47 protein-coding genes (2 of these 47 only partly in view) are annotated in these 57,671 nt (G+C 61.7%); 20 read left to right on the forward strand and 27 right to left on the reverse strand.

Features of this window, described 5'->3' with window-relative positions; all coding sequences use genetic code 11:
• The 3 genes from JOD78_RS08590 to uraH form a co-directional block, all read right to left on the reverse strand.
• Positions 1-1,095 carry the start of a TonB-dependent receptor gene (locus tag JOD78_RS08590; protein WP_245202012.1) on the reverse strand. It extends 1,230 nt beyond the left edge of the window, so the window shows 1,095 of its 2,325 coding nt (coding positions 1-1,095); its start codon is at positions 1,093-1,095; the stop codon falls past the left edge of the window.
• Between the two features lie 313 nt (positions 1,096-1,408).
• Positions 1,409-1,564 carry a hypothetical protein gene (locus JOD78_RS08595; RefSeq protein ID WP_158601279.1) on the reverse strand — a complete coding sequence of 52 codons (156 nt, stop codon included), beginning with the start codon at positions 1,562-1,564 and terminating at the stop codon, positions 1,409-1,411.
• Positions 1,565-1,598: 34 nt separating this feature from the next.
• On the reverse strand, positions 1,599-1,952 hold the full coding sequence (uraH, locus tag JOD78_RS08600; RefSeq protein WP_034333215.1) for a hydroxyisourate hydrolase: 354 nt from the start codon (positions 1,950-1,952) through the stop codon (positions 1,599-1,601).
• A 302-nt stretch (positions 1,953-2,254) separates the two neighbouring features.
• Between uraH and JOD78_RS08605 the strand changes: the two genes are divergently transcribed.
• Complete coding sequence (locus JOD78_RS08605) at positions 2,255-3,022, forward strand: outer envelope protein (RefSeq protein ID WP_240733920.1); 768 nt, start codon at positions 2,255-2,257, stop codon at positions 3,020-3,022.
• On the opposite strand, the gene JOD78_RS08610 is transcribed toward JOD78_RS08605, so the two are convergent.
• Entirely contained in the window at positions 3,013-3,351 is a 339-nt protein-coding gene (locus tag JOD78_RS08610; RefSeq protein WP_209567172.1) for a hypothetical protein, read from the reverse strand. The genes JOD78_RS08605 and JOD78_RS08610 overlap by 10 nt on opposite strands.
• Between JOD78_RS08610 and JOD78_RS08615 the strand changes: the two genes are divergently transcribed.
• From JOD78_RS08615 to JOD78_RS08625, 3 genes are all read left to right on the forward strand, one after another.
• A complete protein-coding gene (locus JOD78_RS08615) occupies positions 3,350-5,629 on the forward strand; it encodes a catecholate siderophore receptor Fiu (protein WP_209567174.1) in 2,280 nt (759 codons plus the stop codon). The two genes, JOD78_RS08610 and JOD78_RS08615, sit on opposite strands and share 2 nt — an antisense overlap.
• Before the next feature lie 435 nt (positions 5,630-6,064).
• Positions 6,065-8,302 (forward strand): catecholate siderophore receptor Fiu, encoded by a 2,238-nt coding sequence (locus JOD78_RS08620; protein ID WP_209567176.1) that lies wholly within the window; start codon positions 6,065-6,067, stop codon positions 8,300-8,302.
• Between the two features lie 145 nt (positions 8,303-8,447).
• The gene (locus JOD78_RS08625) at positions 8,448-9,128 is read left to right on the forward strand and encodes a Fe2+-dependent dioxygenase (RefSeq protein WP_204725745.1); all 681 of its coding nucleotides are present in this window, start codon (positions 8,448-8,450) and stop codon (positions 9,126-9,128) included.
• A 119-nt stretch (positions 9,129-9,247) separates the two neighbouring features.
• Here the strand turns inward: JOD78_RS08625 and JOD78_RS08630 are convergent, their stop codons facing one another.
• Together JOD78_RS08630 and JOD78_RS08635 are read right to left on the reverse strand one after the other, a co-directional pair.
• A complete protein-coding gene (locus tag JOD78_RS08630) occupies positions 9,248-10,876 on the reverse strand; it encodes an aromatic amino acid ammonia-lyase (RefSeq protein WP_209567178.1) in 1,629 nt (542 codons plus the stop codon).
• A 28-nt stretch (positions 10,877-10,904) separates the two neighbouring features.
• Positions 10,905-12,146, reverse strand: coding sequence for a urate hydroxylase PuuD (locus JOD78_RS08635; RefSeq protein ID WP_209567180.1), 1,242 nt, complete (start codon positions 12,144-12,146; stop codon positions 10,905-10,907).
• A 507-nt stretch (positions 12,147-12,653) separates the two neighbouring features.
• Here JOD78_RS08635 and JOD78_RS08640 point away from each other — a divergent pair.
• From JOD78_RS08640 to JOD78_RS08670, 7 genes are all read left to right on the forward strand, one after another.
• On the forward strand, positions 12,654-13,598 hold the full coding sequence (locus JOD78_RS08640; RefSeq protein WP_209567182.1) for a LysR substrate-binding domain-containing protein: 945 nt from the start codon (positions 12,654-12,656) through the stop codon (positions 13,596-13,598).
• Between the two features lie 277 nt (positions 13,599-13,875).
• Positions 13,876-15,270, forward strand: coding sequence for a nucleobase:cation symporter-2 family protein (locus JOD78_RS08645; RefSeq protein WP_121044866.1), 1,395 nt, complete (start codon positions 13,876-13,878; stop codon positions 15,268-15,270).
• Between the two features lie 255 nt (positions 15,271-15,525).
• Positions 15,526-17,289, forward strand: coding sequence for an allantoate amidohydrolase (locus tag JOD78_RS08650; protein WP_209567184.1), 1,764 nt, complete (start codon positions 15,526-15,528; stop codon positions 17,287-17,289).
• 653 nt (positions 17,290-17,942) lie between these two features.
• Complete coding sequence (locus tag JOD78_RS08655; protein ID WP_209567186.1) at positions 17,943-19,319, forward strand: 8-oxoguanine deaminase; 1,377 nt, start codon at positions 17,943-17,945, stop codon at positions 19,317-19,319.
• Between the two features lie 22 nt (positions 19,320-19,341).
• A complete protein-coding gene (locus tag JOD78_RS08660; RefSeq protein ID WP_209567189.1) occupies positions 19,342-20,889 on the forward strand; it encodes a methyl-accepting chemotaxis protein in 1,548 nt (515 codons plus the stop codon).
• 216 nt (positions 20,890-21,105) lie between these two features.
• Positions 21,106-21,600 (forward strand): hypothetical protein, encoded by a 495-nt coding sequence (locus JOD78_RS08665; protein ID WP_209567191.1) that lies wholly within the window; start codon positions 21,106-21,108, stop codon positions 21,598-21,600.
• A 52-nt stretch (positions 21,601-21,652) separates the two neighbouring features.
• Entirely contained in the window at positions 21,653-22,075 is a 423-nt protein-coding gene (locus JOD78_RS08670) for a DUF2846 domain-containing protein (protein WP_245202013.1), read from the forward strand.
• Between the two features lie 79 nt (positions 22,076-22,154).
• Here the strand turns inward: JOD78_RS08670 and pyk are convergent, their stop codons facing one another.
• The 4 genes from pyk to gcl all read right to left on the reverse strand — a co-directional run bounded on the left by pyk (position 22,155) and on the right by gcl (position 27,194).
• On the reverse strand, positions 22,155-23,573 hold the full coding sequence (gene pyk, locus JOD78_RS08675; RefSeq protein ID WP_209567193.1) for a pyruvate kinase: 1,419 nt from the start codon (positions 23,571-23,573) through the stop codon (positions 22,155-22,157).
• Positions 23,574-23,679: 106 nt separating this feature from the next.
• Complete coding sequence (locus JOD78_RS08680; RefSeq protein ID WP_088754984.1) at positions 23,680-24,570, reverse strand: 2-hydroxy-3-oxopropionate reductase; 891 nt, start codon at positions 24,568-24,570, stop codon at positions 23,680-23,682.
• 42 nt (positions 24,571-24,612) lie between these two features.
• Complete coding sequence (gene hyi, locus JOD78_RS08685) at positions 24,613-25,401, reverse strand: hydroxypyruvate isomerase (protein WP_121044880.1); 789 nt, start codon at positions 25,399-25,401, stop codon at positions 24,613-24,615.
• Positions 25,402-25,418: 17 nt separating this feature from the next.
• The gene (gene gcl, locus JOD78_RS08690) at positions 25,419-27,194 is read right to left on the reverse strand and encodes a glyoxylate carboligase (RefSeq protein WP_209567195.1); all 1,776 of its coding nucleotides are present in this window, start codon (positions 27,192-27,194) and stop codon (positions 25,419-25,421) included.
• A gap of 161 nt (positions 27,195-27,355) precedes the next feature.
• Here gcl and JOD78_RS08695 point away from each other — a divergent pair, with 161 nt between their 5' ends.
• The 6 genes from JOD78_RS08695 to guaD all read left to right on the forward strand — a co-directional run bounded on the left by JOD78_RS08695 (position 27,356) and on the right by guaD (position 37,198).
• On the forward strand, positions 27,356-28,273 hold the full coding sequence (locus JOD78_RS08695) for a LysR family transcriptional regulator (protein ID WP_121044884.1): 918 nt from the start codon (positions 27,356-27,358) through the stop codon (positions 28,271-28,273).
• An 837-nt stretch (positions 28,274-29,110) separates the two neighbouring features.
• Positions 29,111-30,412 carry an NCS2 family permease gene (locus JOD78_RS08700; RefSeq protein ID WP_039784743.1) on the forward strand — a complete coding sequence of 434 codons (1,302 nt, stop codon included), beginning with the start codon at positions 29,111-29,113 and terminating at the stop codon, positions 30,410-30,412.
• A 326-nt stretch (positions 30,413-30,738) separates the two neighbouring features.
• Positions 30,739-32,223: a xanthine dehydrogenase small subunit gene (gene xdhA / locus JOD78_RS08705; RefSeq protein ID WP_209567197.1), complete on the forward strand. Its 1,485-nt coding sequence runs from the start codon at positions 30,739-30,741 to the stop codon at positions 32,221-32,223.
• Positions 32,224-32,254: 31 nt separating this feature from the next.
• Positions 32,255-34,624, forward strand: coding sequence for a xanthine dehydrogenase molybdopterin binding subunit (gene xdhB, locus JOD78_RS08710; RefSeq protein ID WP_204725757.1), 2,370 nt, complete (start codon positions 32,255-32,257; stop codon positions 34,622-34,624).
• Positions 34,625-34,643: 19 nt separating this feature from the next.
• Positions 34,644-35,711 (forward strand): xanthine dehydrogenase accessory protein XdhC, encoded by a 1,068-nt coding sequence (gene xdhC / locus JOD78_RS08715; RefSeq protein ID WP_209567199.1) that lies wholly within the window; start codon positions 34,644-34,646, stop codon positions 35,709-35,711.
• A 188-nt stretch (positions 35,712-35,899) separates the two neighbouring features.
• A complete protein-coding gene (gene guaD / locus JOD78_RS08720) occupies positions 35,900-37,198 on the forward strand; it encodes a guanine deaminase (protein WP_134137349.1) in 1,299 nt (432 codons plus the stop codon).
• 204 nt (positions 37,199-37,402) lie between these two features.
• On the opposite strand, the gene JOD78_RS08725 is transcribed toward guaD, so the two are convergent.
• The gene (locus JOD78_RS08725; protein WP_039784739.1) at positions 37,403-38,005 is read right to left on the reverse strand and encodes a TetR/AcrR family transcriptional regulator; all 603 of its coding nucleotides are present in this window, start codon (positions 38,003-38,005) and stop codon (positions 37,403-37,405) included.
• Positions 38,006-38,248: 243 nt separating this feature from the next.
• Between JOD78_RS08725 and JOD78_RS08730 the strand changes: the two genes are divergently transcribed.
• From JOD78_RS08730 to JOD78_RS08740, 3 genes are read left to right on the forward strand one after another with little or no spacing between them, the layout of a single operon-like run.
• Positions 38,249-39,808: an efflux transporter outer membrane subunit gene (locus JOD78_RS08730; protein ID WP_280920950.1), complete on the forward strand. Its 1,560-nt coding sequence runs from the start codon at positions 38,249-38,251 to the stop codon at positions 39,806-39,808.
• Positions 39,809-39,813: 5 nt separating this feature from the next.
• Complete coding sequence (locus JOD78_RS08735; RefSeq protein ID WP_209567201.1) at positions 39,814-41,046, forward strand: HlyD family efflux transporter periplasmic adaptor subunit; 1,233 nt, start codon at positions 39,814-39,816, stop codon at positions 41,044-41,046.
• A 27-nt stretch (positions 41,047-41,073) separates the two neighbouring features.
• Entirely contained in the window at positions 41,074-42,657 is a 1,584-nt protein-coding gene (locus JOD78_RS08740; RefSeq protein ID WP_209567204.1) for a DHA2 family efflux MFS transporter permease subunit, read from the forward strand.
• A gap of 500 nt (positions 42,658-43,157) precedes the next feature.
• Here JOD78_RS08740 and JOD78_RS08745 read toward each other — a convergent pair whose 3' ends face one another.
• The 16 genes from JOD78_RS08745 to JOD78_RS28295 all read right to left on the reverse strand — a co-directional run.
• Positions 43,158-43,622: a hypothetical protein gene (locus JOD78_RS08745; RefSeq protein ID WP_209570799.1), complete on the reverse strand. Its 465-nt coding sequence runs from the start codon at positions 43,620-43,622 to the stop codon at positions 43,158-43,160.
• Positions 43,623-43,718: 96 nt separating this feature from the next.
• Complete coding sequence (locus JOD78_RS08750; protein ID WP_209570800.1) at positions 43,719-44,318, reverse strand: hypothetical protein; 600 nt, start codon at positions 44,316-44,318, stop codon at positions 43,719-43,721.
• Positions 44,319-44,365: 47 nt separating this feature from the next.
• Complete coding sequence (locus JOD78_RS08755; RefSeq protein WP_209570801.1) at positions 44,366-45,160, reverse strand: DNA adenine methylase; 795 nt, start codon at positions 45,158-45,160, stop codon at positions 44,366-44,368.
• 131 nt (positions 45,161-45,291) lie between these two features.
• Positions 45,292-45,795 carry a lysis system i-spanin subunit Rz gene (locus tag JOD78_RS08760; protein WP_209570802.1) on the reverse strand — a complete coding sequence of 168 codons (504 nt, stop codon included), beginning with the start codon at positions 45,793-45,795 and terminating at the stop codon, positions 45,292-45,294.
• Entirely contained in the window at positions 45,792-46,367 is a 576-nt protein-coding gene (locus JOD78_RS08765; RefSeq protein WP_209570803.1) for a glycoside hydrolase family 19 protein, read from the reverse strand. Before JOD78_RS08765 ends, JOD78_RS08760 begins: the two co-directional genes overlap by 4 nt.
• The gene (locus JOD78_RS08770; RefSeq protein ID WP_209570804.1) at positions 46,364-46,663 is read right to left on the reverse strand and encodes a hypothetical protein; all 300 of its coding nucleotides are present in this window, start codon (positions 46,661-46,663) and stop codon (positions 46,364-46,366) included. Before JOD78_RS08770 ends, JOD78_RS08765 begins: the two co-directional genes overlap by 4 nt.
• Positions 46,660-47,064: a restriction endonuclease gene (locus JOD78_RS08775; RefSeq protein ID WP_245202014.1), complete on the reverse strand. Its 405-nt coding sequence runs from the start codon at positions 47,062-47,064 to the stop codon at positions 46,660-46,662. The genes JOD78_RS08770 and JOD78_RS08775 overlap by 4 nt, the downstream gene beginning before the upstream one ends.
• 71 nt (positions 47,065-47,135) lie before the next feature.
• Positions 47,136-47,330, reverse strand: coding sequence for a hypothetical protein (locus tag JOD78_RS08780; protein WP_209570806.1), 195 nt, complete (start codon positions 47,328-47,330; stop codon positions 47,136-47,138).
• Positions 47,327-48,274, reverse strand: coding sequence for a hypothetical protein (locus JOD78_RS08785; RefSeq protein WP_209570807.1), 948 nt, complete (start codon positions 48,272-48,274; stop codon positions 47,327-47,329). The genes JOD78_RS08780 and JOD78_RS08785 overlap by 4 nt, the downstream gene beginning before the upstream one ends.
• Positions 48,275-48,284: 10 nt before the next feature.
• Positions 48,285-51,455 carry a phage tail protein gene (locus JOD78_RS08790; RefSeq protein ID WP_209570808.1) on the reverse strand — a complete coding sequence of 1,057 codons (3,171 nt, stop codon included), beginning with the start codon at positions 51,453-51,455 and terminating at the stop codon, positions 48,285-48,287.
• A complete protein-coding gene (locus JOD78_RS08795; RefSeq protein ID WP_209570809.1) occupies positions 51,452-52,039 on the reverse strand; it encodes a tail assembly protein in 588 nt (195 codons plus the stop codon). The genes JOD78_RS08790 and JOD78_RS08795 overlap by 4 nt, the downstream gene beginning before the upstream one ends.
• Before the next feature lie 34 nt (positions 52,040-52,073).
• Positions 52,074-52,814, reverse strand: a complete 741-nt coding sequence (locus tag JOD78_RS08800; RefSeq protein ID WP_209570810.1) for a C40 family peptidase — start codon at positions 52,812-52,814, stop codon at positions 52,074-52,076.
• Between the two features lies 1 nt (position 52,815).
• Complete coding sequence (locus JOD78_RS08805) at positions 52,816-53,508, reverse strand: phage minor tail protein L (protein WP_209570811.1); 693 nt, start codon at positions 53,506-53,508, stop codon at positions 52,816-52,818.
• Positions 53,505-53,852: a phage tail protein gene (locus JOD78_RS08810; protein WP_209570812.1), complete on the reverse strand. Its 348-nt coding sequence runs from the start codon at positions 53,850-53,852 to the stop codon at positions 53,505-53,507. Before JOD78_RS08810 ends, JOD78_RS08805 begins: the two co-directional genes overlap by 4 nt.
• Positions 53,852-57,343: a phage tail tape measure protein gene (locus JOD78_RS08815; RefSeq protein ID WP_209570813.1), complete on the reverse strand. Its 3,492-nt coding sequence runs from the start codon at positions 57,341-57,343 to the stop codon at positions 53,852-53,854. Before JOD78_RS08815 ends, JOD78_RS08810 begins: the two co-directional genes overlap by 1 nt.
• Positions 57,344-57,379: 36 nt before the next feature.
• Positions 57,380-57,671 carry the 3' portion of a DUF1799 domain-containing protein gene (locus JOD78_RS28295; protein WP_348534260.1) on the reverse strand. Its footprint extends 107 nt past the window's final position, so the window shows 292 of its 399 coding nt (coding positions 108-399); its start codon lies off the right edge, out of view — the gene reads right to left on this strand; it ends in the stop codon at positions 57,380-57,382.

Here is a 57,671-nt window from a genome sequence, read left to right on the forward strand (position 1 = left end):
CCAGTCCCACTCGCCCCCGGTCTTGCTGCGCAATTCCAGCGATTGCATCCATTGCTGCTGGTCCACGTCGTTGCTGGAAAAGCCGCTGGTATAGGCCGTGGCGCCACTGGCGGTCTTCAGGAAACTCTGCGGATTGGCACTGGCCTGGTTCTGCCAGAAGCCCAGGGTATAGGTGGCCGTGAGCGCCGGCGTGAAGTCGTAGGAGACCTTCAGCCGCGCCGTGTCCTGCACCGTATGGGTTAGATTGCCGGCCCCCAGCACATACAGGTTCTTGCCGGTACGATCCTGCGCCAGCACCGCGCCGGTAGTGCCGGCCGGCAGGCTGGTGGCGGTGATGTAGGTCACCGGCTGCGAGTAGCTGTCCAGATGATTGACCGAGAAGCGCCAGGCCAGCGCCCCGCTGCGATTGCCCAACCCGACGTTGTACTCCTGCGCGCGATAGGTACCGGACGCGCCGTACTGGCTGAAATCCTGCTGCGCATATTGCGCCTTGATGCTGGCCTCGAACTGCTGCGGCATGCGCGTGGTGATCTCGGTGACCGCACCGTAGGAATTGCCCGGATACTCCGCCGCAAACGGTCCATACATCACGTCGATGCGCTCGATCTCTTCCGGTGCCACCATGAACCAGCGCGGCGAGCCATTGCCATTGTTGTTGTTCACCAGCGCCGAGAGCAGGATGCCGTCGGCATAGATCAGGCTGCGCGCACTGGCGTTCACGCCCGTGGTGCGAGTGGCCAGCGGGGATTGCGTATCGCCGATGTAGCGCTTGCGCACCGAGAGGCTGGGCAGATACTTCAGCGCATCCGAACTGTCGGTGACGTTGATGCTGTTGGCAGCGGTATCGGCAGTGACGCTGGCCGTGGTCTGCGGCAGCTGCTTGCGCTCGGCGACCGAGCCACTGCTGCGCACTTCGATGGTGGGCAGGGTGGCGGCCTCGCTGCTGCCGTCACTGGCGGCGGCCTGCTGGGCCAGGGTGCTGCCGCTCCAGGCGCAGAGCACGGCCAGCAGCAAGGGATGCAGGCGAAGCGGACGGGAGACGGCAGAAGCCGGCGAAGACGGAGACAATGAGGAGCAAACAGGCAGCGTGTTCATGGCGAGGATGTCTGGCTTTTCTTGGTGTTGTGAGGGAAGCGCGCGCAGCCGCACCCGCGACCGCCGTGACGTTCGCACTCCCTGTTTTTTCATCGGCGCAATCTATCACGCAGCCTGTGCGCTGCAATCCCGTGGCCGTGCTGCCGTCCGGCAAGAGCGGCTTGCGGATCCGAAGAAAGTCCTTTTGGCACAAGCAGTTAGCGGCAGCGAACAACAAAAAAAAATGGGCTGCGACATATTGCCGCAGCCCGCAAATACAACAGAGAGGAGGTGTGATTGGACCCGATTTCCGTCCTCCGTCCCTTAATCCACATCAAACACGCTGCGCTGATCCTTGCCCTTTTACCTTCACGCACAACATGCGGTCACGCCACCAGAAGCCGCGGGTGAATTGCGCATCGCCACGCCTGCGCCGCCTTTTGCGGAAATAAAAAAATCCGGCTTCTTGCGCGAAGGCCGGATTTTTCATTCATCGATTCCAGAGATGAATCAGGTGCGCATCATCAACTGCCGCGATAAGTCGAATAAGCCCACGGCGACACCACCAGCGGCACATGATAGTTCTGCGAGGCATCGGCCACGCCGAAGGCAATCACCACTTCGTCGACGAAACGCGGTTCCGGCAGGCTCACGCCCTGTTCCGCAAAATAATCACCGGCCGCAAAGACCAGTTCGTACTTGCCGGGCTGCAGCGCCTCGCCTTCCAGCAGCGGCGCATCGCAGCGGCCATCGCTGTTGGTGACGGCGTGCTTGAGCAGCGTCTTGCCGCCGCCAGTCACCGCGTAGAGCGCCAGCTTGACGCCCGCGCCGGGCTTGCCCTTGGTGATATCCAGCACGTGCGTGCTCAGTTTGCCCATGTTGCTGTCCTTTCGCTGTGTAATGGATGAGTGAGGATGAGTGATCGTGAGCGCCGATGATATACCGCCGCCCGCCAAACCCTATACGAGTGCGCTTATACCGGCCATCGATGCAGCGGACATAATGCCTTACCGCGCAGCCCCCTGCCAAACCGGAGCCGACATCCGGACCGCAGATACCAGCACGGGCCCGGCGCGGCAATCATTTAAATCATTTATATCAAACAACATCCATCACTGGAGGAGACACCATGCCCATTCCATCCCTGCGCCTGCACGGCACGCTCGCGGGCGTCCTGCTCATGGCCGGCGGCAGCGCCATGGCGGCCGACTGGGCCGACAACTCGATCGGCTACCGTTACGGCACGAAGTTTGCCGAGCCCTTCAATACGCAGGACATCAGCAAGAACATCGTCAACTTCCAGCATGCCAGCGGCTACAAGTACGGCACCAATTTCCTCAACGTCGACCTGCTGATGTCGGACAGCAAGGATGACAATGCCCAGGAAGCCTATGTCACCTATCGCCATACGCTGGACATCGGCAAGATCAGCGGCCGCGACCTGTCCTTCGGACCGGCGCGCGGCGTCGGCCTGACGCTGGGCTTCGACTGGAACACCAAGAACGACAACAGCTATGCCTCGAAGAAACGCATGTGGGTGGTCGGCCCGACCCTGATGATGGATGTGCCGGGTTTTCTCAACGTGAGCGTGCTGGCCCTGTTCGAGAGCAACCAGCCCAAGGGCATCAGCAGCCGCTACACCTATGACACGCACCCGATGCTGAACCTGGCCTGGGGGATCCCGCTGGGCGGCAGCGGATGGGCCTTCGAGGGCTACCTGAACTACATCGCCGCCAAGGGCAGGAACGAGTTCGGCGGGTCGACTGCGCCCGAACTGAATTTCGACGGACAGCTCATGTACGACCTCGGCACGGCCATGGGACTGGGCAAGAACACCTTGCGCCTGGGCCTGGAATATCAGTACTGGCGCAACAAGTTCGGCAACCCGAGCAACGTGCCGGGCTCGCTGGCCAAGACACCGATGGTGCGCGCCGAATATCACTTCTGATCGCCTCCGGCAGCGGGAAGCCGCCCGTTGCGCCAAGGAGTTGGCCGCTCCTGATTGAAAAAAATCGAGCTTCCGATACAAATTTCAATCTTCAAAAACTCCTGCAAAAAATCGAAATTTGCAGGAGTTCTTTTTTTCTCCCCGCTTCCTATACTCAGCCGGATCCGCTCCCGGCACGTCGCCATCGCCGGCCGGATTCCCCCTGACATCTGACCGCCAGCCCCCGCCCGGACGCGCATCCCGCTTTTTTCACAAAGCTTCATATCGTCCCGGACACCGCTCATCGCCAGCCCAGAGATTTCGCCACCCTTACTCTCGGAACCTGACATGAGCTTCATCAAGAGCAAAAAGCACCCCTCTTCCCCGCCCTCTCCTGCCTCATCCAGCTGCTGCCTGTCGGCGGCGCTGGCGGGCGTCCTGCTGCTGCCGGCAGTCACCGCCCAGGCCCAGTCCGCTGGCGGCACACTGCCTTCGGTACAGGTCGATGCCGTCAAGGAATCGCCCTACAAGGCCGAGCAATCGGCCTCCCCCAAGTACACGCAGCCGCTGGTGGATACGCCGCAGACGCTGCAGGTCTTCAAGCGTCCGCTGATGGAACAGCAGGGTGCCACGACGCTCACCGAGGTGCTGCGCAATACGCCCGGCGTGGGCACCTTCTTCCTCGGCGAGAACGGCAGCACCAGTACCGGCGACACCATCTACATGCGCGGCTTCGACATCTCCAGCGCCATCTTCGTGGACAACGTGCGCGACCTTGGCGCGATCTCGCGCGACGTCTTCAACCTGCATCAGGTGGAGGTCCTGAAGGGAGCCGCGGGCACCGACAACGGCCGGGGTTCTCCGACCGGCTCCGTCAACCTGGTCACCAAACAGCCCGAAATGGCCGATGCGGTCAGCGCCAGCGGCACCTATGGCAGCTGGAACCAGAAGCGCGCCACCGTCGACTGGAACAAGGTACTGAACCCCGACCAGGGCCTGGCGCTGCGCCTGAACCTGATGAAACAGCACAGCGGCGTACCCGGCCGCCACCAGGTGCACAGCAGCCGCGACGGCTTCGCGCCGTCGCTGGCCTGGGGATTGAACGGCCCTACCCGCATCCTCTTCAACTACGTGCACGTGCAGCAGGACAACGTCCCCGATGGCGGCGTGGTCACCGTCGGCCTGCCCGGCTATCGCTCGCCGGATCCGGCGCGTCCCTTCATTGGCGACGCGCCCAAGGTGAATCCGAGCAACTACTATGGCCACGTGGACGACTATGACCGGGTCAACGCCGACATGTACACCCTGCGGGTGCAGCACGACTTCTCGCCCACCCTGAAGCTGGAAAACAGCACCCGCTACGCCCGCACCGACCAGGATTACCGGCTGGCCTCCTTCATTGCCACCGGCAGCGACCGGGGCAAGTACAAGTCCGGCATCCGCACGCCCTCGGCCACGGACCGCACCACCTGGCTACTGGCGCGCAACATCGTCACGCGGCGCGACCAGGCCAACGAGATCCTCAGCAACCAGACCCATGCCACGGCGCAGTTCAATACCGGCGCGATCCGACACACCCTGGTTGGGGGCCTGGAACTGACGCGTGAACGCCAGCATGCGCTGGCCTTCACGGTGGACGGATTCCGTCCCCCGGCCAACCTGTACCAGCCGAATCCCCGCTTCGACGAATCGGAAGTCAGCATCCAGGCCACCGGCCGCAACGAGGGCCAGATCGATACCGTCGCGCTGTACGTGCTGGACACGCTCAAGTTCGGCGAGCGCTGGTCACTGAACCTGGGCTTGCGCGAGGACCATTACCGCACCTCCTTCGACGGCATCGCCTCCGGCACCGCCACTGCACTGAAAACCTCGGGCAACCTGCTGAGCTGGAAGCTGGCGGCCGTCTTCAAGCCCACCAGCTACAGCAGCGTCTACGCCCTGCTGGCGAGTTCGCAGCAGCCACCGGGCGGCAACAATCTCGCCCTCAGTGCCAGCCGCAGGAATCCCTCCCACCCCGACTACGCGCCACAAAAGACCCGTACCGCCGAAATCGGCACCAAGTGGGACCTGCTCGACCGCCGCCTGGCCGTCACCGGCGCGCTCTATCGCACCGACGTGCACAATGAGATCGAGCCGGGAACGCTGGCCGACACCTGGTTCCAGATCGGCGAGAAACGTACCGAAGGGGTGGAACTGGGCGTCACCGGCGAGCTCACCCGGGACATTTCGCTCACCGCCGGCTACAGCCGCATGAACAGCCGCGTCAACAAGGGACGCGTGGTCACCGCCAACGGCGAGAACTACCTGGCCTACGCCCCGCGCCAGTCCCTGACCTCGTGGGCCACCTGGCGCGCGGCACCGGGCCTGGCGCTGGGCGGCGGCCTGCGCTATACCGACGGCCTGCTGCGCGGCACCGACAGCAATGCGCTGGGCACGCCCACCCGGACCGATGCCTACTGGCTGGTCGATGCCATGGCCAGCTATGCCATCAACAAGACAGTGGAGCTGCAGTTCAACGTGACCAACCTGTTCAACAAGCAGTACGCCGCTGCGATCAACAAGAGCGGATATCGCTACACACCGGGCGGCACGCGTGCCTTCTCGCTGACTGGCAACTTCCGCTTCTGATCCCCTCCCTGCGGTGGCGGCGCTCTGCCGCCACCGGTGAACTCTCCCTCGCCCCCCTCACGGCAGCGCACTGCATCACGCAGCGCACTGCCGTGAGGCTTCGTATTTTTTATGCAACAAATGCAGTTTCGACTTTCCCCTTCCGCCTTCCCGGATGCGGTGCGGCTTTGCGCGGGATGTTCTGAATGGAAGACCAAGAGCAGACGATCAGGGAACAGAAATTTTTAGAATAAGAATCACTTTTATTTGGAACCGTGGCTATAATTGTAAAAATCTCGTAGCAATTTGAAACATTGCGATATCAACGAGATACAAAAACTACAATCTCGCCAGCCATTACGGCGGAGCCTGCCAGGTCTCACCAGACCATGCGATTGCCCGTTCGACTCATAGCCAGCCAAGAGAACTCTCAACATTTTCTCTCGGAACCCTGCCATGAGTTACATCAAGAGCCGCAAGCACGCGCAGCCTGCCTTTGCTTCGACCCGTCTGTCCGCCGCCGTTGCCGGCGCCCTGCTGCTGCCGGCCGTGGGCGTGCACGCACAGACCAGCACCGCCCTGCCCAAGGTCGAAGTGACCGCCACCCAGGAATCGGACTACAAGGCCGACAAGGCCTCCTCGGCCAAGTACAGCCAACCGCTGGTCGACACCCCGCAGACCCTGACCGTGATCAAGAAGCAGCTGATCGACCAGCAGGGCGCCACCACGCTGACCGAAGCCCTGCGCAACAGCCCGGGCGTCGGGACTTTCTATCTCGGTGAAAACGGTTCCACCAATACCGGCGACGCCATCTACATGCGCGGCTTCGACAGCTCCAGTGCGATCTTCGTGGACAACGTGCGCGACCTCGGCTCGATCTCGCGCGACATGTTCAACATCCAGCAAGTGGAAGTCCTGAAGGGCCCGGCGGGCACCGACAATGGACGCGGCTCGCCGACCGGTTCGATCAACATGGTCACCAAGCAGGCCGAGATGAACAACTTCTTCAATTCCTCCGCCACCTATGGCAGCTGGAACCAGAAGCGCGCCACCGCCGACTGGAACAAGGTGATCGATGAAGAGCGCGGCATCGCCATGCGCCTGAACGTGATGAAGCAGGACAGCGGCGTCCCCGGCCGCCATGAAGTCAAGAACGACCGCTGGGGCGTGGCGCCCTCGCTGGCCTTTGGCCTGAACAGCCCGACCCGCGTGTTCCTGAACTATCTGCACATCGACCAGGACAACGTGCCCGATGGCGGCGTGCCCACCATCGGCCTGCCGGGCTATACCTCGCCGGATGCCTCGCGCTCCTTCCTGAGCGGCGCGGCGCGGGTGAACTCGTCGAATTTCTACGGCCTGTCGGGCGACTACGACAAGGTGACCGCCGACATGTTCACGGCGCGCGTGGAGCATGACTTCTCGCAGGACGTCAAGCTGCAGAACACCACCCGCTATGCCAAGACCAGCCAGGATTACCTGCTGACCGCCTTCATGGGCACATCGGCCAACCTGGTCACGCCGTCGGCCAGCAATCCCTCGGCCTGGACCCTGTCGCGCTCCAACCCGACGCGCAAGGACCAGAGCAACGAAATCATCACCAACCAGACCAACATCACGGCCGATCTGCAATCCGGCAGCCTCAAGCACACGCTGGTGGGCGGTGTCGAATTCACCCAGGAGAAGCAGCACGCGCTGTCCTTCACCCGCAGCGGAACGCTGTCGGTGGCCAACCTGTACAACCCGAATCCGAACGACCCCAAGACCTACACGATGACGGCCACCGGCTACAACGATGGCAAGACCGACACCGTCTCGGCCTATCTGTTCGACACCGTCAAGTTCAACGACCAGTGGTCGATCAACGCCGGCATCCGCGAGGACCATTACCGCACCACGTACTATTCCAACGCCGCCGGCACCATCACCAACCTGTCGACCTCGGGCAACCTGTTCAACTGGAAGCTGGCCGCAATCTACAAGCCGACCGATTACAGCAGCATCTATGCCCTGTACGCCACCTCGCAGCAGCCGCCGGGCGGCAGCAACTTTGCCCTGTCGGCCTCGGCCAACAGCGCGGCCAACAGCAACTACGCCCCGCAAAAGACCAAGACCTCCGAACTGGGCACAAAGTGGGATCTGATGAACAAGAAGCTGGCCCTCACGGCGGCCCTGTTCCACACCGAAGTGACCAATGAAGTCGAGCAGGATCCGACCTCGCTGCAGTACTTCCAGACCGGCAAGAAGACCGTGCAGGGTATCGAACTGGGCGTCACCGGTGACGTGACCAGCACCCTGTCGCTGGCAGCGGGCTACACCTGGATGGACACCAAAGTGAACAACGGTGCCATCACCACGGCCGCCGGCGAGAACAATCTTGCCTATACGCCGAAGCAGGCCTTCACTTCGTGGGCCACTTATCGCCTGCCGCAGGGCTTCACCGTCGGCGGTGGTGCACGTTACGTCAGTTCGCTGCTGCGCGGCACCGATGGTGCGGTCGGTACGCCCAAGTACGCCAACAGCTATTGGGTCTTCGATGGCATGGTTGGTTATATCGTGAACAAGAACGTTGATCTACAGCTCAATATCTACAATATTTTCGATAAAGACTACGTAGCGGCAATCAACAAGAGCGGCTATCGTTACACCCCAGGCACGCCGCGTTCGGTGGCGCTGACCGCCAACTTCAAGTTCTGATCCTGCCCCTGGCATTGAAGCCCTCACCGGGCGGGGTGCTCTGACTCGCAAGAGTTCGTGGCCCCTCCGGTGAGCCAGTGATCGGCGACTTGACGGCCCCTCCCGTGCGGAGGGGTTTTTTCATTCGCTACAGGAGAATTCCATCATGATGCTGCACATCCCCCAGGTCCTGACCCCGCAACAGGTCAGCCACATCCGCTCCGAACTGCAGCGCGCCGACTGGGTGGACGGGCGCGAGACCGTGGGTGAACAGGGGGCGCGCGTGAAGCGCAACCGGCAGTTGCCGGAACATTCGCCGCTGGGTTTCCAGCTGGGCGAGATCATCCTGGAAGCACTGCGCAGAAATCCCCTGTTCTTTGCCGCCGCGCTGCCCAAGAAGACCATGCCGCCGCTGTTCAACAGCTATGAAGGCGGCGAGCACTATGGCCTGCACGTGGATGGCTCGGTGCGCCTGCTGCCCAATGCGGCGGGCAGCATCCGTACCGATGTCTCGACCACCGTGTTCCTGTCGGAGCCGGACGAATACGATGGCGGTGAACTGGTGGTGGTCGATACCTATGGCACCCATGAAGTGAAACTGCCGGCGGGAGACATGATCGTCTATCCCTCCACCAGCCTGCACCGGGTCGAACCAGTCACGCGCGGGGCGCGCGTGTGCTCCTTCTTCTGGACCCAGAGCATGATCCGCGACGACTGGAAACGCAGCATGCTCTTCGAACTGGATCGCAACATCTTCGGCCTGCGGCAGAAACTGGGCGATACCGAAGAAGTGGTGGGACTGACCGGGCATTATCACAACCTGCTGCGACAGTGGGCGGATGTATGACCACGCCAAATTGTTTATTTGTTTTATATCGTTTTTGAATTGGCGTAGCTCGATACGCCAAATACGAAGGCCGCCCGGCATTGCACCGGACGGCCTTTTTCATGCAAGCCAGTGCGGGATCAGACGAAACGCCCGATTGCACCGATCACTGCCTCCCGCACCGATCCGCTGACCACGAAGTCATGCGCAGCGCGCACGTCATCATGGAACCAGCGATCGCCCTCCAGACACGCCGGAATCTGCCGGCGGATCTCCTCATAGGCCGCCTGCGTACCCTGCCCCAGCTTGAAGTCCTTGAGCAAGTCCTCGGTCATGGTCAGCGCCTGCGCCGCCAGCAGCATTTCCACGCCGACGATGTATTGCGTGTTCTGCACCACCGTCATCGCCTTGCGGGCGCACCAGGTCGAGTTGGAGATGTGATCCTCGCTGTTGCCCTTGGAGGGGATGCTGTCGACGCTGCCGGGCATGCACAGGGTGCGGTTTTCCATCACCAGCGAACTCATGGAACACTGCACCACCGGATAGCCGGTGTTGACGCCGCGCACGCCGCTCATCAGGTTGCGCGGCAATCCCCACGACAGGGTCGGATCGATCAGGCGCGCGATGCGGCGTTCGCAGATGCTGCCCAAGTCGGTGATGGCCATAGCCAGCAAGTCCATCGCCTGCGCCAGATACTGTCCGTGGAAGTTGCCGCCGGAAATGATTTCGAAACCTTCGCCGTCTTCCTTGTTGAAGATCAGCGGATTGTCGGTAGCGGAGTTGGTTTCCTTCTCGATGATGGTGTCGATATAGTCCAGCGCATCGAATACCGGGCCATACACCTGCGGAGCGCAACGCAGAGAATACACATCCTGAATGCGCGCGGTGTAAGGGATATCGGTGCGGCGCAATTCATCGGGCAATTGCACGGCGCGCGCTTCATGCGTGGTACGGGTGGAGCCCTTGAGCAGCGTGCGGATGACTTCCGCCGTCTTGATCTGGCCCGCATGCGGACGCGCCTGCTGGATACGCGGATCGAAGGCCGACATCTCGGCCCGCATCGCTTCCAGCGTCAGCCCGAGCGACAGGCAGGCATCGGTCAGCAGATGGCGCGCATCGTGCGCGGCGAGGATGGCGACGGCCAGCGAAGCGGTGCAGCCATTGATGAGGGCCGAGGCATCCTTGGCCTTAAGATCAAATTTGACCGAACCTATCCCGGCCTGCTCGATGGCCTGCGTGGCGCGCATGCGCTGGCCTTGATACATCACTTCAGCTTCATCGAAGCCGGCAATGGCAGCGGCCAGATAAGCCAGCGGCGCCAGATCGCCGGAAGCACCCACCGATCCCTTCTGCGGCATGATCGGGTGGATACCCGCATTGATGAAAGCCAGCAGGCGATCCACCACTTCCACGCGTGGCGCGGAATAATTCGAGGCGAATGCATTGGCCCGCAGCAGCATGGTGGCGCGGCTGACCTCTTCTGAGAACGGCTCGCCGATGCCCGCACTGTGCGCGCGGATCAGCTGGGTCTGGAACAGCTCGATATGCTCGACCTTGATGCGGGTGTCCTTGAGCAGGCCCACGCCGGTATTGAAGCTGTACATCATGGGCGCTTCATCGTGCATCCAGGTCGATTCGATGTAGTCGCGGCTTTGCTTGAGGGCGGCACGCGAAGAATCGGCCAGCGCCACTTTCAGGTGAGGCGCACGAGCCACGCTGACAACTTGCGCGGCGGTGAGATTGAATCCGTCGATGGTAATGGTTTGCATGAGTGCTCTCTGATGGAATCGGGTGCGATTACTTGGCCCCAGCCTGGAACCATGCGGCCAGCTCGGCGCGTTCCGCATCGGTCATCTGGGTCATGTTGGCCAGCGGCATGTCCTTGGTCTGGACGGCGCGCTGGAAGATCTTGGCCGCGTGCTGATGAATCAGCTCGGGCGTTTGCAGCATCATCCCGGCTGGTGCGGTGGCGAAGCCGGCCTGGGTCGGCTTGTCCGAATGGCAGCTGGCGCAACGCTGGGTGACGATGGCCTGGATGCGGGCAAAGTCCGGTGCGGCAGCGGCCACCGGCGCTGCGCCCTCACCTGTGGAGGCAGCAGGTGCAGCAGGTGCCACGGGACGCGGGGCAATCGCCACGGCCACCGCCAGCAACAGGACTACTCCGGCGATGGGATAGCCCACCGACACCTTGCCCTTGTGCCGCAAATTGAAGAAGTGACGAATCAGCACACCGGCCGCCATGATCGCCGCCAGCACCAGCCAGCTATGGGCATGCGTGTAGGTCATCGCGTAGTGGTTGCTGATCATGATGAAGAGGATGGGCAGCGTGAAGTAGTTGTTGTGCACGCTGCGCTGCTTGCCCTTGCGGCCGTGGATGGGGTCGGGCGAGCGGCCGGCCTTCATCGCCTCCACCAGCTTGCGCTGGCCGGGGATGATGACCATGAGCACATTGCCCACCATGATGGTGCCGATCATCGCGCCCACGTGGATATACGCCGCGCGGCCCGACAGCAGGTGCGTGAGCAGATAGGCCACCGCCACGATGAAGACGAACATCACCAGCCCCAGCAGCCCTTCGCGCTTGCCCAGCGGCGACTTGCACAGCAGGTCGTAGACGATCCAGCCCAGCACCAGGGTACCGATGCCCACACCGACGGCTTCCGGCCCGGTGAGGTTGGCTACGGACTTGTCGACCATCATGGCCGAGGCGTTGAAGTAATAGACGATGAAGAGCATGGCCACACCGGTGATCCAGGTGGCATAGGCTTCCCACTTGAACCAGTGGAGTTCTTCCGGCAGCTCGGCCGGCGCGACGAGATACTTTTGCGGATTGTAGAAACCGCCGCCGTGCACGGCCCACAGCTCGCCGGAGACGCCCTTCTTCTCCAGGTCGCTGCCCGGCTTGGGCGGGCGGATGGAGTTGTCCAGCCAGACGAAATAGAACGAGGCACCGATCCAGGCGATGCCCGTGATCAGGTGCAGCCAGCGGACCAGCAGGTTGGCCCAGTCGATGCCATATGAAACCAGGAGTGCTTCCATGTCTTCCCCACGCAGGATTGCTGTCCGCCACCGCGACCTACTCCGGACAGGCGAGGCATTGCCTCAGGAATGGGCCGCCATGGAAGTCTTCCCACCGCCCTGCGTGTACCAAGGCTGCAACTGGATGAGTGGAGTGAAGGCTTCCCGCGCGCCGGGAAGCGCAGGCGCCTTGATGGCGCCCTGGCTGGTCTCCCGTCGTGCTGCCGCTACGACCCGATGGCTGATGCCATCTGTTTTTTTGGCCATCCTGCTGATGCGGGACGGTTGCAGGAAAGATAAACGTGAGGGTCACGCAAAACATGGCCATCAACGTATATTTGACATACGAATGACGATATACAAAAATGCCCCCTGGATGTGGGACGCTTGCGCTCGCATCACGCCAGGCCGCCGCCCGAGCCGGCCCGGCACACGACAACGATAATGCGCCTGCCCCCGATGCAGCCGCCCCAGAGTGAACGAAAAACCGTCACCTGCCCCGCACCACAAGACCCCGGAGACATTCCCATGTCCAGGCTGCCTGACCATCTCGACATCCACCTCATCCGCATTCTCTATCTCCTGCTCTGCGAGAAGAACGTATCGCGGGTCGCCCTGAAACTGAACCAGCCGCAGCCCTCGATTTCAGCCTCGCTGCGCAAGCTGCGCGAACTGACCGGCGACCCGCTGCTGGTGCGCGGCGCGCGCGGCATGGTGCCGACCCAGCATGGCGAGAGCCTCTTGAAACCCGCCAAGCGCATCCTCGACGAGACCGAGCGCCTGTTCGTGCCCAAGACTGCCTTCGTGCCGCAGGAGGAAGAGCGCACCTTCCATATCGCCGCGCCCGACTACATGAACACGCCCTTCTTCACTGAGGTGATCGCCCGCCTGCGGCGCGAGTCGCCGCGCAGCCGCATCGTCATCCATGCGCTGGGTCCGGATAACGATTACGTGCGCCTGCTCTCGGACGGGGAACTGGACCTGGTGATTGCCAACTGGGACGAGCCGCCTGCGCATTTGCACCTGTCAAAGCTGTTTGACGATCCCATCGTCTGCCTGATGCGCGCTGACTGCGCCTACGCCAAGCGCACCGCGCGCGACGCCATGAGCATCGAGGACTATCTTTCGCTGCCGCACGCCGCGCCCTCGCAGATCCTGCCCGGCTATCACGGCACCATCGATACCTTCCTCGAAAAGCAGAACCTGCATCGCAACGTGGTGGTGGAATCGGCGCACTTCCGCATGCTGCCCTACATGGTGGCGCAGACCGACCTGGTGCTGACGGCTGGCCAGCAGTTCGCCAGCTTCTACGAAAAACTCCTGGGCCTGAAAAGCTATACGGTACCCATCAAGTTCCCGCCACTGCGTTTTTACCAGCTGTGGCACGAGCGGGTGCACCAAGCCACCGAGCACAAATGGCTGCGCGCCCAGGTCAGCGCGGCGGCCAAGATGATGGCGCAGGGCCGCGCCTGAAGCGGTGCCGGGCCGCTCCGGCAAAGGAAACGGGCATTCCGGCATATATCGGCGGCGCGCCAGCCGGTATGCCGGGGCTTATATATCGCACTCCCCGGATTGCATTAGTATCGCCAGCATCAGACCGGCATCCGCACACAAGCCCCACCAAGACGCGGAGCACGGTACTGGGCCGGAACCACCTTCAAGCGGCAAGGCACGCCACCCTCTCAGAATGATCACGGTGGCGCGGTCACATGCCAGGTTCCATCGATAAAAAATACCAGGAGACAATCCCATGCAAGCCACTCGCCATCCGGTGGATGAACGCCTACCCGTATTCAAGCTCTTTGCCCTCGGCATGCAGCACGTGCTGGTGATGTATGCCGGTGCGATTGCCGTGCCGCTCATCATCGGTGGTGCGCTCAACCTGCCCAAGTCCGAGATCGCCTACCTCATCAGTGCCGACCTGTTCTGCTGCGGGCTGGTGACCATCATCCAGAGTGCCGGTCTCTGGAAATTCGGCATCCGCATGCCCGTCATGATGGGCGTGACCTTTGCCGCCGTGGGGCCGATGGTGGCCATGGCCAACAATCCGCAGCTGAACATCCTGCATATCTACGGGGCGGTGATTGCTTCGGGCGTGTTCTGCATCCTCGCCTCGCCCTACATGAGCAAGCTCATGCGCTACTTTCCGCCGGTGGTCACGGGTACCGTCATCACGGTGATCGGCGTCTCGCTCATGGGCGTGGGCATCAACTGGGCCGCAGGTGGACAGCCGGTGATCGGCAAGCTGGTCGACGGGGTGTTCGTGAAGGTGCCCAATCCCGACTACGGCTCGCCGCTGTCGCTTTCGATTGCGGCGGTGGTGCTGGTCTCGATCCTGCTCATCACCAAGTACACGCGGGGGTTCATCTCCAACATATCGGTGTTGATGGGCATGGTGGTCGGTTTCGTGATTGCCTTTGCCTTGGGCAAGATCAGCTTTGACGGGCTGGATGCGGCGGACTGGTTCGCCTTCATCCAGCCCTTTCACTATGGGCTGCCGCAATTCGACATTGCCTCCATCATCAGCATGTGCCTGGTGATGATCGTGACGATGATCGAATCGACCGGCATGTTCATGGCCCTGGGCGACATCGTCGGCCGCCGCATCGACGACCGCACGCTGGCCAGCGGCTTGCGCGTGGATGGCCTGGGCACGGTGATCGGCGGTCTCTTCAACACCTTCCCTTACACCTCCTTCTCGCAGAACGTCGGGCTGGTGGGCGTGACCGGCATTCGCAGCCGTTTCGTCTGTGTGGCGGCCGGGGTGATCCTGATTGCGTTTGGCCTGTTCCCCAAGATGGCGCACGTGGCCGCGTCGATTCCGCAATTCGTGCTGGGCGGTGCCGGCATCGTGATGTTCGGGATGGTGGCGGCGACCGGCATCAAGATCCTGTCCAAGGTCGATTTCCACGGCAACCGCAACAATCTCTTCATCGTCGCCATCAGCATTGGCGTGGGCATGATCCCCATCGTTGCGCCGACCTTCTTCGACAAGATGCCGCATCTGCTGGGCACCATCTTCCACAGCGGCATCCTGCTGGCCTCGGCCATGGCGGTCGGATTGAACCTGTTCTTCAATGGCCGGGGCAGTGAAGAGGACGTGGCCCGCTATGCGGTGGCGGCGGCGCAGAGTTCGGATCACTGAAGCGGGTGCGGCGAGATATGCCGCTGCGCATACGGCCCAGATGAAACCGTTGATGCCATCCGGGCCAAGATGTTTTAAAGTCTCATCTGCGCTGCAGACCGCACCGGGCGGGCTTTGGCGCAGACCGTGAGACGACAGCCGCAGACAACAATCGGTGCCGACAATCCTGATTTTCATGAGGGATGTCGGCGTCGGCTTTGCGGCATCACCCATGAACACAGCGAGGGAGCCGGCGGCGAGCCGACCGGCCAGCACATGACGACGACACTGGAACACCTGAACGCAGCCGAGACTTCGGCCTTCATCGCCGCCTTGCACGGCATTTACGAGCACTCTCCCTGGATTCCCGAGCGGGCGGCGCTGCAGCGTCCGTTCCGCAATCTCACCGCCTTCAAGCTGGCCTTGCACAAGGTCGTGACCGACGCCAGCCGAGCCGAGCAGTTGGGCCTGATCCGCGCCCACCCGGAACTGGCGGGTCGCGCCGCGATTGCCGGCGAGCTGACGGCCGAGTCCACGGGTGAGCAGGCCAAGGCCGGACTGAACCTGTGCAGCCCGGAAGAATTTGCCCGGCTGCAACAGCTCAATGCCGACTACAACGCGAAATTCGGTTTTCCCTTCATCCTGGCGGTGAAGGGCCCCACTGGTGCGGGCCTGACGCGCCAGCAGATCATCGCCACCTTTGCCCGCCGCCTGCGCAACCAGCCGGAAGACGAACTGCGTGAAGCCCTGCGCCAGATCGGCCGCATTGCCGAGATGCGCATCAACGACCTGCTGGGCTATCGCCCGGCGATGGGGGCGACGGTGATGCAGTGGGCGGAAGAAATCGGCGCCCTGTCGGAAGACGAAGGCGCGCTCACCTGCACTTATCTCACCGAGACGCACCAGCGTACTGCCGAGCAGATTGCGCAGTGGATGCGCGAGGCGGGCATGCATGTGCATATCGATGCGGTGGGCAACGTGGTGGGGCGCTATCTTTCCACCGATCCGCAGGCCAGGACTTTGTTGACCGGTTCGCACTACGACACGGTGCGCAATGGCGGCAAGTACGATGGGCGCGAGGGAATCTTGCTGCCCATTGCGGTGGTGAAGCATTTGCATGAACGTGGCGAGACCTTGCCTTTCCATTTCGAGGTGATTGGATTTTCGGAAGAAGAAGGCGTACGTTTCAAGAGCACCTTCCTGGGCAGCAATGCGGTGACCGGCCATTTCGACATGAAGCTGCTGGACCTGCAGGACAAGGATGGCATCAGCATGCGCGAGGTGATCTCCCAGGCGGGCCATGATGTGGCGGCCATCCCGCAGATTGCGCGCGATCCGGCCGACATCCTGGGCTATGTGGAGGTACACATCGAGCAGGGACCGGTATTGCTCAATCGTGATTTGCCGGTGGGCATTGTCACCTCGATTGCGGGCAGTTCGCGCTACCTGGTGGAGTTGAAGGGTGTGGCCAGCCACGCCGGTACTACGCCGATGGACATGCGCAAGGATGCGGCGGCAGCGGCGGCCGAGATCATCCTTTATGTGGAACAGCGTTGTTCGCAGGACCAGCATGCGGCGCTGGTGGGCACGGTGGGCCAGTTGCAGGTACCGCGCGGGTCGACGAACGTGATTCCGGGTGCGTGCCAGTTGTCGCTGGACATACGTGCGGCGGTGGATGATGTGCGTATGGCGGCGGTGAAGGACATCCTGAGCAAGATCGAGGAGATCTGTGGCCGGCGCAGCATTGATTTCAAGCTGGAGGAGACCTTGAGCGCAGCGGCAGCGCCGTGTGCGCCGTGGCTGATGGATCAGTTGCGTGCCGCGACGGAGCGTGCGGGGGTGACGCCGTTCGAGTTGGCTTCCGGAGCCGGGCATGATGCGATGGCGATAGCCAAGCTGACGGATGTCTGCATGTTGTTTACGCGATGTGGCAATGGCGGCATCAGCCACAATCCTCTGGAGACGATGACGGCGGATGATGCGGAGGTATCGGGGCAGATTTTGCTGGATTTCCTGCGCAGTTTTGAGGCGAAGCGTTAATGATTTATATGATTTAGCGTTCTGCGCGTCTTCGATACGCGGCTGCGCCGCTACTCAGTCCGAACGGGAACTTGCAGCACCGGGCCGGACGACGCCGCAGGCGAGTACGACCGAAGCCGCAGGCGAGCAAAAAAGGGCGAAGCCGCAGGCGAGCCCGAGTGGGGGTGGTCCCCATAGAGCCAGCCGCCGCAGCGGAGCGAAAAGTGGATCAGAAGGATAGCCGGAGCGAAGCGACTCTATCCTTCCCACTTTTCGCTTCGCTGCGGCGGGGACCCTCCGGAGGAGGGCTGGCTCTTTGGGGTCGCCTTCTTTTGCTTACTTTTCTTGGCGAGACAAGAAAAGTGAGCGGCTGCCGGGCCGCTCCCGGCGCGTTCTTCCGACCGGAGAGAGAAAGTAATTAAGCTAGAGCGCAGGAAAGCGATCCGTGCAGACTACCCAAAACACAAAACCAGCAAAAACAGCAAAAACAGCGAAACACCAGCATTAAGCAAACCTTAACGCAAAACAAAACCAGCATTAAACGGACCTAAACCCTCCCAACAACCCCACCCGTCGCAGTCGTTAATAGGGCAAGAAAGGGACTCCCCCCTGTCACCTGCGCCGACCCGCAAGTCAAACACATCAACAAGGAAGCCAAGAAGGAGTCCAACATCATGCAAGAGCAAGCAACAGGCAAGACGCTGTTGATCAGGAACGCGCGCGTCCTGGTCACGATGAACGAGGGCCGTGAAGAGATCGCCGATGGTGCGCTTTACATCAGGGGCAAGGTCATCGAGCAGGTTGGCAAGACGGAGGATCTGCCGCAAGAGGCGGACGAGATCATTGATGCCAGTAATCACGTGGTCATCCCGGGCCTGATCAACACGCACCACCACATGTACCAGAGCCTGACGCGTGCGATCCCCAGCGCGCAGAATGGCGAGCTGTTCAACTGGCTGACCAATCTGTATCCGATCTGGGCGGGCCTGACGCCGGAGATGATCCGGGTATCGACGCTGACGGCCATGGCAGAGTTGATCCTGTCGGGCTGTACCACCAGCAGCGACCACCTCTACATCTACCCCAACCAGACCCGCCTGGACGACAGCCTGGAGGCCGCGGCCCAGATCGGCATGCGATTCCACGGAGCGCGAGGTGCCATGAGCGTAGGCCAGTCCAAGGGAGGATTGCCGCCGGACCGTGTGGTGGAAGAAGAGCCTGCCATCCTGAAGGACACGCAGCGTCTCATCGAGACTTACCACGACAGCCAGCGCCACGCCATGCAGCGCATCGTCGTCGCCCCTTGCTCCCCCTTCTCGGTCTCACGCGACCTGATGCGCGAGGCCGCCGACCTGGCGCGTCACTATGGCGTATCGCTGCACACGCACCTGGCCGAGAACGTCAACGACATTGCCTACAGCCGCGAGAAATTCAACATGACGCCGGCGGAATATGCCGAAGATTGCGGCTGGGTCGGCCACGACGTCTGGCACGCCCACTGCGTGCAGCTCGACGAGCATGGCATCGAGCTGTTTGCCCGCACCGGCACGGGCGTGGCGCACTGTCCCTGTTCCAACATGCGGCTGGCCTCCGGCATTGCGCCCATCCGCAAGATGCTGGATGCGGGCGTACCGGTCGGCCTGGGCGTGGACGGCAGTGCGTCCAATGACAGTGCCCACATGCTGGGCGAAGTCCGCCAGGCCATGCTGCTGCAGCGTGTCGGCTTCGGCCCCGACGCCATGACCGCACGCCAGGCGCTGGAAGTGGCTACGCTGGGCGGCGCCAAGGTCTTGAATCGCGACGACATCGGCGCGCTCAAGCCCGGCATGTCCGCCGACGTCGTGATGTTCGACACGCGCCAGATCGCCTTTGCCGGCGCACTGCATGATCCGGTGGCCGCACTCGTTTTCTGCACCCCGGCCAACGTGAACACCAGCATCATCAACGGCCGCGTGATCGTGCGCGAGGGACAGCTCACCACCATTGACCTGGGGGCGGTGCTGGAGCGGCACAATCATCTCGCGTACCAGCTCGCCGAAGCGGCGCGCTGACATGGGCAAAAGGAAAAGCAGCATGCGTATTGCAGACATGAAAATAGGGGCGCGACTGGCGCTGGGTTTCGGAGCCGTCATGGTGCTGTTGCTGGCCATTGCGGTACTGGGCAATCTTCAACTGGGGCGACTGGCCGATGGGATCGGCCTGATTGTCAAGGACCGCTACCCCAAGACAGTGATGGCCAACACGGTACAGATCCAGGTCAACAAGATCGCGCTCGACATCCGCGACATCCTGCTCACTGATGATCCGCAACGCATCAAGGCCCTGGTCGCCGACGCCACCGCAGCGGACCGCAAGATGAACGAGTCGCTGGCCAGGCTCAAGGAGGTAGCGCGGTCCGAAGAAGACAAGCGCTACGTCGAGGCTGCCATGACCGCGCGCCAGGCCTACGTACCGGCGCGCGACAAGCTCCTGGCCCTGGCACTGGCGGGCCAGGTGGACGAGGCCAAACAATACCTGCCGCAGCAATTCATGCCGGTACAGATCAAGTACTTCATCGCGCTCGATGCCATGTTCGACTACCAGGGCGGCCTGATGGATGCAGCCGGCGAGGCCGCCACCCAGGACTCCGCCAGCGCCCGCAACATCATCAACGGCCTGGCGCTGGCTGCCCTGCTGCTGGCGGCGGGCGTGGCATGGCTGGTCTCGCGCAGCATTGCGCGGCCGCTGGTCAATGCGGTGGACGTGGCGCGGCGGGTGGCGCAAGGCGACTTGTCGGCGCGGGTCGAGGTGAGGTCACGGGACGAGACAGGCGAACTGATGATGGCCTTGAAACTGATGAACGACAACCTGCGCAACATCGTCAGCCGCGTGCGCCTTGGCACCGACACCATCCATCATGCTGCTGAAGAAATCGCCAGCGGCAACCTGGACCTGTCGGCGCGTACCGAGCAGCAGGCAGGCTCCATCGAAGAGACTGCGGCCGCCATGGAAGAACTGACCTCCACCGTCAGGCAGAACGCCGACAATGCCCGCCAGGCCACCGAGCTGGCCGGAAATGCTTCGCACATTGCGGTACAGGGCGGCACAGTGGTGGAGCAGGTGGTCAGGACGATGGCCGACATCAATGCCTCCTCGCGCCAGATCGTGGACATCATCAGCGTCATTGATGGGATTGCCTTCCAGACCAACATCCTGGCCCTGAATGCGGCCGTGGAGGCGGCGCGCGCGGGCGAACAGGGACGCGGCTTCGCGGTGGTGGCCTCCGAAGTGCGGTCACTGGCACAACGCAGTGCCACCGCCGCCCGTGAAATCAAGGAGCTGATCAACGATTCGGTGGGCCGCATCGACAGCGGCGCCACGCTGGTACAGCAGGCCGGCAGCACCATGCATGACGTGGTGCAGAGCGTGCAGCGGGTCAACGCCATCATTACGGAAATCAGCGCCGCCAGCCGGGAACAGAGCAGTGGCATCGAAGAGATCCACCGTGCCATCACCCTCATGGACGAATCGACCCAGCAGAATGCGGCGCTGGTGGAAGAAGCAGCCGCAGCGGCCCAGGCCATGCACCATCAGGCCGGACAGTTGCGGGAGGCGGTGGAAGTGTTCAGGCTTGAGGCGTGAGGCTCGGGGAGCGCAACGCCGGTTCGCCACGATCCTCTGCAACCGGCGCAGGTGCAAGCGGTGCCCTGACAACTCTTGCAAGATGGATTATTATTTCTCCCGTCATTGCTGAGCTGCGCCGAGAGCGCAGGGCAGTGGCGAAAAATGAAGAAGTAGAAAAATAAGACATTCAACAACACAGATGTCAGGGGAAAAATGAGATTGACTGGATTGGCTTTGGCCACGGCCATCGCATTGACAGGCTGCGCAAGTCTCAAGCAGACGCTGCCGGAAAACTATCAGGGGCCGAAGGCAACCATCAAGGATTCGACCAAGCGCCACTCGTCCCAAAAAGCCGATATCTTCTACATCGATACCGTTGATGGCGAGTCAGTCCTCACTTCCCCCATGCGTACGCGCGCGGAGAACCAGGGCAAGTTTTTGTTCATGCGTGTCTACCTGATCAGCCACGATTTCCCGATCCAACCCACCACCTTGGGCATTCGCGGCGAGACGCAATATGCCGCGCCCATCCTGGCCTTGACCAATCCTGTCTATCGCGTTGAGGGCAAGGTCCAGTTCACGCCGGAAGCCGGCAAGGTCTACGTGGTCAAGGGGGAACTGGGCGAAGATTATTCCGCGGTATGGATCGAGGAAGAACAAACGCATACCGTGATCGACAAGAAGATCGAGACGAATGGCTCCGCCAAAGCAGGCGCCTTCCAGAAATAAGAAGCAAGAAAGACATCGCCGTCACAACCCAAGGGGAAAACCAATGAAAGCCATGCTGTTCAGTCTCGCGCTGGTCTCAGCGCTGTCCGGTTGCGCCGTACCCATGGCCGATCCGGCCAAGGATGCACAACTCAAGGAATTCAAGATCGACAAGGACAAGAGTGCCGTCTACATCTATCGCAATGAAACCATGGGCGCGGCCGTGCGCATGGATGTCGCGGTGGATGGCGCGCCCCTGGGCCGCACGGCTGCACACACTTATCTCTACAAGGAGCTGACGCCTGGCAAGCACGTCATCACCTCCACCGCCGAAAATACCGAAACGCTGGAGATCGATGCCAAGCCGGGCGTACTGACCTATATCTGGCAGGAAGTGAAGATGGGTATCCTGATGGCGCGCAACAAGTTGCACCTGGTCGATGAAGAAGAAGGACAGGCCGGCGTCAAGGAAAGCAAGCTGGCTGAATCAAAGTAAGCCGCCATGATGAAGCACGGCCCCTTGTGACGTCCTCCTCCAGAACGTCGCAAGGGGTCGTTTTCATTGTGTCGGCCCCCTACCCCCACACCTCCGCCACCCGCAACAGATTGGTACTGCCCGGCTGTCCGAAGGGCATGCCCGCGGTGATCGCGATCTGATCTCCCTTGCGCGCAAATCCTTCCCGCACGGCCGCCTGGCAGGCGGCGCTGACCATCTGGCGCTCGTCATGCACGGCTTCGCTGATGGTGGAATGCACGCCCCACACCAGCGCCAGCCGCCGTGCCGTGGCCAGTTGCGGCGTGATGCTCAAAATGGGCGCAGCAGGCCGTTCACGCGCCGCGCGCAGGCTGGTATGCCCCGAGCTGGTATAGGTCACGGTGGCGCTGGCCCCGAGGATGCCGGTGACGTCGCGCAGCGCCGCGCAGATGGCGTCGGGCCGGTTGCGCTCGGGGGTGGCGTATTGCGCCTGCATCAGGGTGCGATACAGCGGATCCTTCTCCACCTCCGCAATCACCCGGTCCATCATCGTGACCGCCTGCAAGGGATAGCTGCCATTGGCCGACTCGGCCGACAGCATCACCGCATCCGATCCGTCATAGATGGCACTGGCCACATCCGAGACTTCGGCGCGCGTGGGTACCGGTGCGGCAATCATCGATTCCAGCATTTGCGTGGCGATCACGATGGGCTTGCCCTGCTGGCGGCAGGCGCGCAGGATGCGCTTTTGCGTGCCCGGCACGCACTCCGGCGGCAGCTCCACGCCGAGGTCGCCGCGTGCCACCATGATGGCGTCCGACACCGCCACGATCTCGTCGAGCCGCTCCAGCGCGGCCGGTTTCTCCAGCTTGGAGAGGATGGCCGCGCGGCCCGCTACCAACGCCCGCGCCTCCAGCACATCCTCGGGGCGCTGCACGAAGGACAGCGCGATCCAGTCCGCCCCCATCTCCAGCGCGAAGTCCAGATCACGGCGATCCTTGGCGGTGAGCGCAGGAATCGGCAAGACCGCGTCGGGCACATTGACGCCCTTGCGGTCGGAGACCACGCCGCCATTGACCACGCGCGTGCGAATGGCATGGCCATCGCTGGCTTCTACCTGCAGGCGCAGCTTGCCGTCATCAATGAGCAGGCTTTGTCCTGCTTGAATGGCCTCGAACAATTCTGGATGGGGCAGGCAGACGCGGTGCTGGTCGCCGGGGGAGGCATCACGATCGAGCGTGAACGCCTGTCCGGCCTGCAGCACTGCCCTGCCCCCGTCGAACTGGCCGATGCGCAGCTTGGGTCCCTGCAGGTCGGCCAGCACGCCGATGGGGCGGCCGATTTCGCGCTCCACCTGGCGCACGATCTGGTAACGCGCGTGATGATCGGCGTGGCTGCCGTGGCTGAAGTTGAAACGAAATACGTCAGCCCCGGCGTCGAAGAGCGCGCGGATCATCTCCGGCGTGGCGCTGGAGGGACCCAGGGTGGCGACGATTTTGGCCTGGCGCAGGCGGCGCATAGGAATCTCCCGTAATACAGGTTGTGATGGCGTGGACGACATGCGCGAAGGCGCAAGCGATGAGGGCTTGCCCCCGGCAAGCCCTCTTGGCGATGATGCGGCCCGCTCAGGAAGCCTTGGCGATCTCGTGATTGGACAGGATCTCCACCGCCCGGCACAGCGCCGAGTGATCCATCCCCGCCAGCCCATTGGCCGCGCAGGCGTTCATCAGCTCCTGGGCCGCGGCAGTATTGGGCAAGCTGATGCCCAGTGCCTTGGCGCCTTGCAGGGCCAGGTTCAAATCCTTCTGGTGCAGCTCGATGCGGAAGCCCGGCGCGAAAGTCCGTTTGACCATGCGCTCGCCGTGCACTTCAAGGATGCGCGAGGAGGCAAATCCACCCATGAGCGCCTGCCGCACCCGTGCCGGATCGGCTCCGGCCTTGGAAGCGAAGAGCAAGGCCTCGGCCACGGCCTGGATGTTCAGGGCCACGATGATCTGGTTGGCGACCTTGGTGGTCTGGCCATCGCCGTTGCCGCCGACCAGGGTGATGTTCTTGCCCATCAGTTCAAACAGCGGCTTGACGTCGTTGAAGGCCGATTCCGAACCGCCGACCATGATGGTGAGCGAGGCCGCCTTGGCGCCCACTTCACCGCCCGAGACCGGCGCGTCCAGATATTGGCAGCCGAGCGCATTGATCTTCTGCGCGAACTCCTTGGTGGCGATGGGCGAGATGGAGCTCATGTCCACCACGATCTTGCCCGGCGACAGGCCTTCGGCCACGCCCTTCTCGCCAAAGAGAACGGCCTGCACATGGGGCGTGTCCGGCACCATGACGATGACGATGTCGGCGCGCCGCGCCACTTCCGCACCCGACGTGCAGACGGTGGCCCCGCCCTCCAGCAAGGGCGCCGGGGGATTTTTCTGGTCGTGCAGGTAGAGCTTGTGGCCGCCCTTCTGCAGGTTGTCCGCCATGGGTGCACCCATGATGCCCAGGCCGATGAATCCAACTTTTGCCATGCTGTATCTCCTCAAGAAAGATGAAATCCTGCTGTCATGTGATCAAGCTGTCTGCAATCCGTGTTGCGCGATCCAGCCCAGTCCGGCGGTGGTCCCGGCCTGCGGTTTGTATTCGCAGCCGATCCAGCCGCGATAGCCGATCTCCTCCAGCCACTTGAACAGGTAGCGGTAATTGATTTCGCCGCTACCGGGTTCGCCGCGTCCGGGGTTGTCGGCCAGTTGCACGTGGCCGATCAGGGAGAGGTTGGCCTTGAGCGTGTTGGCCAGTTCGCCCTCCATGCGCTGCATGTGATAGATGTCGTATTGCACGAAGAGATTGTCCGAGCCCGTGGCCAGGATCAGCTCCACCGCCTGGCGCGTGGTGTTGAGGAAGAAGCCGGGAATGTCGAAGTGATTGATCGGCTCGATCAGCAGACGGATGCCCTGCTCCTTCAGGCGCGTGGCCGCGTATTTCAAATTGCCGACCAGCACCTCGCGCGCCGCTTCGCGCGAGACGCCCGGAGGCAGGATGCCGACCAGGCAGTTGAGTTGCGGCACCTCCAGCGCGCGGGCATAGCGGATCGCCTCATCGACCCCGGCACGAAACTCCGCCACGCGATCGGGATGGCAGGCGATGCCGCGTTCACCGGCGTCCCAGTTGCCGGCCGGGAGGTTGTGCAGCACGAGTTGCAGGCGATGCGTGCGTAATTGATCGGCGATCTGTTCCGGCGCGAAGGCGTAGGGGAAGAGGAATTCCACTGCACGAAAGCCGGCCTGCGATGCGGCCTGGAAGCGTTCCAGGAAAGGCTGTTCAGTAAACAGCATGGTGAGATTGGCGGCGAGTTTGGTCATGCGAGTCTCCTTGGTTTTCAGTCGAGCAGGCTGATGGCAGTGGGCGCATCATCGGCGCGTTCGGCCAGGGGTTCGAATTCATTGATGGCATCGATCTCGGTGCCCATGGCGATATTGGTGACGCGTTCGAGGATGATTTCCACCACCACCGGCACGCGGTATTCGGCCATCCAGCGCCGGGCCTGGGCGAAGGCATCCTGGATGGCATTGGGATCGGTGACGCGGATGGCCTTGCAACCCAGGCCCTCGACCACCGCCACGTGGTCCACGCCATAGCCGTTCAGTTCGGGGGCGTTGATGTTCTCGAAGGCCAGCTGCACGCAGTAATCCATTTCGAAACCGCGCTGCGCCTGGCGAATCAGGCCGAGGTAGGAGTTGTTGACCAGCACGTGCAGGTAAGGCAGCTTGAACTGCGCGCCCACGGCCAGTTCCTCGATCATGAACTGGAAGTCATAGTCGCCCGAGATGGCCACCACCTTCTTCTGCGGATCGGCCGCCACCACGCCCAGTGCAGCGGGAATGGTCCAGCCCAGCGGCCCGGCCTGGCCGCAATTGATCCAGTGGCGATCGCGATAGACGTGCAGGAATTGCGCGGCGGCGATCTGCGACAGACCGATGGTTGCTACATAGCAGGTCTCACGGCCGAAGGCGCGGTTCATTTCCTCATACACGCGTTGCGGCTTGACGGGCGTGTTATTGAAGTGGGTGCGCCGTTGCAGCGACTTCTTGCGCTGCTGGCATTCGGCCAGCCAGGCAGAACGGTCGGGCAGGCGGCCGGCGGTCTTCCACTCTTTGGCCACTTCGACGAAGAGTTTCAGCGCGGCACCGGCATCGCTGACGATGCCGTAATCCGGACCGAAGACGCGGCCGATCTGGGTCGGTTCGATATCGACGTGGACGAAGGTACGGCCCTTGGTGAAGACATCGATGGAACCGGTATGGCGATTGGCCCAGCGGTTGCCGATGCCGAGCACGAAGTCCGAGGCCAGCAGGGTCGCGTTGCCATAGCGGTGGCTGGTTTGCAGGCCGACCATGCCGGCCATCTGCGGGTGATCATCGGCGATCGCACCCCAGGCCATGAGGGTCGGGATCACGGGGATGCCGGTGATCTCGGCGAACTCCACGGCCAGTGCGGACGCATCGGCGTTGACCACGCCGCCGCCGATGGTCAGCAGCGGGCGCTGGGCCGCGTTAAGCATGTCGAAGGCCTTCTCGATCTGGGTGCGGGTGGCGGCGGGACGATAGACCGGGAGCGGCGCGTAGGTATCGGGGTCGAAATCGATCTCGGCCATCTGCACATCGAAGGGCAGGTCGATCAGGACCGGGCCGGGGCGGCCGGAGCGCATGAGGTGGAAGGCTTGCTGGAACACGCGCGGCACCAGGGCTGGTTCGCGCACGGTGACGGCCCATTTGGTGACGGGCTTGGCGATGGATTCGATGTCGACGGCCTGGAAGTCTTCCTTGTAGAGCCGGGCGCGGGGGGCCTGGCCGGTGACGCAGAGGATGGGGATGGAATCGGCCTGGGCGGAATAGAGCCCGGTGATCATGTCGGTCCCGGCCGGCCCCGAGGTACCGATGCACAGCCCGATGTTGCCGGCCTTGGCGCGGGTATAGCCTTCGGCCATGTGGGAGGCGCCCTCCACGTGGCGGGCGAGGATGTGGCTGATGCCGCCGTGTTTCTTCAATGCCGAGTAGAAGGGATTGATGGCGGCGCCGGGCACGCCGAAGGCTTGCAGGCAGCCTTCCTTGACCAATACGTGCACTGCCGCGTCGACTGCTCTCATCTTTGCCATGCTCGTTCTCCAGGATGTCCGTTGGTGGATGTGTGATCGCTGGAGGCCATGCTAGTCATTACAAATCCGGATGATAAGTATCATCACAGTCCACTGATTACTGAGAAAAAGTATGGAAACATCCAAAAAGTATTGAATTACACTCAGGCCGGGAGGGATTGATGGACAAACTCAAGCAGATCGAAGCATTCGTGCTGGTGGTGGACAAGGGCAGCCTGGCAGCGGCGGCGCTGGAAGACAAGGTGACGCCGGTGATGATGGGGCGGCGCATTGATGCGTTGGAGAAGCGTTTGGGCACCAAGCTCATGCATCGCACGACGCGGCATTTGACGTTGACGGAGCAGGGCAGCGTGTTCCTGGATCATTGCCGCAAGTTGCTGGAGCAGATGGACACGGCCGAGAAGAGCATTGCCGAGGGGCGCCACAAGGCCACAGGCCACCTGGTGGTCTCGACCCCGGCGGCGTATGGGCGGCTGCATGTGGCGCCGCATGCGCCGGCGTTTTTGGCGGCGCATCCGGAGGTGCAGATTTCATTCAATCTGACGGATCGCGTGGTGGATCTGGTGCGTGAGGGGTATGACCTGGGCATCCGCATTGGGGGGGCGATTGAGCCGAGTTTTGTGGCGGTGCGGTTGGCGAGCAACCGGCGGGTGGTGTGTGCGGCGCCGGAGTATTTGCATCGTCATGGTGTTCCGCGCACGCTGGATGATCTGGCGCAGCACAACTGCCTGGCGTTCAATTTGCAGGGTGGGCAGCAGCGCGGGTGGTATTTCCAGCAGGGCGGCAAGCCGGTGATTGCCAAGGTACAGGGTAATCTTGATTGCAACGATGGGGAATTGCTGCATCGTTGGGCCAGTGAGGGATTGGGGCTGGCGTGGCGGTCGACGTGGGAGATCCAGGCGCAGTTGGCGTCGGGGGAGTTGGTGACGGTGTTGGATGAGTATGCTTTGCCGCATTACGACATCATGGCGGTGTATCCGCAGCAGCGGCATTTGCCGGCGAAGACGCGGTTTTTCATTGATTACTTGAAGGACGTTTACGGGCAACAGGATTACTGGAATCGGGCGCGGAAGGTGTGAAACAGGGGACGGTGCGCCTTCGATACGGGCCTGACGGGCCTACTCAGGACGAACGGGCGTCGATAAAACAAGGGCAAAACCAAAGCCGACGAAGCCGCAGGCGAGTGCGGCCGAGGCCGCAGGCGAGCGAGAAAGGGCGAGGCCGAAGGCGAGCCCGTATGGGGTGGTCCCCATAGAGCCAGCCGCCGCAGCGGAGCGAAAAGTGGATCAGAAGGATAGTGGGAGCGAAGCGACTCTATCCTTCCCACTTTTCGCTCTGCTGCGGCGGGGACCCTCCGCAGGAGGGCTGGCTCTTTGGGGTCGCCTTCTTTTGCTTACTTTTCTTGGCGAGACAAGAAAAGTGAGCGGCTGCCGGGCCGCTCCCGGCGCGTTCTCCCGACCGGAGAGAGAAAATAATTAAGCTAGAGCGCAGGAAAGCATTCCGTGCAGACTACTCAAGCAAGCAAGCAAGCAAGTAAATAATTTCCACGAAACAACAAACCAAGCCCCAAAAAGCCCCCGCCAGATAAAACTGGCAAAATCTCGCCTGCGAAACACAAGATTCCATACCTCCGTGTCACCAATGCGCAGCAACAATCTCCAGCGCCAGCGCTGATTTCCGCCGAAAATCCCACTTATAACTCCAGGTTAATAATGGCTATGTGCCATCCCTTACATCCCTCAGATGAAATTCAACGACATTAGCAACGCTGCCAAAACAATGCGAAAAGCACCCCCACCAGCACCGCCCATTTTTTGCCTGCCCCCGGCCCTGACGCATGCTCAAGCGCATGCACAGCGCCAATGCCAGGCAAGTTTTCCGGCGCATAAAAACGGACCAAACGGAGACAACCCACAATGAACGCCTTGAACAAGTTCTTCCGCCTGGAAGAGAACGGCACCACCGTCCGCACGGAGTTGCTGGCCGGCCTGACCACCTTTTTGACGATGGCTTACATCATCTTCGTCAACCCCAGCATTTTGGGCGATGCCGGCATGCCCAAGGACTCGGTGTTTGTGGCCACCTGTGTGGCGGCGGCGGTGGGCACGCTGATCATGGGCCTGTATGCCAACTATCCGATTGGCCTGGCGCCTGGCATGGGCTTGAATGCCTACTTTGCCTATGCCGTGGTCAAGGGCATGGGTTTCCCGTGGCAGGCTGCGCTGGGCGCGGTGCTGATTTCGGGCTGCCTGTTTTTGCTGGTGAGCGTGCTGCGGGTACGTGAGCTGATCATCAAGAGCATCCCGCAGTCCTTGCGCACGGCCATCCCGGCCGGCATCGGACTGTTCCTGGCGATCATTTCCCTGAAGAGCGCCGGCATCGTCGCTGCCAACCCAGCCACCTTCGTCACCCTCGGCGACCTGCACCAGCCGGCCCCGGTGATGGCCATCATCGGCTTCCTGGTGATCGTGGCGCTGGACCGATTGAAGGTGCGTGGCGCGCTGCTGATCGGCATCCTGCTGGTGACGGTGCTGTCCTTCGTCTTTGGCGGCAACCATTTCTCGGGCATCTTCGCCGCCCCGCCCTCGATCGCCCCGACCTTCCTGCAGCTGGACATCAAGGGTGCCATTTCCATGGGCCTGTTGAATGTGGTGCTGGTGTTCTTCCTGGTCGAGCTGTTTGACGCTACCGGCACCCTGATGGGCGTGGCCACCCGTGCCGGCCTGATGAAGGACGGCAAGATGGAACGCCTGAACAAGGCCCTCATGGCCGACAGCACCGCCATTGTCGCCGGCTCCCTGCTGGGCACCTCCTCCACCACCGCCTACATCGAAAGCGCTGCCGGCGTGCAGGCCGGTGGCCGCACCGGCCTGACTGCGGTCGCCATTGCCGTGCTGTTCCTGCTGTGCCTGTTCATCGCCCCGCTGGCCGGCGTGGTCCCCGCCTACGCCACGGCACCGGCACTGTTCTTCGTGGCCTGCCTGATGCTGCGCGAACTGGTGCACATCGACTGGGAAGACACCACCGAATGCGTACCGGCCGTGATCACCGCATTGGTGATGCCCTTCACCTACTCCATTGCCAATGGCCTGGCACTGGGCTTCATCAGCTATGCCGGATTGAAGCTGCTGACGGGTCGTATGAAGGATGTATCAGTGGTAATCTGGATCATCGCCGCGATCTTCCTGTTCAAGATCATCTACCTCGGCGGTGAATGAGCGGCCAAGCGGCCTCATGAAGTAAAAGGAAAAATCGAAGAGGCAGCCCGGTAACAAACCGGCCGCCTCTTCGGGATCGTGACAAGAGGGAGCCCGACAATCGTCCGCAACAATCGCGCGCGGACAATCCGTTTCCTCTTTTGACGACCCCGGCACGTTTCTTGAATGCCATCTGGCCACGGGAGACACCACAGGCCGGCCACCGCCCCAAGCGGAGGTGCCGCCTGAAAGCAGATCCAACAACAAGAAGCACGCCCCACGATACGCCCTGGAGCGCGCCATAAAGCAGTCTGTTTTGTAGACAATCCAAATTCGAGTAAAGCCAAATGCCAGAGACCACCCGCCCCATCCAGTTCTACTTTCGCGGCCAGACCCACGAAGTAGCAGGCCAACCCACGACCCGCACCGTTCTGCAGCATCTGCGCGAGGACCTGCATTGCACCGGCACCAAGGAAGGCTGTGCCGAAGGCGATTGCGGGGCCTGCACCGTGGTCGTGGGTGAACTGCGCGATGACCAGCTGGAACTGAAGACGGTCAATGCCTGCATCCAATTCCTGCCGACGCTGGACGGCCGCGCCTTGTTCACCGTGGAAGACCTGAAGCAAGCCGACGGCTGCCTGCATCCGGTGCAGCAGGCCATGGTGGAATGCCATGGCTCACAGTGCGGCTTCTGCACGCCGGGCTTCGTGATGTCGTTGTGGGGCCTGTACCTGAAGCATGACAAGGACGGCATCACGCCCGACAAGCGCGAGATCGACGACGCCCTCTCCGGCAACCTGTGCCGCTGCACCGGCTATCGTCCCATCATCGATGCGGCACGCCGCATGGGTGAATTGCCCAAGGTCGAGTTCGACCGCGAGGCCGTCAAGACTGCCCTGCGCGCCATCGATCAGGACACGCCGCTGGCCGTCACGCATGCCGGCCAGACCTTCCACGCCCCGCGCACGCTGGCACAACTGGTGCAACTGCGCGCCGACCTGCCCAAGGCGCGCATCCTGGCCGGCTCCACCGATGTGGGCTTGTGGGTGACCAAGCAGATGCGCGAGCTGGGCGATATCGTCTATATCGGCCGCGTGGAAGAACTGCGCGCCATGCAGGTGCAGGACGGCATGCTGGAGATCGGGGCCGGCGTCTCGCTGGAAGAGGCTTACGCCGAAGCCGCGCGCCACTATCCGGACGAGCTGTCGGAACTGTGGCAGCGCTTCGCCTCCCTGCCCGTGCGCAATGCCGGCACGCTGGGCGGCAACGTCGCCAACGGGTCGCCCATCGGCGACTCCATGCCCTGGCTGATCGCACTGGGCGCGCAGATCGTGCTGGCCAGCGTGCGTGGCCAGCGCGTCATGCCGCTGGAAGATTTCTACCTGGCTTATCAGAAGTCGGCCCTGCAAGCCGATGAAGTGGTGCAGGCCGTGCGCATCCCGCTGCCGCGCAAGGACGTGCGCTTCCGGGTTTACAAACTCTCCAAGCGCTTCGATCAGGACATCTCTGCGGTCTGTGCCGCCTTCGCGCTGCGCATGGACGGCGACACCATCGCCGAGGCGCGCATCGCCTTCGGCGGCATGGCCGCCACCCCCAAGCGTGCGGCCCACGCCGAAGCACTGCTGCAAGGCGGCGCCTGGAGCGAAGCGCAAGTGCAGGCGGCCATGGCCGCACTGGCACAGGATTACGCACCGCTGTCGGACATGCGGGCCAGCGCCGCCTATCGCTTGCGCACGGCGCAGAACCTGCTCTATCGCTATTGGCTGGAAACGCGCACCGATGCGCCCCTGGCGCGCCAGGATGTGCGCGCCTTCGCGATCAGCGCCGCGTGAAGCCCTTGGACCGAACCTGCAGGAGAACCGCATGAACAAGCAAACCGAACAATTCCTCAACACCCTGGTGCAGCCGCCCAAGGACTGGGCCACCGTGGGCAAGCCGCATCCGCATGAATCGGCGATCCTGCACGTGACCGGCGAAGCCACCTATACCGATGACATCGCCGAACTGCACGGCACCCTGCATGCAGCGCTGGGCCTGTCGCAAAAGGCCCATGCGCGGGTGCGCGGCATCGACCTGGAGAAGGTCAAGGCTGCCCCCGGTGTGCGTGCCGTCTTCACCGCTGCCGATATTCCGGGCGAGAACGAATGTGGCGCCATCATTCACGACGACCCGGTACTGGCCGATGGCCTGGTGCAATACGTGGGCCAGCCGGTCTTCATCGTGGTGGCCGACAGCCATGACCAGGCCCGCCGCGCGGCCCGCCTGGCCGTGATCGACTACGAAGAACTGCCGCCCATCCTGACCCCGCGTGATGCCCATGCGGCGCAATCCTACGTGCTGCCGCCGATGCATCTGTCGCGCGGCGAACCGGCGGTGGCGCTGGCACTGGCACCGCACAAGCTGCGCGGGCAATTCGATGTGGGCGGGCAGGAACAGTTCTATCTGGAAGGACAGATCTCCTATGCCATCCCCAAGGAGGGACGCGGCATGCACGTGTATTGCTCGACCCAGCACCCCAGCGAGATGCAGCACCACATTGCCACCGTTCTGAAACTGGCTTCGCACGATGTGCTGGTGGAATGCCGGCGCATGGGCGGCGGCTTCGGCGGCAAGGAATCGCAATCGGCGCTGTGGGCTTGCGCAGCGGCGGTTGCAGCGGCCAAGCTGCGGCGCCCGGTGAAGCTGCGCGCCGACCGCGATGACGACATGATGGTCACCGGCAAGCGCCATTGCTTTGCCTATGACTACGAGATCGGGTATGACGATGACGGGCGCATCCTCGCGGCCAAGATCGACATGATCTCGCGCGCCGGTTTCTCGGCCGACCTGTCCGGCCCGGTGGCCACGCGCGCGGTCTGCCACTTCGACAATGCCTACTATCTCTCGGACGTGGAAATCCACGCCATGTGCGGCAAGACCAACACGCAATCCAATACCGCCTTCCGCGGCTTCGGCGGACCGCAGGGTGCGCTGGCCATCGAATACATCCTCGACGACATCGCCCGCAATCTGGGACGCGATCCGCTGGAGGTCCGTCGCAACAATTTCTACGGGCCCAGCGATGCCGAGGGACCGGAGGCACGCAACGTCACCCACTATGGCCAGAAGGTGGAAGACAACGTCATCCATGGTCTGGTCGATCAGCTCGAACGCAGCAGCCGTTATCAAGAACGCCGCCGCGCCGTGGCCGAGTTCAATGCGGGCAGCACGGTGTTGAAAAAAGGCCTGGCGCTCACGCCGGTGAAGTTCGGCATTTCCTTCAACGTGCCGCACCTGAACCAGGCCGGCTCGCTGGTGCACGTCTATACCGATGGCTCGGTGCTGGTCAATCACGGTGGTACCGAGATGGGCCAGGGCCTCAATACCAAGGTCGCGCAGGTAGTGGCCAACGCCCTGGGCGTGCCGCTGGAGCAGGTGCGCTGCACCGCCACCGATACCAGCAAGATCGCCAACACCTCGGCCACCGCCGCCTCCACCGGCAGCGATCTCAACGGCAAGGCCGCGCAGGACGCCGCCCTGCAGATCCGCGCGCGGCTGGCCGATGTGGCGGCTCGTCATTTTGGCGTGGAGGCCGCAACGGTGCGCTTTGCCGATGGCCTGGTGCTGGCGGGAGAGCAATCCCTGCCCTTCGTCGAGCTGGTGATGAAGGCTTACCTGCAACGCGTGCAATTGTGGTCCGATGGTTTCTATTCCACACCGAAGGTGCATTGGGATGCAAAGCGCATGCACGGCCATCCCTTCTTCTATTTCGCCTATGCGGCGGCGGTGTCGGAAGTGGTGATCGACACCCTCACCGGCGAATGGAAACTGCTGCAGGCCGACCTGCTGTATGACGCCGGCGAAAGCCTGAACCCGGCGCTGGACATCGGCCAGGTCGAAGGCGGTTTCATCCAGGGCATGGGCTGGCTGACCACCGAGGAACTGTGGTGGAACAAGGACGGCAAGCTGATGACGCATGCCCCTTCCACCTACAAGATCCCGGCCATCTCGGATTGTCCGGAAGCCTTCCGCACGGAACTGTATGCCAACAGCAATGTGTCCGACACCATCCACCGCTCCAAGGCGGTCGGTGAGCCGCCGCTGCTGCTGCCGTTCTCGGTGTTCCTGGCGATCCGCGATGCGGTCTCGTCGGTGGGCGCGCATCGCATCAATCCGCCGCTGCGCGCACCGGCCACCAGCGAGGCCATCCTCGATGCGGTCGATGCCGTGCGCGCGGCCACGCTGACCCAGTAATACGCGGCGGAGAAACATCATGAGCACATGGTTGAGCGCATTACGTCTGATGCAGCAGGACAGCATCCCGGCAGTGCTGGTGACGGTGGCGCAGATCCAGGGATCGACCCCGCGCGAGCCAGGGGCGCGCATGCTCTACACCGCCGAGGGCCAGTTCGACACCATCGGCGGTGGCCACCTCGAATGGCGTGCGGCGCAGATCGCGCGGGCCATGCTGGCGGCGGATTCCGACGCGCTGGCCGATCAGCGACGACTGGAACGCATCGCGCTCGGGCCGAGCCTGGGACAGTGTTGCGGCGGTGTGGTGTTTCTCTGTTTCGAGCGTATCGATACCGAGGCTACCTCCTTGCACACCTGGCAGGCGCTGGAGCAGGCGTGGTGCAGCGGCACTGACCGCTGGCGCGCCTTGCCGCTGGATCACGACGCGCCCCTGCAACTGCTGGAGAACGATGCATCTGACCTCAGCCTGCCGCCGGAGGTCATCCGTCACGCACACCAGACACAGCTGGTGCGCGATGACCAGGGCCGTCGCTGGCTGCTAGACCTGTGCCGGGCACATCAGCCGCAGGTGGTGCTGTTCGGCGCCGGGCATGTGGGAGCGGCCATCGTCAAGGTCTTGTCGACCCTGCCTTGCCGGGTGCTGTGGGTGGATGAGCGCGAGGACATGTTCCCGCCGGGCCTGCCGCCGCAGATCCGCATCGAGGCCACCGACGTGCCCAATGCCGCGGTCGACATGGCCGAACCCGGCGCGTATTATCTCGTGATGACCCACAGCCACGCCCTCGACCAGCAACTGAGCGAACGCATCCTCAAGCGTGAAGATGCGGCGTGGTTCGGGCTGATCGGGTCCATCACCAAGCGCAAGCAGTTCGAGCATCGCCTCTCGGAGCGCGGTTTCTCGGCGGCGCAGCTGGAACGTATCACCTGCCCCATCGGCATCCCCGGCATCTATGGCAAGGAACCGGCCAGCATCGCCATTGCGGTGGTGGCACAACTGATGCAACTGTGGGAACTGCGCTTTACCCAACCCAAACCCAAGGCATGGCCACTGAGTCTGGCCACACACGCTCTGGACGGCAGAGGCTGAAGGAACACCCTGCCGTCACCCCTTCCGGGAATCCTGTCGACACGTTTTGGCTGATCGCACCGGATTCCCCTTCGATTCCACTCTCGCAACACGGAAAGCATCGTCACGACCATGCCTTCCAGTATGATGACCACTGAATCGACGGCCCGCGCCCGTGCGCGCGGCGCCGCCTGCATCGAGGAAACACCATGAGCCCATCCCTGCAAGCCTACCGCGCCAGCCTGCTGTATTTCACCAACGATCCCGCCTTCGACGAACACGCCACGCAATGGCACAGCGATGGCCTGCTGCTGGTGCAAGACGGCAAGATCCAGGCCGCCGGCGACTACGCCACGCTGGCCACAACCCTGCCGCCCGGCACCGTCATCGAAGACCTGCGCGGCAAGATCCTTTGCCCCGGCTTCATCGACACCCACATCCACTATCCGCAGACCGACATCATCGGTTCGCCCGCACCGGGCTTGTTGCCCTGGCTGGACAACTACACCTTCCCGGCCGAGCGCCGCTTCGAGCAGCCGGAACACGCCTCCGAGGTGGCCGATTTCTTCCTGGCCGAACTGCTGCGCAACGGCACCACCAGTGCGGCTGTGTATTGCACGGTGCATCCGCAGTCGGTGGATGCCTTCTTCGCCGCCAGCCATGCACGCAACCTGCGCATGGTGGCCGGCAAGTGCCTGATGGATCGCAATGCGCCGGATTTCCTGCGAGATACGGCCGAGTCGGGTGTGCGCGAGAGCGAGGAGCTGATCGCGCGCTGGCACAACAAGGGCCGCCAGCATTACGCCATCACCGTACGCTTTGCCCCGACCTCCACACATGAACAGATGAAGCTGGCCGGGGAGCTGGCGGCGCAGTATCCGGACACGTATATACAAACCCACGTGGCCGAAAATACGGACGAAGTGAAATGGGTCAAGGAGCTCTATCCCGATGCCCGCAGCTACCTGGACGTGTATGACGGCTACGGCCTGATGCGCCAGCGTGCGCTGTATGCGCACTGCATCTGGCTGGACGACCAGGATCGCGCCCGCATGGCAGCCACGCAGTCGGCCGCCACCTTGTGCCCGACGTCCAACCTGTTCCTGGGCAGCGGCCTGTTCGATTTTGCCCGTGCCGATGCGGCGCGGGTGCCGCTGTCGCTGGCCACCGATGTAGGCGGCGGCACCAGCTTCTCGATGCTGCAGACCATGAACGAGCTCTACAAGGTCGCCCGCATGGGCGGCACCTACCTGCCGGCGCAGCGCATGTTCTATCTGGCCACGCTGGGCGGTGCCCGCGCGCTTCAGCTGGAAGGTACCATCGGCAGCTTTACGCCGGGCTGTGATGCCGACTTCATCGTGCTTGATCCGCAGGCCACGCCTTTGCTGGCCCGCCGCAGTGCCACCACCGACAGCCTGGAGGAACAATTGTTCGCACTGGCCATCCTGGGTGACGACCGTGCCATCGCCGCAACCTATTCGGCGGGGGTGCGAGTGCATCAGCGCTGAAATCGTTCATATCTGCCCCGATGCGGGGGAAGCCGGGCTTGCCGTTGAGGCAAGTCCGGTTTTTCTGAGGGACTTCATTTTGTGACCATTGATCCAACTTTTTCGCATGCGTGGAAGCGTGAATTAAAGGAAGATCCATGCCGGATCAATTCTGGTCTGCCCCGCCTTGCAGTCGCCCGGGTCACCGAGTGCTTCTGAATCCCCTCAGCGCGGCTGATAAAGATAAAGGAAAGCCTCCACCGCCCGCTCCGCCGAAGTCCGCAGCTGATCCGGCGGGATCTCGGTGACCACATTGAGCATGCGCACGTCCATCCATTCTGCTTCGATCAGCGCGCGGAACTGCATGGCGGCAATCCAGGGATCGCCCGCATGCAGCTTGCCCTCGTCCATCTTGACCTTCAGAAAATCGGCAATGCGCGTCCAGCCACGTTTGGGTCCGCGCTCGTACAAGAGCGGCCCCAGTTCCGACTTGCCGGCGTAATACATCCCCAGCCGCTTCACCGCCACAATCTCCGGCCGGAACACCACGCCCAGATAATGATTCGCCAGCCGCAATAAACCTGCGCGTACTTCGTCTTCGTTACGCAAGGCCATGAACAATTCTTCAAACTGGCAACCCACCTGCTTGATCATCACCTCCACGAAGATCTCTTCCTTGGAGCTGAAATAGTTGTACAGCGTGGCCTTGGAGCCCCCGATACGGGCCGAGATTTCCGCCATGGAGGCGCCTTCGAACCCGATTTCGTTGAATACCTCGGCGGCGATGTCGATCATCTGCTGCCGCCGTTCTTCACTCTTCTTGCGCATGATTGTCCTGTAATGCCGGCCAGAAAACCGGCCAATCCCGAATTATAGGCGACGATGCCGCCGAAAGCCGCCTGATTGCCCTCAAATCGCGGCCAAAAAAACCTGTTGCGGCAATGCCTCGAAAAGACGAGCAATTTATCGCAAAGCGCCTTGACACTTCATGAAAGCGAATACTATACTGAACTGTACAGTTAATAAACACCTGATTTTCTGATTCAGTCGTTCACTCCACTCTCCACGCAAATGAACAAGAACTCATCTCTCCCCGACCAGCGCGCGCCCTATCCGGCGCTGCGGTCCGAGCGGCCTACCCTGCCGTGGCGGCGGGCGGCGGCGGTCTCGGCGGCCGTGCTGGCAGCGGCGCTCATGGCCGGCTGTGCTTCCTTCACCGATCTCGGTGCGCGCGCCGAACCCAAGTCCATCGACCACTACCAGAGCAGCCAGACCCTGGCCGCCACGGCCGTGCAAGCCGCCTGGCCGAGCGACCAGTGGTGGACGGTCTACGGTGATGCCCAGTTGAATGCCCTCATCGCCGAAGCCCTGCAAAATGCGCCCTCGATGGCCGTGGCCAAGGCCCGCCTGATGAAGGCCGAGGGCACGGCCCAGCAGCAAGGTGCGGCACTCTATCCGCAGGTGAGCGGCAATGCCTCGCTGGACCGCATGAAGCAGTCCTACAACAATGGCGTGCCGCCGGACTTCGTGCCCAAGGGCTACAACAACGAAACCCGCGCCACGCTGGACTTCAGCTACGAAATCGATTTCTGGGGCAAGAACCGCGCCGCGCTGGCGGCGGCCACCTCCGAACTGGAAGCCAGCCGGGCCGATGCCGCCCAGGCGCGCATCACCCTGGCCACCTCGATTGCCTCGGCCTACGCCGACCTGGCCCAGCTCTACGCCCAGCGCGACACCAATGAAGCCGCGCTCAAGGTGCGTGAAGAAACCCTGGACCTGTTCAACCAGCGCTTCACCAATGGTCTGGAGACGCGTGGCTCGGTCAAGCAGATGGAAGCGCGCCGCGCCATTGCCCAGGCCGACCTCAAAGCCACCGACGAATCCATCGCCCTGCAACGCAACAAGCTGGCCGCACTGGCCGGGGCAGGCCCGGATCGCGGCTTGCAGCTGGCGCGTCCGCAGATCGATCTGTCCAAACCCTTTGGCTTGCCCGCGCAATTGCCGGTGGAACTGCTGGGCCGCCGTCCCGACATCGTCGCCGCTCGCCTGCGCGCCGAAGCGGCGGGCAAGCAGATCAAGGTGGCGCGTGCAGCCTTCTATCCGAATGTGAACCTGTCGGCCTACTTCGGCTTCCAGTCGCTGGGCATCGACATGCTTACCCGCAGCGGCTCCGACATCGGCAGCTTCGGCCCGGCGATCTCGCTCCCCATCTTCAATGGCGGCCGCCTGCGCGGTCAGTTCCGCTCGGCCAGCGCCAGCTATGACGAAGCCGTGGCCAACTATGACCAGGCCGTCACCCAGGCCCTGCAGGATGTGGCCGACGTCGGCGTGAGCGAGAAGGCCCTGGCCGGCCGACTGCAGGACGTACAAGCTGCAGCCGACGCTGCCGAAGAGGCCTATCGCATCGTCAGCAACCGCTACAACGGCGGCCTCAACACCTACCTCGACGTGCTCAATGCGCAGGACACGCTCATCAGCAACCTGCGCCAGCTCTCCGACCTGCGCTCGCGCCTGTTCACCCTGGATGTCGCGCTGGTGCGCGCCCTGGGCGGCGGCTACCGCTCCGCCGACGACAGCAAGAGTCAAAACAGCGCCACCGCGCCCCACACCGAACAGCAAGCGAAAGGTTGAACATCATGTCCCACAGCGATTCCCAAGCGGCCCACACCCTGGCCGAAGAAACCCGTCAGCGCAATGAAGCGGCCACCAAGGCAGCCGCTGCGCAAAAGCGCAAGAAGCTCTTTGCCATCTTCGGCGGCGTGGTCGCCATCGCCGCCATCGGCTATGGCAGCTACTGGTACCTGATCGGCTCGCGCTACGTCGAGACCGACAATGCCTACACCGCCACCGAAGTGGCCACCGTCACCCCAGCCATCAATGGCATCGTGGCCGCCGTTGACGTGGTCGATACCCAGGCAGTCAAGAAGGGCGACGTGCTGGTGCGCATCGACGACGCCGATGCCAAGCTGGCCGTGGACCAGGCCGCGGCCGACCTGGACCGCACCGAGCGCAAGGTCAAGGGCTACTTCGCCAACGATGCCGGCCTGGCCGCCCAGGTGCTGGCCCGTGAGGCCGAGCAGAAGCGTGCCAGTGCCCAGTTGCTGTCGGCGCAGGCCGATATGAAGCGCGCCGAGATCGACCTGCAGCGCCGCGAGGCGCTGGCCAAGTCGGGTTCGGTGTCGGGTGAAGAACTGAGCAATGCGCGCACTGCCCTGCTGACCGCCCAGGCCAACCTGAAAGCCGCTGAAGCTGCCGAAGTGCAGTCCCGCGCCAACATCAAGGCGACCCAGGGTGCGCAAAAGGCCAGTACCGTACTGACGGCCAATACCACCGTGGACGACAACCCGGAAGTGGTCCTGGCCCGCGCCAAGCTGGATCAGGCCAAGCTGGACCTGGAGCGCACCGTGCTGCGCGCCCCGGTGGATGGCGTCATTGCCCGCCGCCAGGTGCAGGTCGGCCAGCGCGTGCAGAGCGGCGCCAGCCTGCTGTCGGTGGTGCCGCTGCAGCAGATGCACGTGGATGCCAACTTCAAGGAAGGACAACTGACCAAGGTACGCATCGGCCAGCCGGTGACCATGAAGGCGGACATCTATGGCGGCTCGGTGGAATACCACGGCGTGGTCACCGGCCTCTCCGGTGGTACCGGTTCGGCCTTTGCGGTGATCCCGGCGCAGAACGCCACCGGTAACTGGATCAAGGTGGTGCAGCGCCTGCCGGTGCGCATCTCGCTGGATCCCAAGGAACTGGCGCAGCGTCCGCTGTCGGTGGGCCTGTCGATGGTGGTGGAGATCGATACGCGCGGCCAGATGCAGGCCGGTGACGCTCAGCCCAAGTCGGCCAGCACCGAGACCCGGGCCGGCGCGCTGTAAACCGGCGAGCACAAGGAAAGACTCATCATGTCATCCACAACAAGCGCAGCGGCGGGCGACCTGCCCGCCCCCAAGCCTGCCGCCCAGCCCGGCCTCTTCGAGGCCCCGCTGACCGGCGGCCAACTGGTGGGCGCCGGCATCCTGCTGGCCGCCGCCAACTTCATCGCGGTGCTCGACACCACCATTGCCAACGTCTCGGTCTCGACCATCGCCGGGGCTCTGGGCGCCTCGACCAGCCAGGGCACCTACGTCATCACCTCCTATGCGGTGGCCGAAGCCATCACCGTGCCCCTGACCGGCTGGCTGGCCAATCGCTTCGGCACGGTGCGCGTGTTCATCCTGTCGATGGTCATGTTCGGGCTGTTCTCGGCGCTCTGCGGACTGGCCAATTCGCTGGGCATGCTGATCGCCTTCCGCGTCATGCAGGGCCTGGCCGGGGGGCCGCTGATGCCGCTGTCGCAAACCCTGCTGCTGCGCATCTTCCCCAAGGAAAAAGCGCCGGCTGCCGTGGGGCTGTGGGCCATGACCACGCTGGTGGCGCCGATTGCCGGCCCGATCCTGGGCGGGGTGCTGTGCGACCAGTACAGCTGGCCCTACATCTTCTGGATCAACGTGCCGGTGGCGCTGATCTGCGGCTATCTCGGCTGGCGCATGCTCAAGCGCTTCGAGACCAAGACCAGCAAACTGCCCATCGACCGCGTGGGGCTGATCCTGATGGTGGTCTGGGTGGCCGCCCTGCAGCTGATGCTCGATGAAGGCAAGGAGAAGGACTGGTTCGCCTCCACCGAGATCGTGCTGCTGGCCGTGACCGCCGTGGTGTTCTTCATTGCCTTCCTGATCTGGGAGCTGACCGAGCACAATCCCATCGTCGACCTGCGGGTGTTCCGCCATCGCGGCTTCACCGCCAGCGTGACCACTATCTGCCTGGCCTTCGGTGCCTTCTTCGGCTCGGTGGTGTTGACACCCCTCTGGCTGCAGGGCTACATGGGCTACACCGCCACCTGGTCGGGCTGCATTTCGGCGCTGACCGGCATCCTGGCCGTGTTGACCGCCCCCATGGTGGCCAAGATGTCCACCACCGTCGATGCGCGCAAGCTGGTCTGCATCGGCGTGACCTGGCTGGGCTTCATCACCTTCCTGCGGGCCTTCAACAACACCGACATGTCGTTCTTCCAGATCGGCTGGCCGCTGTTCCTGCAGGGGATCGGACTGCCGCTGTTCTTCGTGCCGCTCACCGGCCTGGCGCTCTCCAGCGTGAACGAGGAAGAGACCGCATCGGCGGCCGGCCTGATGAGTTTCTGCCGCACCATGGCCGGGGCGATTGCGACCTCCATCGTCAATACCAGCTGGGAAAACGACGCCACCTACTTCCACGCCGAACTGTCCGGCCTGGTGGATCGCAGCGGCGATGCGGTCAATGCCATGATGGCCTCCGGCATGAGTGCCGAGCAGGCAACGGGCTCGCTGGCGCAGACGGTGCAGAACCAGGCCGTGATGCTGGCCACCAACCACATCTTCATGATGGCGGCGGTGTCCTTCTCGCTGGCGGCGCTGGCGGTGTGGCTGGCACCGAAACCGACACGGGTGGCCGATACGAGCTCGGCGCACTGATCGACAAGCTCTCCCCCCACAGTCCGTCTCCCCCCTGCGGACTGGGCAGGCGGCCACTTCGGTGGCCGCCTGTTTTTTTGGGCCCAAGGCTTGATTGAACAGTCAAAAAAATCGAACTTTCTGGACATGCGCTCGCTTCTTTGTCCTGCTTCAACCCCATGCAGGGCGCTACCCTTGGCTGCACTCCCCCAATGCGCGTACAATCCCGGCTCAAGCATGCGGACCAAGGTCCGCATTTTTGATTTATGGTGGCCCGCCCGGCGCGGCCGCCAGGCTGACTTCCCGCCGCCCGCCGTGGCCTGATCACACCGTGGCCTGCCCGCGCGGCCCTGCATTCCCGAACTTGCAAGAAGCGATCCCTGCATCGCCACCCAGACTCATGACCAAAGACCTCGCCGCCCACACGCCAATGATGCATTGGGGTCTTCTCCTAGCAAGCCGCCACACAAACTGACGAAATTACGCCAAAAGTTACGCCAAAAATAAGGTGCACCACCTAGTCAAAATGGTGGTCCGGGATCGACCCGACCGAAGGCGATCTGCCAGGTCTGCCAATAGGCAACGGCGGGACCGTCAACACCGCCGAGCCGCTCGATGCCATAGATAACCATCCCCCGCTCATCGAGCCAGAGGATCTCCGGATTTAGCAGGCACATTAGCCTGGCGGGAAAATACCGAAGATGCGGGTCCAGCTGATCATTGAAACTTATGATTTCCGCGATGGATTGAAATTCAGCCCGATCATGAACGCGCGAGATCTTCAGCTCGCCGACCACTGGCACTGCCTGGCGCCGCTGGACAACAGAGAGGTTTACTCCGCGCTCTTTGAGTCGCCGCACGGTAACCAGAACGCCATGGCGTGGTGCCCGGCACATTTGCGCGCCATGGCCAGGCCCGGCCGATCTGGGAAGGCCAATATCATCCGGCTGCGGATGCGGGTCCATTTGGTCGAGAGCGATAGGCATTGCTTTTTATTAATACTGTATATAAATACAGTATTTTAAGCAAAAAAAAGCGACCGTGCAGACATCTGCACTAATCGCCTTAATGGTGACTGGATCTCAGTCCACCTGCCGCAAGCACGCGTATAAGGAGTTGCCCAATGGCGTAGTCTGGTACTTCAAGTCGCCACCGCCCATGCTTCCATCGGCATACAACTCGAACAACCCCGCATTGGCGAGTCGTGGTACGGCCAGCATGTCATCGTGCACAGGCTCGCCTTCGACTTGAATGAAATACTCGAGATCCCCAAGGTATGCAACGTCAATTGCATGGGCCAACATAAAGAATGCTGTACGCGTCAGCTCATCATTCAGATATGCGGCGAAGATTCTACCCAGCAATACCGGCTTCTGCAGATCCGAAAATTTCTCGATCACCAATAGAAGTCGCTCACCTATCTCCTCCGCGTACTCATCCTCTATGAGCTTGTTGCGCATCGCCTCGCTTTCTAGCGTCCGCTGGAGCCTCGGCTCCTGGAGAAACTTCTCCAACTTGCTCATCAGAAGCCTGTCACGAACAGCCCCCAATTCTTTAGCCAACGCGACTGCATAGTTGACTACTGGTATCGCCTTGACCAGTGGACTGTCGACGACGATATCAATTACCGCCTCGGCATGCTGCGCCAACACTTTCGCCAGCTCTCCGCCCGCTTTCTTCATTTTTTCCCCCGTTGTATGTCGGAGAGCTGAGTATAACCAGCACCGAGCTAGAAGAGGCCCGCTGGTTCCATGTCTCTATCCCAGCTGTAAATGATCAGCTCGCCTCGCTTGACAGCCTTGCCGCCGCCGCCGACCGTGTAGTCAATGCTCAGCTCGTCCAGTTGGAAGCCTGCAAAGATCTCTCGGATCGCCGGGTGGTCGTTGATGCTGACGATAGCCTTGCCCTGCAGCGAACGCATCAGCGATGCCATTTTCTCGTACTCACCAACCGGGAATGGCACCCCGTACCCTTCCGTCTCCAGGTAGGGCGGGTCCATGTAGAAAAAGGTATGGGGCCGATCATAGCGCTCAATGCACTTTGCCCAGTCAAGACGCTCGATCTGCGCTGCTGCCAGACGCAGGTGTGCGGCCGACAGCGTCTCCTCGATCCGGAGCAGGTTGACGGGAGGTGCCGTCGTGGCCGTGCCCCATGTTTGTCCCTCGACCTTTCCGCCGAAGCAATGCTGCTGCAGGTAGAAGAACCGGGCCGCACGCTGGATGTCCGTGAGGGTTTCAGGCGGCGTATCCTGCAGCCACTTGAAGATTTCCCTGCTAGACAGTGACCACTTGAACTGGCGGACGAACTCCTCCAGATGGTTCTGGACGACACGGTATAAATTGACCACATCGCCATTAACATCGTTGATCACCTCGACCTTGGCCGGCGATCTCAGGAAGTACAGCGCCGCGCCGCCTGCAAACACTTCGACATAGCAGGTATGGACGGGAAAACGGGGGATGATGATGTCGGCCAGGCGACGCTTGCCGCCGAGCCAAGGAATGATAGGGGATGGTGTTGCCACTGTGAACCTTTCTTGTTGTGGTAGACTCCTGCCCGCCTCGCGAGGCTGGTAGGGCCTTGCTTGATTCACTGCTAACTCAGTGGATTGAGGCCCGGTCCGGTTGCTCCAACAACCGGCCGGGCGCTCTACTCTTACTGCCGCCCTGCTTCGTTAATCACTTGCTCTGCACGGTGGTACTTGTCGACGCAGGCGTTGAGGTCCCGCACGATGTCGTCGCCTTCGAGGGCGAAATCGAGAATTCGCTCAGCAGCCGCTGGCAGAAGGTCGGCTCGCGCTTCTCGATCCCCAGCGGCGGCAGCTTGGGCAGCGGCGGCTGCACTAGCCGCGTCGACGGCGACTGACAAGCGCACAGCACCAGTGCGCAGCTCATCGCGCAGAACAGCCATCCGTTTTTTTGCATCGTCTTTCTCCTTTTGAAGAGCGGCCGTCATGTTGGCGAAGGCCTGCTGGCCTCCCCGTTCGGCCTCCCGGTATCGTTCGGTGGCGCTGGCCAGAGCAATGGCGTGCTGCTCGCTAACCTTCGCCTCCCTGCCCTCATCAATCTGCGCCTGGCGGTGACCACCCCATAGGTAGCCGCCAATCAGGCCCAGGCAGAGGGCCAGCACGACAGCGCCGAAGCCCTGAAGTCGGTTCATGGGATCACCTCCAGCGCACGCTCCCAGATGGCCTTGCGCTCGACAAAACCATTAGCGTCCCCGATGGCCACCGTTTTCTTGCCTCGGTTGACCAGGTCGCTCACGCCATCGATGTCGCCGGCATCAGCCCACTTGGCCAGGCCATTGACCGACCAGAACCAGCCAGCAGCGCGACAACCGTGGACTGGCTCGCACAGGAGGCGAGGCTGCTCCACGCAATCTACGTGCAGCGCCATCATGGCGGCCAGGTGGTTGAGGTAGCCGGTGATCTGGATCGGACCATGGCCCTTCCAGAAGCGGCCCGGCGTCGTGCCATTGGCGGCCGCGATCCGGATCGCCTCCGGATTGGTGTTACCGAGATCCGCGCGATTGTCATAGGCGGCACCGCTGGCCAGCTCCTCCATGAACCGGAACTGCCCCGATTCATGACCGATCTGCGAGAGGAAGGCCGCCATGCGCAGGCGCGTGTCGATCCCGAACTCCTGCATGGCTGCGTTGAGGGGCTCCAAAAACAACGATGCCCGCGTGGAAGCGGGCATGATGAGCTGGAGCTGGGTAAGCGTGAGAATCATCTCGGCTCTCCTGTATCGGTTGCACGACGGTTGCGGTAAATCCACCCACCGGCCAGCAGGCCGGCCACCCCAACGTTCGAGATCACCTCGGCCGGCTGTGGGCTGATGTAGCCATACAGCGGACCGGTGATCACCCCAAATGCGCCCACCGCTGATATGACGTACCACGCACGCACCAGGTGATTGCTGCGATGGTTCATTCGGTTCAGCGCAAAGACGCAATGGAGGAAGAGCGCGAGGCTGGCCAGGAAGTTGACGACCAGCAGATAGTCGGTTGCGAGCAGGATCTTGATCATTTGGATGGCTCCTGGTTGATGTTGCCCCCTCCGAATTTCGTACGCATCCACCCCAGTGCCAGCGGAATCACGGTCTGCGAACTCGCCCCGATCACAAAGCCGCTACACAGTCTGGTGGCCTCCGAATACTTCCCGGACCAGGCAAACACGTCGGACTGGATGGCCCAGGCGTGCAGCATCGGCCCGACGTAACCGCCCATGAGCGCGCTGGTGATCAGGATCATCACTGCACGCGGGCGGGATACCGGGGGCAGGCTGGAGAGCATGGCCAGACCACCGGCCAGCCCTGCCAGCAGCATCTCGTACTGCAGTCCCAGGAAAGACCCTGTAATGGTGATCGTGCCGACGGCAAAGGCCCCCGAGCCGGCTCCGATCACTGCCCCTGTTGTTGGTTCTGGCATGTATGTCCCCGATGAAAAAAAAGCCCGCCTTCTGGCGGGCATGAGCTGTGCAGACGTCTGCACTGTTCGCGTTATTGCGGAGGTGCAATAGAGAATTGCGGGTCGCGATCCGTTTCCACCCACTCGGCTCCGTTCCACCGCGTGGCGTACAGCGGCTTTTCAAAGTCGTCCGGAACGTCCTCGCCGACAGCGCCTGGGAAGTCCTCCAGGTAGCCATAGGCCACGAGGCGTCCATCGGCAGCTGAATAGAACGCTTTCTTTGTCATGCGACATCTCCATTGGGCACGGTGAAGCTGGTTACGGAAACTTGCGACTGAATCGCACTCAGGTTCGGTGCACCTGTGGTAAGGGCGACCGAGACGATCAGCTGCTGATTCAGGTTGGGGAAATCGATATCATCGTTGTAGTACGAGGTCTCGGAGGCCGACGACACGCCAACAGAGATCGCCTTGCCGACGTAACCGGAGATGAACCGGTAATCGATAACTGCTGTGCCCCCGCCACCGGAATTTGCGGAAAGGAAGGAGAAGCAGCGAGCAGCAACCCTATTAGCCCATGCCGGCCATAGGGACTGGCCACTGAACACGACCTCGCCACCGCTAGTATTCCCCACGACGCCAAGCCCGATAGGTGATGCATACGAATTAAGACATCCGCTCAACACGCAGCGGCGAATGGCGGATCCGTCCCAGTACACCGTGTGGCCATATACCCAGGAGGAAAAGCCACTGATGGGATTAGGACCGAGGCCAGGCGCGTTCTTGCTCCAGACGGCCCGCTCGTTTCCGGCATCATCAACAATGAAGAACAAGTTAATGAAGCCGCTGGAGAATGCTGCAAGCTGATCCCGTCCACCGGCTGCCGGCCCAGCGACCGCAGCATCCGCTGAGATAACAGCCGTGCTGCGCGAAGCCCACACTGCCCCGGTGGCAGGGTTGCGATAGGCCCGAGCAAGACAAGTAAAGTCATACTTCGTCGTCGGAGCGGCTGCGTTTGCTTTTCCGAATAAGCCGCGCACCCACCCGCCCCCCGTCGCAGCAGGGTCAGGCAATGCCAATACGCTTCTCAGCGTAGCCGCATTGGCACTGTCTTCCCCCAGGAATGCGGCAATGAAATCCCGTAAATCACCCAGCGCCTGGCGCATCTCTGCATGCGTAGTCGCGGGAACCTTGTTCCCATTCAATAAAATCTTACTCGGCAATGCCGTCATTTACTTCTCCTCAGTAACCTTGAATATGCGCGTCTACGAGACCAGCGACAGCAGCTCCCGCACTATTGAAGCAACGAATCAACGGGCCCGATACATGACTCTTGTCCATGCATCTAGCGGTAACCGCTGCTCCACCGTCTGCCTGCAGCGTGAGCTGGACGTTCTGAATGTTCAGGAAGGATTTCTTCAGAGGTAGGCGCGTACCCGTCTCTGAGATGGCGATATCGTCAAAGCGCTCGTCAATATCGGGGACATCAATGAGCGCCTTGCACTTGCCAATCTCACCGCGCTCAGAACCAATATCTACGCTGAAGCGGAACTGATATTGAATGGCCTGAGCGGCCAGTGATCCAGGCCAGGGTATGTATCCAGACAGAGGCCGATAGAACAGATCATCATCACCAGCAAAGAACTGCATCCCATCTGCCTGGAAGAAGGGCTCTCCGCCTCCGGACCGATATTCAATTGTGCGAGCCCCGCCCTGAAACTCCACGTCCAGAGTCAACTGCAAACTGGCCGCCACGGCCGCAGGGATAATCGCGGGCGTCTCGTACACCATCCTTTTGTAGCTATCGGAGAAAAACACCTGACTATCATCTAGCGGCCAGAAATCAGCGAGATCGTTTTTCCAGAACTGCAGCGTGCCTTCGGCAAGCAAGGCCCCATCAATGATCTGAGCACCGTCAATCACTCCGGGATATCCGTCTGCATGAAAATCGAACTCCTCCACCACGTTTGCCACCAGCGCGTCACCGAGCTGCGTGACGATGTAACTCGGGGAGTTTGAGACATCCCCCTGGCGGTTTTCGGCCTTGATCAACAACGTCAACGGCCCCTGCGGTGTAGAGACAAGCTTGTAAGGGCTGCTCATGACCAAGCCATCTACCAGATCGTTGGCATCACCCCAGCTTCGGTTAGAACCGTAGTGATATCTCAATCGATACCCGGCAAGCTCCGCATCAATGACTGCGCCCCATGTCAGAACATCCCCGTTGATCGAGAACCAAGGAACGTCTTGTGGCGGCCCCTGATTTCCCTGCAACGGTGTCACATTGCTAAGCGCCACGGCTGACCCAACGTCAATGCTGTTGAATGCCCTTACGCGTACTTGATAGGCACCGGCATAGATCCCTGGGACTTCAGCACTGAGCCCGCCCGTGCGCGGCAATGCATACCATTCACCGTTATCGCGCCGCCATTCGATCTGGTACTCACTTGCCCGCACAGCCGCGTCCCAGGCGATCACAAGCGTTGTTATCGAGGCCCCCTTCGTGGAGGTCGTATAGGTCGACAATCTAACGTTGGTAGGCGGGGGCTGAAACCGCATTGGCACTACGCTGGTTGGCCGATCACCTATCAGGGTGCCCTGCTCTACATAATCGAATTTCCCAGGCTCATGCTGAAGAGCTGTGATCTCGAAAATGAGACCATCTTTCTGAGTTACCGACATCACCTTGTAGGTTGGCGCGACCAGGTCAACGCTTCCGACATACCAGATCGATTGCGGCTCAGGATTAGAAGAAAACGCAACCGTCACAGTCACGTCATCACCATCCACCGACTCCACCAAGCGATCTTCAGATACCGCGGTCGGCATAATGACTGTGAACGTATCGCCCGGCGACACCGTCGGAGCCTTATCCAAGGTGATTGTCCGGCCGTTGACCGCCCGGATACGCCCACCATTTCGGCGGCCCATCTTCTTGGGATCTGCCACGCGGACGATCTGCCCAGGCGCAGCAATTGCTCCCTCCATGCCCACCTGAAACGTAATCGTCTCTGTTTCCAACCTTGAAGTGGCCAGTGCCCAACGACCTGCTCGCTGGGCTTGCCCTTGGGATGTGCAGCCGAACGCCGTCAGCTCTAAAGGCCGAAAGCCGTACCGTTCAATACCGATGGCGTCTTCGACATACTCATTTTTGGCGCGGTAGAAGTCAGTCGGGTCATTCCAGCTCACGAGCGCGGTGGTGTAGCGTGTACGACGACTGCTACCAACCCTAGTGAACTTCCCATCAACAACATTGGCAGCCGTGTACACATACATGGGCTCGCCAGGCATATCGGCCGAGGTCATCATCTTGCCGCCGCCCCAGTAGACGATGCCACGGAAGATCGACGCCAGATCCTGCAGCACCCGATATGCGGCGGCCTCCTTCTGGATGTACACGTTACAGGCGAAGCGCGGCTCGTAACCACCCTTCCCGTCAGGCACCAGCTCGTCGCAATATCGAGCGATGCGATAAAGCTCCCACTTGTCAATCTGCGACGCATCGACCCGTTTTCCAGCTCCGTACCTCTTGTGCAGCACCAGGTCGTAATAGATCCACACCGGGTTATCGGTCCAGGCCGGCTTCCAAGTGCCGTCCCAGAGCCCCGAATAGGTTCGCGCATCAGGGTCATAATTCGACGGTACCGCGATGATGCGCAACTTCATCAAATACGCCCGTGATGGAACGCTCTGAAACTGAGAGGCATCAACCATCAGAGCCATCAACGCCGACATCGGATAGCGCAGCTTTGCATCAATCAACTCGGTATACGACTCCACCATCGTGGTATCGACGATGCGCGCACTATTGGCATTCGGTGTCAGACGGCGAACCCGCACGCGCCAACCAGAAACCGTGGCGCGTGGCAAATTGAATCGATGGCTGCGACTGTACTTACTGGTCGTTTTTCCGTCGAACGCGGAACTGACGACCACCTGAAACGCGCCACCATCTGTCGAAAGCTCGATGACATACTCGACCCTATACCCCTTAACATCACCATTCGAACTATCGGTCTGGCTCAGCCCAGGGACCGACAGACGCACACGTAGGCCGGACAGCTGAAGGTTCGTGATACTTCGCGTCCACGGAGTATCCGAGCGCAGCTCGCTCGATGCTGCTAACTCGTTGGCAACTTCCGGGAAGCCTGGGATGTAAGATTGAAATTGGGTACCAGGCCTGAATTCCCATTGGAAGCCCGAGAAATTGTACGAGCCGTCGGCGTTCTGCAACGGCGTCTCATTAAGGAAGATCGACTGCGCGCCATTGACCAGGCCGACCACTGGCCCCTCTGAGACCAGGTCAATCACCTTAGCGTAGGAAATACTCTTGAGGCTATCCGGTGCCTCTTCGGCCGCATGTCCTTCGCTGCCACTCTTTCCACCCCCGCCATATCCAACAAGACCTCTCATGCCTGATCCTCCGCAAAGATACCGGCCGAGATAACCGCAGATCCACACATCATCGTGCCGTAGCCCAATGGAACAGGATTGCCCTGGGCACTTGTATTCACTGCTCCGTTGAAGTTATAGCTGGCAGCATTGTCTGGCTGGTCTTGCGTAGATGTTCCTCCCTTCTGTGGAACAAGCATCTGCACGACACCTCCAGCCATCATGGCGAGCCCGAACTGCATGATTGGCACACCGGAGCCGGGGAAGAAGTAGTTGACTACAGCACCGACAACCACGATGATCGCGCCGACGATGGTCTGCAAGGCACCTGCTTGCTTACTCCCCCGAAGGATAGGCGCAATGCGAATGTCGTCACTTCCGGCAGGATAAGCCAGCTGCTCGACCGTGATATTGGCCTTCCCAAGAAAAACGGAATAGACCACACCTCGGGTATGCGCTGTCATCAATTCGCGCTCGAATCCGGGCAGCAGAACGCACAAGGCTTTTACAGCCTCGCGAGCGCTCGATACGGCCAAGCGATGAACTCTGCCAAATCTCGCGCCGAGATTTCCATACAGCCGAATTGTCTTTAAGCTTTCGTTCATATCGTGGCTAAAAAAAAACGCCGGCTTGTGCCGGCTAACTTCCGCTGTAACGAACTACCAAACGCGTCACTTCGCGCCAATAGCCCCCATAAATATCGTGGCGCGACGGCCTGCCATATAGGTGGTGCAAAATCTTGCCGTCGCCGACGTATATTGCCGCGTGGTTGACCACGTTTGCCCGCACCTGCATCAAGAAACAGTCACCGACCCGAAGATCTTCAAGCTCAACTGGCTGGAAGCCAGCTGACCGAAAATGCTTCATGTAGAGATCTTCACCGCTTCCGTCGCCCCACCAGTTATCGCGGCGGGCAAAATCGGGCAGCGTGATGCCGCGCACCTGCTCAAACCAATCACGGACCAGGGCATAGCAATCGAGGACGCCATGGTAGAACTCACGACCCTCAAGAGGCGCTCTGTAACCCGAAGGCGTAAGCTCCTCAATCTCGGCGGCCTCGACGCTGCCCTCAGTGCCATCGACGCGCACGATGAACCAGGTAAGGCCCGATGCCTCGCAACTAACCCGATCAGCCTGCGTTGCCCGAGCGGGCATATCAGGGTGCGAATGCACGAGAGCAAGCAACTCTCCACGGTCCGCTGCGGCAAAGTAATCTTCCTTCGACAACACGAAGTGGTCTCCCTGTCGGCCTATGGCAGCGACATTGCGACAGCGGACGTACACATCTCGCCCACCTTCGTTGATAATCAGTCCGCAGCATTCACGCGGGTATTCGGCCACCGCATGAGCGCGGATCGCGGCTTCGATTTCAGGACTCATATCAGTTTGCTCGTATGATGTCAGCAGCGGGAAAACCACCGTAGGGCAATTCGGAATAGTCACCGAACCGGCACCGACATGAGGAAAGCCGCTTGCCACAGCTATCTAGGTTCGCATTCGCAACCGGCTGGTCCTTCGAGTTGAAGAACACCACACCCGTCCAACCGCACTCCGAACTGCGATACTCCCAGGCGCAGAGGTTTGCAACAATCCGCCGAGCAGGGAGCTGCAGCCCGTCGAAGTCCAACGGACTAGATAGCTCGAACTCGATAACTTCATCGGTTTCCGAGGTCTTCTGCTCGACGTACCAAATCTCTGAAGGAAATTCCTCGTCCGGATCCGCGTCCGGATTTCCGTCTGTGAAATTCCTTGCATCGAGGTACTTGCCAAGAGTAGTTCGCCTGGTCAACTTGGCCCCGACGAAGTCATCCAGATAGAGGCAGGCAGCACCGATGGATCCATCGATATTCGCCACTGTCAGCTTGGGCGTCGGCGGCTGGCCATCACTGGTTCTCGCAAATCCTTCAGCCTTGATAGGCCAGGCCGAGTATTCGTTACCCTGCCACCAGATCGGCCCGTCCTGCGCATAACCGTGGAATCGCAAGAAATCCCCGCTGATGGCAGTCGCATCCAGCTCAAACAACTCAACCACAGCACCCAATTCAAGCTTCTGCACATCGCTACGGATACTCATGGAGTGTTCGCCCTCTTGAAAGTCACGGTCACAGTAGATACCCCCCCGCCGGCGTCAGCAGTTGAGTACCCGCCTTCGCTCACGCGCACCAGAACCTGACCCTTGCGTGGCGCGGTCCAGTAAAAGGCTTTTCCGGCACCACCGTTGCGATCCAGGAATTCCTCAACCTCTGCGATGAGCGGCTCGGGGCCGGAAACGCTGACCGTCCAGGTATCTTGGACAGGATTCAATCCAGCCACTCCCACCTGCTCATAACCGTCGCCGAACCCGACCGTACGCAAACTGAATTTGGCCTGCCGCGTGCGAGCCCCGGATTGCTGCCAGGAGAAAGTTTCAATCGTCATCAGCTTGGTACCCCATTACGAATCTTCCAGATCACGCCATTCTGCCGCTGCTCTGCCAAGAAACGCTGGCTGATCAGCTGGTTCACAAGATCGCCGAGCTGTTTGGCAGAGGCATCGCTCTCCGACTTGGTCGAGCTATCGCTAGAGCCGTCACCGTAGAAATTGACAGTCGTCGCGACCGAGATCGGTGCGCCGGCTCCATACGCCTGCACCCCGAGGGCTCCATTAGGTCCGCGCTTTAAGGGAAAGATGCCTTCCGGGCCGGCCTCGCCCATCAGCCCCGCTCCTTTCGCAAAGGCGAACAGCGTCGGACGCGATACGACCTGTCCGCTATACGCGCTCAACGATGGCGATTCGTAGACTCCACCCAATGCGTTTGCCTTGAAACCCAAGCTGCCCCCAGAGGTGGATTGCCAGTAGTCAGCGGTACTAGATGAAGATGCCGCTCCGGAGGAGCTCGGCCCGAACGCCGACGCCGCAGCGGAGATTGCCATATTGAAGAGACCAGAAATCGCAGCACGCGCCTGCATGCGGGCGATGTCAGCAATGACCGACTTCGCCAGCTCACTGAAACTCAACTTGCCGCTCGTAGCGAAGCTCGCGAATGCATCCTCCATTCCGCGCGCGGCCGAGCTGAAGAGACTCTCCACCTGCCCCGCGACGTTTGCTGCCTGGTCAGCGTAGTTCTGCATAAACCGGCTCGCACCCACCCAACCATCCTGCTGCACTTTCTTCGTTTGCTCAGAATAGTCACGCTCCAGCTGTAGACGGGCCTCCAAGCTCGTCTGGAGGGCGGCAAACTCCTGGTCATACTGCGATTGGCTGATGCCACCGTGGGCCTCGCCTTTCTCGCGCGACTTGCGCAAGACGTCAGCTGCGCGGTCAAACTCTTGCTGCACTTGGTTGAGACGATTCAGCTGATCCCGCGCGGCATCGCCCAAGCCGGCACCATCGATCAAATTCCGGATCGCGGCCGCGCGCGTGTTGTAGGAGGCGTTGAGCGAATCTACGTATGCCTGCACATCGCGCGTGCTTTTCTCCATGAGAGAACGAGTGTCGTTGGCATACTTCTGCTCGTTCTGCAGCTGCTCATCGCGGATCTTGCGCTGCTGATTCTTTGCCTCTTCCAGCGCGCTGAGGTTCTTCTTTCGGCCAGCAATCGCTTCCTGCTGCTGTGCCAGCACCATCTCTTTATCCAGCGCCGCGCGACGGGCCTCGTAGTCGGCCCGCAGGTAGTCCTGTGTGTTAAGCAAACCGACGTCATACAGAGCCTTGTTGTTCTGAATCGTCGTGCGCAGGCCACGCTCGGCTTCTTGCATCTGCCCCTGGATGGCCTTGATCTGGGCATTGAGCGCGTTGTCAGTACCAGAGGGCGCTTTCTCTTTGTACTTATCCTCGATGTCCTTCTGCAGCTTGGCGAACAGGCCGCCCGAGAGCGGGTTTCCGGACTCACTAAAGACCACTCCGTCCAGGCGATCATTGGCAGCGCCCGTACGGTTTGCTTCCCGCATCATGGCAGTGAAATTCTGGGAAAGCTTCGCCAGCTCGTTCCGCTTACGGATGCTTTTGTCGACCGACTCGGTCAGCTGATCGACCGAGCGCGCGGCCTGTATAGAAGCGTCTCCGCTCTTCGCAGCCTCCTCCTGCTGGGCCGCCAGCTCCTTTTGCGCTGCCAGCTGCTTCTTCATTCCATCGACGCGCGACTGCAGAACATCACGGTCCGACTTGATCATCGGCGTAGCCAGACGCTTCTCATACTCAGCAATATCATGCTCAAGCATGTCAGTGCGACCGCTGTTCATCACGGTATCCCAGAAGCCCATCACCGCGTTTTTCGCCCGCTTCCAGGCACTCTCAATGGTGCCAATGTGCTCATTGATGGTGCGCGCCCGCGAGCCCATAGCCTCAGCGTAAGAACGTTCGGCCAGGTCAATGGCCGCCTGGGTGTCTCCCTGTCGCTGCAACGCAGCTATCTGGTCATATACCGACTGCGTCAGGTAGTGATATTGCTCATTCAATTTTGCGCTGGCGTCAACGGGGGAGCGGGCCAGCTCCTCAAACTCGCGCACCGTGTCTTTAACCGCACGGCCTGTGGCCACTTGCATGTCCACGGCGACGGTGGCGATCATGCCGATTTGCTCGGCAGAGTACTTTCCACTGTTTGCCAGCTCCAGGACCACTTCCTTCGCTGCCGACAAGCTGCCAAGCGTGCCAGCGGCCTGCACCGACATATCGTGCAGGCTAGCGGCAGTGGTGCCGGCAGCATTCCCGGTCACCACCAATGCGTCGGCGAACTTCTTCTCTTCAGCATGCCCCTGCAGGTACGCCACAGCGAGTCCACCGACGGCAGCAGCCAGTCCGCCAATCGCAAGCGTGGTGGGCGACAACAGAGCCGGCATCAAGCCTGACTGCTCAGCGAAGATCGAGAACGAGCGGCTGGCACCGCTGAAGTTGCCGCTGGCAATTTCCCGCGCTAGGACGCCCAACTCTCTGCGGCTGCCGCTGGTAGCCAGGCTGAAGCCATGCATACCCTTTTCGGCCTTCTCGAGCTGCTCAATCAATGGCGCAGCCTGGCTGGTCACTCCAAGCTGCGCAGCCCGATACTCCAAGAGTTCCTTTGCACTCTTGCCAGCAGTAGCGGCCTGATCTTTCAGGCGCGCTATAAAAGCGTCAGCCTTCGCGGCAGCCTCAGCACTGGTCTTATTCAGTTGCGCTTCGCTCAAGTCCAGCTGCTTGACCGCTGCAGCGTACTGCTCGGCCGAAATCCGACCTTGACCCCACAGGCTCACCAACTTGTCGGTCTGGGCCTGCAGCTCCTTCTGACTGCTTGCACCACGGCCGATAGAGCCGAGCGCCCGGTTGACCTCTGCGACCCGATCTGCAGTCTCCTGCAGGGCGCGGCTCTGCAGAGAGGCGTCGATGCGGTCGGTACCGGCCGGCGCATTACGGCCGCCTGCCTCCCGAGCCGCCGCTGCAGCAGCACGCGACGCCTCGATTTCCTTGTTGAGAGCGGCTGTCTTTTCCAGAGATGCTGCCACCGATGCGCGGATACGGGCAGCAGCATCTTCTTCGCTCTCGGCTTGAGCCCTGACCGCGACGGATGCCGCGTTCGCGGCCTCAGCATTCTTGCGCTGTGTCGCCTCCAACTGGCGAAAGGTTGCCAGCAAGGGAGCGGCCGCCTCCGAGACGCCGAGCTGCGCCGCACGCAACTCCAACGAGGCGACCTTACCACCTTGCGCCGCAGCTACCTGGCGCTGCAGACCTTCCAAATAGCGCTGCTGCGCCGCGCTCAATGCCGTAGCACCCGATGTACCAGCCGCCGAGATCTGGTTCAGCGCCGGCACGATCTTAGCTGCCGCCGAGCTGGCCTCGGTTTGTACTTCACGGACGGCCTGACCAGCCTCCCGCATGTCGGCCTTGAACTGATCCATTTCGGCCGTCAGGCCGACCGTTACGCTGCCGGCCAGGTCACCTGCGCCAGATTTAGCCATATCACATTACCCAGAAGAAGCGCCGCCCGAAGGCGGCTATTGCTGTTCACGCATCAAGCAAATCGCTGCGTGCTCCATTACCCTCACGTCGTCAAACACTTTCCGCCGCTGCACAGCAGGAACACCAAACAGGCGCATGACAGAGGGGAGCGCCGAATAGTCCAGCCCAACCGGCACCCCCATATCTGTGCGCCATTGCGTGCGCATCGCGTTGAACACCTCGACCGACGCGTAGTTCTCGGGGAAAACATCAAAAGAAGACTTGTCGCCGAGATCTTCCGGAGTCAGACCGAGGGCTGCAAGCTGCGCGGTGTCCGGCTCCGGGGTA

This window comes from Herbaspirillum sp. 1130 (assembly GCF_017833835.1).
In the GTDB taxonomy this organism is placed as follows: domain Bacteria; phylum Pseudomonadota; class Gammaproteobacteria; order Burkholderiales; family Burkholderiaceae_D; genus Herbaspirillum; species Herbaspirillum huttiense.

What these genes read in the sequence shown, in the direction of transcription:
- JOD78_RS08595 (WP_158601279.1), bottom strand. Translation starts at nt 1,564, where the DNA reads ATGAAAAATCCGGCCTTCGCGCAAGAAGCCGGATTTTTTTATTTCCGC.
- uraH (WP_034333215.1), bottom strand. Translation starts at nt 1,952, where the DNA reads ATGGGCAAACTGAGCACGCACGTGCTGGATATCACCAAGGGCAAGCCC.
- JOD78_RS08605 (WP_240733920.1), top strand. Translation starts at nt 2,255, where the DNA reads ATGGCCGGCGGCAGCGCCATGGCGGCCGACTGGGCCGACAACTCGATC.
- JOD78_RS08615 (WP_209567174.1), top strand. Translation starts at nt 3,350, where the DNA reads ATGAGCTTCATCAAGAGCAAAAAGCACCCCTCTTCCCCGCCCTCTCCT.
- JOD78_RS08610 (WP_209567172.1), bottom strand. Translation starts at nt 3,351, where the DNA reads ATGTCAGGTTCCGAGAGTAAGGGTGGCGAAATCTCTGGGCTGGCGATG.
- JOD78_RS08620 (WP_209567176.1), top strand. Translation starts at nt 6,065, where the DNA reads ATGAGTTACATCAAGAGCCGCAAGCACGCGCAGCCTGCCTTTGCTTCG.
- JOD78_RS08625 (WP_204725745.1), top strand. Translation starts at nt 8,448, where the DNA reads ATGATGCTGCACATCCCCCAGGTCCTGACCCCGCAACAGGTCAGCCAC.
- JOD78_RS08630 (WP_209567178.1), bottom strand. Translation starts at nt 10,876, where the DNA reads ATGCAAACCATTACCATCGACGGATTCAATCTCACCGCCGCGCAAGTT.
- JOD78_RS08635 (WP_209567180.1), bottom strand. Translation starts at nt 12,146, where the DNA reads ATGGAAGCACTCCTGGTTTCATATGGCATCGACTGGGCCAACCTGCTG.
- JOD78_RS08640 (WP_209567182.1), top strand. Translation starts at nt 12,654, where the DNA reads ATGTCCAGGCTGCCTGACCATCTCGACATCCACCTCATCCGCATTCTC.
- JOD78_RS08645 (WP_121044866.1), top strand. Translation starts at nt 13,876, where the DNA reads ATGCAAGCCACTCGCCATCCGGTGGATGAACGCCTACCCGTATTCAAG.
- JOD78_RS08650 (WP_209567184.1), top strand. Translation starts at nt 15,526, where the DNA reads ATGACGACGACACTGGAACACCTGAACGCAGCCGAGACTTCGGCCTTC.
- JOD78_RS08655 (WP_209567186.1), top strand. Translation starts at nt 17,943, where the DNA reads ATGCAAGAGCAAGCAACAGGCAAGACGCTGTTGATCAGGAACGCGCGC.
- JOD78_RS08660 (WP_209567189.1), top strand. Translation starts at nt 19,342, where the DNA reads ATGCGTATTGCAGACATGAAAATAGGGGCGCGACTGGCGCTGGGTTTC.
- JOD78_RS08670 (WP_245202013.1), top strand. Translation starts at nt 21,653, where the DNA reads ATGCTGTTCAGTCTCGCGCTGGTCTCAGCGCTGTCCGGTTGCGCCGTA.
- pyk (WP_209567193.1), bottom strand. Translation starts at nt 23,573, where the DNA reads ATGCGCCGCCTGCGCCAGGCCAAAATCGTCGCCACCCTGGGTCCCTCC.
- JOD78_RS08680 (WP_088754984.1), bottom strand. Translation starts at nt 24,570, where the DNA reads ATGGCAAAAGTTGGATTCATCGGCCTGGGCATCATGGGTGCACCCATG.
- hyi (WP_121044880.1), bottom strand. Translation starts at nt 25,401, where the DNA reads ATGACCAAACTCGCCGCCAATCTCACCATGCTGTTTACTGAACAGCCT.
- gcl (WP_209567195.1), bottom strand. Translation starts at nt 27,194, where the DNA reads ATGGCAAAGATGAGAGCAGTCGACGCGGCAGTGCACGTATTGGTCAAG.
- JOD78_RS08695 (WP_121044884.1), top strand. Translation starts at nt 27,356, where the DNA reads ATGGACAAACTCAAGCAGATCGAAGCATTCGTGCTGGTGGTGGACAAG.
- JOD78_RS08700 (WP_039784743.1), top strand. Translation starts at nt 29,111, where the DNA reads ATGAACGCCTTGAACAAGTTCTTCCGCCTGGAAGAGAACGGCACCACC.
- xdhA (WP_209567197.1), top strand. Translation starts at nt 30,739, where the DNA reads ATGCCAGAGACCACCCGCCCCATCCAGTTCTACTTTCGCGGCCAGACC.
- xdhB (WP_204725757.1), top strand. Translation starts at nt 32,255, where the DNA reads ATGAACAAGCAAACCGAACAATTCCTCAACACCCTGGTGCAGCCGCCC.
- xdhC (WP_209567199.1), top strand. Translation starts at nt 34,644, where the DNA reads ATGAGCACATGGTTGAGCGCATTACGTCTGATGCAGCAGGACAGCATC.
- guaD (WP_134137349.1), top strand. Translation starts at nt 35,900, where the DNA reads ATGAGCCCATCCCTGCAAGCCTACCGCGCCAGCCTGCTGTATTTCACC.
- JOD78_RS08725 (WP_039784739.1), bottom strand. Translation starts at nt 38,005, where the DNA reads ATGCGCAAGAAGAGTGAAGAACGGCGGCAGCAGATGATCGACATCGCC.
- JOD78_RS08730 (WP_280920950.1), top strand. Translation starts at nt 38,249, where the DNA reads ATGAACAAGAACTCATCTCTCCCCGACCAGCGCGCGCCCTATCCGGCG.
- JOD78_RS08735 (WP_209567201.1), top strand. Translation starts at nt 39,814, where the DNA reads ATGTCCCACAGCGATTCCCAAGCGGCCCACACCCTGGCCGAAGAAACC.
- JOD78_RS08740 (WP_209567204.1), top strand. Translation starts at nt 41,074, where the DNA reads ATGTCATCCACAACAAGCGCAGCGGCGGGCGACCTGCCCGCCCCCAAG.
- JOD78_RS08745 (WP_209570799.1), bottom strand. Translation starts at nt 43,622, where the DNA reads ATGCCTATCGCTCTCGACCAAATGGACCCGCATCCGCAGCCGGATGAT.
- JOD78_RS08750 (WP_209570800.1), bottom strand. Translation starts at nt 44,318, where the DNA reads ATGAAGAAAGCGGGCGGAGAGCTGGCGAAAGTGTTGGCGCAGCATGCC.
- JOD78_RS08760 (WP_209570802.1), bottom strand. Translation starts at nt 45,795, where the DNA reads ATGAACCGACTTCAGGGCTTCGGCGCTGTCGTGCTGGCCCTCTGCCTG.
- JOD78_RS08765 (WP_209570803.1), bottom strand. Translation starts at nt 46,367, where the DNA reads ATGATTCTCACGCTTACCCAGCTCCAGCTCATCATGCCCGCTTCCACG.
- JOD78_RS08770 (WP_209570804.1), bottom strand. Translation starts at nt 46,663, where the DNA reads ATGATCAAGATCCTGCTCGCAACCGACTATCTGCTGGTCGTCAACTTC.
- JOD78_RS08775 (WP_245202014.1), bottom strand. Translation starts at nt 47,064, where the DNA reads ATGCCAGAACCAACAACAGGGGCAGTGATCGGAGCCGGCTCGGGGGCC.
- JOD78_RS08780 (WP_209570806.1), bottom strand. Translation starts at nt 47,330, where the DNA reads ATGACAAAGAAAGCGTTCTATTCAGCTGCCGATGGACGCCTCGTGGCC.
- JOD78_RS08785 (WP_209570807.1), bottom strand. Translation starts at nt 48,274, where the DNA reads ATGACGGCATTGCCGAGTAAGATTTTATTGAATGGGAACAAGGTTCCC.
- JOD78_RS08790 (WP_209570808.1), bottom strand. Translation starts at nt 51,455, where the DNA reads ATGAGAGGTCTTGTTGGATATGGCGGGGGTGGAAAGAGTGGCAGCGAA.
- JOD78_RS08795 (WP_209570809.1), bottom strand. Translation starts at nt 52,039, where the DNA reads ATGAACGAAAGCTTAAAGACAATTCGGCTGTATGGAAATCTCGGCGCG.
- JOD78_RS08800 (WP_209570810.1), bottom strand. Translation starts at nt 52,814, where the DNA reads ATGAGTCCTGAAATCGAAGCCGCGATCCGCGCTCATGCGGTGGCCGAA.
- JOD78_RS08805 (WP_209570811.1), bottom strand. Translation starts at nt 53,508, where the DNA reads ATGAGTATCCGTAGCGATGTGCAGAAGCTTGAATTGGGTGCTGTGGTT.
- JOD78_RS08810 (WP_209570812.1), bottom strand. Translation starts at nt 53,852, where the DNA reads ATGACGATTGAAACTTTCTCCTGGCAGCAATCCGGGGCTCGCACGCGG.
- JOD78_RS08815 (WP_209570813.1), bottom strand. Translation starts at nt 57,343, where the DNA reads ATGGCTAAATCTGGCGCAGGTGACCTGGCCGGCAGCGTAACGGTCGGC.